We start from the raw sequence: 55,925 nt of genomic DNA, 5'->3' as shown, positions 1-55,925 counted from the left end.
GCGAACAGGTCGGCCTTGACCTCGGGCCCGCCCACCGTGTTGGGGAAGTAGACCGGCTGGCCCGGGTTGAAGTCGTAGCGCATCGCGCCGTCGAACTCGTAGGTGTTGACCTCCACCTTCGGGCGGTTCACGGGCAGCTGGTGGTAGTTCGGGCCGATGCGGTGGCGGTGCGTGTCGGCGTAGGAGAAGACCCGCCCGAGCAGCATCTTGTCCGGGCTGAAGCCGATCCCGGGCACGACCGCGCTGGGCTCGAAAGAGGCCTGCTCGATCTGGGCGAAGTGGTTCTCGGGGTTGCGGTTCAGGGTCATGCGCCCGACCTCGATCTCGGGGTAGTCGCCGCGCGGCCACACCTTGGTCAGGTCGAAGGGGTTGATCCGGTAGGTCTTCGCGTCCTCGTACGGCATCACCTGGACCTTGAGGACCCAGGAGGGGAACTCACCCTCGGCGATCGAGTCGAACAGGTCGCGACGGTGCGCGTCCGGGTCGGTCGCGGCGGTCTGCGCGGCCTCCTCGTTGCTGAGGTTCTCGACGCCCTGCTCGGAGTGGAAGTTGAACTTCACCCAGCTGCGCACGCCCTCGGCGTTGACCCACATGTAGGTGTGGGAGCCGTAGCCGTTCATGTGGCGCCACGTGCGCGGGATGCCGCGGTCGCCCATGAGGTAGGTGACCTGGTGGGCCGACTCCGGGCTGAGGGTCCAGAAGTCCCACCGCATGTTCCAGTCCTGCAGGCCGGAGTCGGGCTGGCGCTTCTGCGTACGGATGAAGTGCGGGAACTTCATGGCGTCGCGGACGAAGAAGATCGGGGTGTTGTTGCCGACGAGGTCCCAGTTGCCCTCGGTCGTGTAGAACTTCAGCGCGAAGCCGCGCGGGTCGCGCACGGTGTCCGCCGAACCGAGCTCGCCGGCGACCGTCGAGAAGCGGGCGAGCATCTCGGTCTTCACGCCCGGCTGGAACATCGCCGCGCGGGTCAGGTGGCTGACGTCCGCGGTGGTCTCGAAGACGCCGAACGCGCCGCCGCCCTTGGCGTGCACGACCCGCTCCGGCACGCGCTCGCGGTCGAAGTGCGCCATCTGGTTGACGAAGTGGAAGTCGTGGAGCAGCAGCGGCCCGTCCGCGCCCACGGAGAGGGCGAACTGGTCGCTGGGTGCCGGGGCGCCGCTGTCGGTCGTCGACACCTTCGCACCCGGGCCGGTCGGCGGAGCCTGGAAGTCGGTCGTCATGCGTTTCCTCCCGTCGGGCAGGGCTACGGGACGGTCGAGGGGCCGAGCCGGAGGGACGGGCCCGACGTCCGCCGCCTCGTCGTCATGCTTACCCCGCGGGCCTGAGCGCCACCTTGGCGGGGCGGCACCCGTGCGCCCTCGGCCCGACCACGCTCGTCGAGGGCGGCGCGGTCACCGCGCCAGGGTCAGTCGTCGTCCCAGGAGTCCGCGGCGTCGTTGCGCTGCTGCACCGTCTCGAGCGCCCGTTCGGCGTCCTCACGGGTCGGGTACGGACCGAGGCGGTCGGCGGCCTTGCCCGCCTTGTCGTCCTGCACCGCCTGCTTGGTCTTGAGGTCGAACCACCAGTCGCCGTCGGCCATGTCGCCTCCTCGCTCGGGCGACCCGGCGCCGCCGCACGCGGGTGACGCTACCGTCCGCGGCGACGGCGGTCGCACGTAGCATCGGGAAGGTGTCCACCGCCGTCCAGCCCGCCCCGGTCTCGGGCGTCCGGAGCGTCCCGAGCACCATCCCGCGCCCGGAGTACGTCGGTCGGCCCGGTCCCGCGCCGTACGACGGCCCGGACGTGCAGACGCCCGAGACGGTCGAGCGGATGAGGGTCGCCGCGCGGATCGCGGCGCAGGCCATGGAGGCGGCCGCGGCGGCCATCGCCCCGGGCGTCACCACCGACGCGATCGACGCCGTCGCCCACGAGTTCATGCTCGACCACGGCGCGTACCCCTCGACGCTCGGCTACCGCGGCTTCCCCAAGTCGTGCTGCACCTCGGTCAACGAGGTGGTCTGCCACGGCATCCCCGACGCCCGTCCGCTCGAGGACGGCGACCTGGTCAAGATCGACGTCACCGCGTACAAGGACGGCGTGCACGGCGACAACTGCGCCACCTACTTCTGCGGCGACGTCGACGAGGAGTCGCGCCTGCTCGCCGAGCGCACCCGCGAGGCGCTGGACCGCGCGATCAGGGCCGTCCGGCCCGGGCGCGAGGTGAACGTGATCGGACGGGTCGTCGAGAGCTACGCCAAGCGGTTCGGGTACGGCGTCGTGCGCGAGTACACCGGCCACGGGGTGCACACGACCTTCCACTCCGGGCTGGTCATCCCGCACTACGACGAGCCGCGCTACGACACGGTGATCGAGGCGGGGATGACCTTCACGATCGAGCCGATGATCACCCTCGGCAGCGGTGCGACGACGATGTGGGACGACGACTGGACGGTGCTCACCGTCGACGGCAGCCGGTGCGCGCAGTTCGAGCACACGCTGGTCGTCACCGACACCGGCGCCGAGGTGCTGACCCTCCCCTGACCGGCTGAGAGCTCGCTGCGGATGGGCTGTGCATCGACCCCGCCCGAGGGTCTGTCGCGCGCGACCGGCCATGATGGGGACATGACCGACGTCTCCGTCAAGAACGGCCTCCTGACCAGCATCACCCTCCACGTCGAGGACAGCGGCGGCACCGGCCGCCCGGTCGTCCTCATCCACGGCTGGCCGCTCTCGGGCGAGTCCTGGAGCGAGCAGACCGGCCCGCTCGCCGCCGCCGGCTACCGCGTGATCACGTACGACCGCCGCGGCTTCGGCGAGAGCGACAAGCCCAAGGGTCTCGGCACCTCGGGCTACGACTACGACACCCTCGCCGACGACCTGCACGGCCTGCTCACCGAGCTCGACCTGCACGACGTCACCCTCGTCGGCTTCTCGATGGGTGGCGGCGAGGTCGCGCGCTACGCCTCGAAGCACGGCAACGAGCGGGTGCACAGCGTCGTCTTCGCCGGCGCCGTGCCGCCGTACCTCGCCAAGTCCGACGACAACCCGGACGGTCCCCTGGACGCCGACACCGCCGCCGGCTTCGAGGCCGGCGTGAAGAACGACCGCGAGAAGTTCTTCGACCAGTTCATGACCCAGTTCTTCTCGGCCGACGGCACGCTCACCGTCACCGAGGACCAGCGCCAGCAGGCGCTCGCGCTCGAGGCCCAGGCCGACCACCGCGCGGAGCTCGGCTGCCTCAACGCCTTCGGCACGACCGACTTCCGCGAGGACCTCACGAAGATCACCGTGCCGACGCTGGTCATCCACGGCGACTCCGACGCGGTCGTGCCCTTCGAGGGTTCCGGCAAGCGCACCCACGAGGCGATCGCGGGCTCCGAGCTCGTCGTCGTCGAGGGCGGCCCGCACGGCTTCAACGTCAGCCACGCCGGCGAGCTCAACGAGGCCCTGATCGCCTTCCTCGCCAAGTAGGACCTCCCCCTCGAAAGTGGTCGTTCGGGAGCCCGTGCATTTCACGATGTCGTGAAATGCGCGGGCTCACCCACGTCTGCAGGGTGGGAAGAGCACGAGGAACCTCGGCTGAGTGGGTTCCCGCGACGACTTTCCGCCAGCGGTGCCGACCCACTACCCTTCCTGGCGGGACGAGTCGGTCAGGCGGCCGCGGCGTACGCCCTCGGGCGGGCGTCGAGGAAAGTCCGGACTCCGAAGAGCACGGTGGTGGGTAACGCCCACCCGGGGTGACCCGCGGGACAGTGCCACAGAAAGCAGACCGCCCGTCGGCCTCGGCCGGCGGGTAAGGGTGAAACGGTGGTGCAAGAGACCACCAGCGCCCCTGGTGACAGGGGTGGCTCGGCAAACCCCACCGGGAGCAAGACCAAGAAGGCACCCTCCTGCAGAGGAGGACGCCGCGGGAGCGTTCGAGGGCTGCTCGCCCGAGCTCCCGGGTAGGTCGCACCAGGCCGCTGGCGACAGCGGTCGCAGATGGATGGTCGCCCCCTCCGCCTCGGCGGAGGGACAGAATCCGGCTTACCGACCGGCTCGTCCCCCTCCTCGCCGGCCGAGGTGTCAGGTCGTCCTTCTGGCTCACGCGCGCCGCCTCGTCCAGACCAGGTCGCGCGGATGCGTGTGCAACCGGAGATGAATGGGGGCACCTGCACGCCGCGACGGCCGCCTGGCCCATTGGAACTGCCGTGGCTTGAACACCTGCAGGACCGCTCGATTAAGGACTCGCCACCCCTGCGGATCCGCGTCGCCGGAGGAACTGCGCGCACCGCCAGCAAGCTTGGGAGGGCGTGGTTAAGGCTGAGGCTTCCCGAGAGACGGTCGTGCTGTGTTGGTGATGCAGCCAGCGTTCGTGCAGACGCGCGCTGCCTTCACCCAGCGGCCGCCGTCGTCGGCGAGACGCCGCTGCTCCTCGACCCACTTGGGCACAACCTCGCCCTGACACTGCCTGCACGGGTCCATTCGTAGATCTGCAGGCTGCTGCCCGAGCGGGTAGCGACGCTCCTCCTGACGCGTCATGCTCGACCGGCCAATCCCTTGCCAGGAACTCTTTCAGCGCTCGCTGAGCCACCGGCCACCAAATCAGCCTCTCGTCGACCGCGCGCGTCCTCCACGCTCTTGCGCAAGGCGGCGACGAGGTCGACGACCTCAGCCTCCGGCTCCTCAGGAAGTTCAGAGCTGACGCCTTCGGTGGTAGGCACCGCCGTGGTGACGAGTTGATGCACGCGTTGGTGGGATACCCCGATGAGTTCGGCGACCTCGCGGAGCGGAACCTCGGCGCTCACCAGATCGCGCGCAAGCCGGCTGGTGCGCTCGGCAACGTTCCGATTGATCCTGTCGGACACCTCTCGGTCGAAGAGCAAGGTGGTTACCCGATCGCCGGGGACGCCACTGATGTCGCCGTAGGTGATCGTGACTTCGACGTCCTCGAGCTTGAGCCCCTCGTGCACGGCAACGAGCTCGCGGGCCATGAGAGGCACTTCAGCGACGTGCCGGGCTTGGGTGACTGCGTCGATGCTGGGGACCTGCACCATCCACCAACGGCCCTCTCTGGTGACGAACGCCTCGTACATCATCGCCCTGCCTCCTCGATCGCCCTGTTGACTTGCCGCACCACACCCGCCGAGATGGTCCGGTGTCCATCCGGCACTGACACTGACACCGACCCCTTCACCCACTTCGTGTGACTTCCGACCGTGCGCCCGGGCAGGAAGCCTGCATCACGTAGACGCTTGACGACCGATCGTGTGGGCTCATCACTGACCATGCTTCAGTCTAGTCTAGTAGACGAATATAAGTCTATGGAACTAGACATAAGAGCGCAGGCGTTGTGATGTTCGGGTTGCTTCAGCTGCGTCAACCACTCGAGCCTCGTCAGGTCCGCCTCCTTCCGTCGACTGAACCCCTTCCGCCTCCTGTCACAGATCCGCCTCCTGCCTTGTCTAGAGGGTGACGGACGAGACGAGGAGGCGGCGATGCCGCGGGTGCTGGTGGTCGGGGGCGGGTACGCGGGGTTCTACACCGCGTGGCGGCTGGAGAAGCTGCTGCGGCCCGGCGAGGCCGAGGTCGTGCTGGTCGACCCGCGGCCGTACATGACCTACCAGCCGTTCCTGCCCGAGGTCGCCGCGGGCTCGGTCGAGGCCCGGCACGCCGCGGTCTCCTTGCGCCGGCACCTGCGGCGCACCCGGCTCGTGCCCGCTGCGGTGACACGGATCGACCACGCCCACCGCCAGGTCGAGCTCGACCACGGAGCCGGCGAGGAGCCGGAGACCCTCGGCTACGACGTACTGGTGGTGACGGCGGGGGCGGTCACGCGCCGGCTGCCGGTCCCGGGCGTCGGCGAGCACGCGATCGGGCTGAAGCACGTCGAGGAGGCCGTGGCCATCCGCGACCGGCTGCTCACCTCCTTCGACCGGGCGGCGGCGCTGCCTCCCGGTCCGGAGCGCCAGCGGCTGCTGACCGTGGTCGTGGTGGGCGGCGGCTTCAGCGGCGTCGAGGGGTTCGGCGAGCTGCTGTCGCTGGCGACGGCCCTGCTGCGCGCCTACCCGCCGCTCACCCTGGCGGACCTCGGCTTCCACCTCGTGGAGGGCACCGGCCGCATCCTCCCGGAGGTCTCGCCCGGACCGGGCGAGTGGGTCCGGCGCTCGCTCGAGCGCCGCGGCGGTCACGTGCACCTCGAGACGTTCCTGACCTCCGCCGAGGACGGCCACGTCGTGCTGTCGGACGGCACCCGGCTCGAGTCCGACCTCGTGGTCTGGACGGCCGGCAACGGCGCCAACCCGGTCGTCGCCCGGCACACCGACCTGCCCGTGAACGAGCGCGGACTGGTCGTCGTACGCCCCGACCTGCGGGTCGGCACCGACGCCGACCCGGTCCCCGACGCCTGGGCGGCCGGCGACGACGCGGCCGTCCCCGACCTGAGCGCCCCCGAGGGCGGCACGCTCACCGTCCCGAACGCCCAGCACGCCGTGCGCCAGGGACGACTGCTCGCCCGCAACGTCGTCGCCGTCCTGCGCGGCCGGCAGCCGGAACCGTACGTGCACCGCAGCCTGGGCGTCGTCGCCACCCTCGGCCTCGGGCGCGGGATCTTCCAGTCCGGCCCGCTGGTCGTGAAGGGGTTCCCGGCCTGGCTGATGCACCGCGGCTACCACGTGCTGGCCGTGCCCACCTGGGAGCGCAAGGTCCGCGTCCTGGCGACCTGGCTGCCGGCCCTCGTGTTCGGCCGCGACATCGTCTCCCTGCAGTCCGTGCAGCACCCGCGCGACGCCTTCGTGGCCGCAGGGGCACCCCGTGCCGACCGCTGAGCGCGAGCCCGACCCGCCCGACCCGACGCGCTCGGGCCGCCTGCTCGCCTGGCTGGCCGAGGGCAACCCGCTCGGCCGGCGGGCGTCGGCCCTGGCGCGGACGCTGCACCACCGGGCGCAACCGACGACGTGGGCGCTGCTGTGGGGAACGGTCTCGGCCGGGTGCTTCGTCGTGCTGCTCGTCACCGGCCTCCTGCTCCTGCCCGCGTACGACCCCTCCGGTGAGGTCGTGACCTACGCCGGCGGCTACGCGCCGCTGCACGGCCTGGCGGTGTCGCGGGCCTTCGCCTCGACCGTGCACCTGTCGCTCGACGTCCCCGGCGGGCTGCTGGTGCGCCAGACCCACCACTGGGCGGCGCTGGTGCTCCCGGCCTCGCTCGTCCTGCAGCTGACCGGGGCGTTCTTCACGGGCGCGTTCCGGCGGCCGCGACGCGCGGCGTGGGTGCTGCTGGTCGCCACGTTCGTCGTCGTGCTCGGGGCCGGGTGGAGCGGCTACGGGCTCCCCGACGACGACCTGTCCGGCACCGGTCTGCGGATCGTCGAGGGCACGACCCTCGCCCTTCCGTTCGTCGGCACGTGGCTGACCTTCGCGCTCTTCGGCGGCGAGTACCCCGGCCGCGTCGTCGAGCACCTCTACGTCGTGCACCTGCTCGCGCCCGCGGCGCTCGTCGTGCTGGTCGCGCTCCGGCTGCGGCTGGTGCTCCGCGCGGGCCCGGTCCAGCTGCCCGGCGCCGGACGGGACGCCGACCGGGTGGTGGGCCTGCCGGCCTGGCCGCAGGCGGCGGCCCGCGTGCTCGGCCTGGGCTTCATCACCGCGGGGGTCCTCACCCTCATGGGCGCCACGATGACCATCAGCCCGGTCTGGCGCTACGGCCCGGCCTCCCCCGCCGATGCGTACGCCGGCAGCCAGCCCGACTGGTACACGGCGTTCCTCGACGGCGCGCTCCGCCTGGTCCCGCCCGGCTGGGAGCTCTCGGTCGCGGGCCGGACCTGGACCCTCGCGGTCCTCGTGCCGCTCGCGGCCATCGGCACGTTCTTCGCGGTGCTGCTCGCCTGGCCGCTCCTCGAGGAGCGCCTCGGCGGCGACCGGGGCGAGCACCAGGTGCTCGACCGCCCGCGTGACCGGCCGGCGCGGACCGGCGTCGGCGCGGCGGGCGCCACCTTCTACGGCACGCTCTGGCTGGCCGGCAGCGCCGACCTGCTCGCCACCCAGCTGCACCTCTCCTTCGAGGGTGTGGTCGTCGCGCTCCGGGTGGTCCTCCTGGCCGGCCCGGTGCTCGCGTTCGCGGTCGCGCGGACGGCGTGCCGGACGCTGCGCGCGTACGAGGAGGAACGGGAGCGCGACGGCGCCGAATCGGGCGTCCTCGAGCAGTCCCCCGACGGCGGCTTCACCGAGCGGCACGTCCCGGTGCCGTCCGCACGCGCGCCGAGGACCCTGACGGCGGCCGGCCCGCCCGAGCCCATCGCGGCCGGGGACGGGCCGTGACCCCTCCGGCCACCACGGCGTCCGCGCCGCGGCCGGGGCCTAGCATCACCGGTGTGCCGGCGGCCTCCGACCCCCTGGACGACGCGGCCGAGACGTTCGCTGCCGTACGGCGGCGGCTGTTCGCGGTCGCGTACCGGATGCTCGGCAGCTGGACCGAGGCCGAGGACGTCGTGCAGGAGGCGTGGCTGCGCTGGCAGGGCACGGACCGTTCCGTCGTGGACAACCCGGTCGCGTTCCTCACCACGACCACCGCCCGGCTCGCCCTGAACGTCGCGCAGTCGGCCCGCGTACGGCGCGAGGCCTACCTGGGCCCCTGGCTGCCGGAACCCGTCGACACCGGCGCCGACCCCACGCTCGGCGTCGAGCGCGACCAGGAGGTCGGGACCGCGCTGCTGCTGCTCCTGGAACGGCTGACACCGACCGAGCGTGCGGCCTACCTCCTGCGCGAGTCCTTCGACTACGCCTTCGGCGAGGTCGCCGAGGTCCTCGGGACCAGCCCGGCCAACGCCCGCCAGCTGGTCAGCCGCGCGCGCAGGCACCTCTCCTCCCCGCAGCGAGCGGAGGTCGCGCCGGGCGTGCACCGGCGCCTGATGGAGACGTTCCTGCAGGCCGCGCAGAGCGGCGACGTCGCCGCGCTCGAGCGCCTGCTGGCCGAGGACGTCGTGACCCTGTCCGACGGGAACGGCATCCGCGGGGTGGCGCGGCTCCCGGTCACGGGCCGGGAGCGGGTCGCCGCCTTCGTCGCGGCGTTCCGGGCCCGCCGCTTCTGGGACGGCGCACACGTCGAGCAGGTGGAGGCCAACGGACGCCCGGCAGCGCTGGTCCGCGACGCGGAGGGCGTCCCGCTGGCGGTGCTGACGATGCGCGCCACCGACGCGGGCATCGAGGAGCTGCAGTGGCAGCTGAACCCGGACAAGATCGCCGGCTTCCTGCGCTCGGGCTCTCGCGGCGACTGACCGGGCCGGGTGTCACACCTGACCCCGCTGCCCGGTCAGGAGGGTGGAACCGCAACCCGGAGGAGCAGCACATGAATATCGCCATCATCGGCAACGGCCTGATCGGCCGCCAGCTCGGCGCCCGTCTCGTCGAGGACGGGCACGACGCCACGGCCCTCGGCCGCGGCGACGGCATCGACACCACCACCGGCGAGGGCCTGGCCGACGCGCTGGCCGGCGCCGACGTCTGCGTGGACCTGACCAACTCGCCGTCGTGGGCCGACGACGAGGTCCTCGCGTTCTTCACCACCTCGAGCCGGCACCTGCTCGACGCCGGGCGGGAGGCCGGGGTGGGCCACCACGTGGTCCTCTCGATCGTCGGCGCCGACCGCGTGCCGGACTCGGGCTACCTGCGCGCCAAGCTCGCCCAGGAGCAGGTCGTGCAGGACGGTCCCCTGCCCTTCTCGATCGTCCGGTCGACGCAGTTCTTCGAGTTCGTGCCGGGCATCGCGGACGCCGGGGAACGCGACGGGCAGGTGCACGCGACGCCGGCGCACCTGCAGCCGATCGCGTCCGCCGACGTCGTCGCGCACCTGGCGCAGCTCGTGGCCGCCGCGCCGCTCGGCCGGACGGTCGAGGTCGCCGGACCCGAGCCGCTCGGCCTGGACGCGCTCGTCCGGCGCCTCTTCGCGGCCACCGGCGACCCGCGGCCGGTGGTCACCGACCCCCAGGCGCCCTACTTCGGGGCCGTCCTCACCGATTCGATGCTGACCCCGACCTCCGGCGGCGACGCCTGGCTCGCGCCGACCACGTACGACACCTGGCTCCGCCGCCAGGGCTCGCCCTCCCGCCAGCCCGACGTCGCCGGTCCGACGTCGGCAGCCCGACGTCGCTAGCGTGGACCCGTGCCCCGGCTGCTGCTGCTCAACGGACCGAACCTCAACCTGCTCGGCACCCGGGAGCCAGGCATCTACGGCTCCGAGACGCTGGCCGACATCGAGGCGCTGGCCCGCCGCACGGCGCAGGCGGAGGGCCTCGAGCTGCGGGCCGTGCAGAGCAACTCCGAGGGCGCGCTCGTCGACGCGGTGCAGGCCGCGCGGGAGGACTGCGCCGGCGTCGTGGTCAACGCCGGGGCCTACACCCACACCTCGGTCGCCCTGCGCGACGCCCTCGCGGCGGTGGCGCTGCCCTTCGTCGAGGTGCACGTGAGCAACGTGCACGCCCGCGAGGAGTTCCGGCACCACTCCTACCTGGCTCCCCTGGCCAGCGCCGTGATCGTCGGTGCCGGGGTGCAGGGGTACGCGTTCGCCGTGCAGCGGCTGGCGACGCTGCTCACCGCCGGCCGAGATCGCGCCTGAGCTCCTGCGACCCCTCGCGCGCAGCCTCCGCGCGACCTACCGTGGAGGGATGACGACGTCCGGGCTGCACGCGGGGCGCCGCCGCCTGCAGTGGCACACCACCCTCGTCCTCGTCGGCACGCTGGTCGTCGCCGGCGCCCTGCTCGCGTCCACCACCGCCCTGCTCCCCCTGCTGGTGACGACCGCGGTCGCCCTGGCCGGCGCCACGGCCTTCGTGCTCGGCGTGTCCGCCAGCATCTCCGCCTTCCTCCAGCGCGAGTCGTACGCCGACTCCGACTTCTGGCGCTGAGCGCGGACCATGGCCGACGCGGACGACCCGGACGACCCGGGACAGGCCCGTCGCCAGGCGCGTCGCACCACGGCCGCCGGTATCGCCGGCGTCCTGCTCATCGCCCTCGGGGTGGGGATGAGCCTGCTGGACGTCGGCGGTCTGGTGGCGCCGACCGTCCTCGCGATCCTGGGCGTCGGCGCGCTGCTCGCCGCGGTCGTCACCGGGGCCCAGCAGATCGCCCAGGCCTACAAGCGCCCGGACGACGACTTCTGGCGCTGAGTCACGGGTTCAGTCCGTCGCACCCGGGCGCTGCTGGTCGCTCGCCCAGAGGTCGACGAGGCCGTGGAAGTGGGCCAGGAACGCGTCCTGCTCGTGCGGCGGATAGGTGGCGCGGACGGTGTCCAGGAGCATCCGGTCGAAGGCCGGCGAGGTGACCCAGTCGTGCACCTGCTCCTCGAGGTGCGGCAGGTGCTCGGTGCACCACGACCGGTAGCGCTCGGTCTCGAAGTACCGGTCGGCGATGGCGAGGTAGGCGTCGATCTTGTCGGTGTAGGAGCGGTCGGGGTCGTCGGCGACGGCGAAGTACTCCGCGGTGCTCAGGTCGACGCCGGCCTTGCGCCCGGTCGAGAGGCAGTAGACCGACCAGCGCACCAGGGCGGTGATCGCCCACGGGAAGTAGTAGTGCAGCGAGGTCACGGCCACGTCGGGGCAGGCGTTGGCGTAGTCGATCGGGTAGACCTCGTCGCCCGCCACCAGCATCTCGGCGGAGTTGAACTCCCAGCCGAAGAAGGCGTTGACGATGCGGCTGATCGCCACGGCCTCGTGCCCGGCCTGCGGGGAGAGGAAGTCGTGGCTGACCGCGTACCGCTGGTGCATCGGCTGGTCAGGGCGGAAGTCCATGACCATGGTCTCGGGCCCGATCGACAGGGCGCGCGCGAAGTGCTCGTAGTCGACCGTGGCCTGGAGGTGCATGAGCATCTCGCCGGACGCGTCGTAGCTGCGGTGCAGGTCGTCGGGGTTCTCGATGCGGGACACCCCCCGCCAGCCGCCGCCGTCGAAGGGCTTCATGTAGAGCGGGTAGCCGATCTCCTCGGCCAGGGCGTCGAGGTCGAAGGGCTGGTTGTACTTCGCCGCGGTGTAGGCCCACCGCACGTTGTCGATCGGGTTCTTGTAGGGCACGAGGACCGTCTTGGGGACCTTCAGCCCGAGCCGCAGCATGGCGCAGTAGGCGCTGTGCTTCTCCATCGACTGGAACGTGAAGGGGCTGTTCAGCAGGTAGGTCCCGTTGACCAGCGCGGCCTTCTTCAGCCACTCGCGCGGGTGGTAGTACCAGTACGCGAGCCGGTCGATCACCAGGCCGCTGCGGACCGGGTCGGTGAGGTCGAACGGTTCGATGGTCAGCCGCTCGCTGCTGAACGTGTGCTCCTGCCCGCCGCTCGTGACCGGCCCGACGCGGGCGAGGATGTCCTCGAACGCGACCGGCCAGTCCTCCTCGGCACCCAGCAGCAGCCCGATCAGGTGGGAAGTCACGCCCCTTGCCTAGCAGGGCCGGCGGTCGGGCGCGAGCGCCGGGTGCTCGCGTCTCAGCAGAAGCGCGGCAGGTGGTGCGCGATCTGGCGCCGCCACCACTCCCAGTCGTGCGCGGAGTCGTGGCCCCACAGGTCGAGCTCGCAGTCGATGCCGCGCTCGGCGAGAAGGCCGGCCATCCGCTGCGTCTGCGGCAGCGAGCGGGTCGGGTGCGTCTCCCACGCCCCCTGGCCGACGACGAGCACGACCTTCAGCCGTTCGCGCAGCCGGTCCAGGTGCTCGCCCGACAGGCCGGGCACGTAGTCGCTCGGGTTGGTGAAGTAGGCCGCCTCGCCGCGCTCGCCCCAGGCCCGCCAGGTCGAGGGGTCGTAGTTGCCGGACAGCCCGATCACGACCGGGAACAGGTCGGCACGGGTGAGGCCGAGCTGCAGCGCGTGGTAGGCGCCCAGCGAGCAGCCCGTGACGACCGCGTCCGCGGCGCCGGGCGTGTCCCGCCCGATGAACGGCACCACCTGGTCGGTGATCCAGGACGCGTACGCTCCGTGGCGCCGCGCGCGTTCCTCGCCGCTGATCCAGCTGTCGGACCAGCTGGTCTCGTCGAAGGAGTCGACGCAGTAGAGCTTGGCGCGGCCCTCGTCGAGCAGCGGGCGCAGCGCGCCGACCATGCCGTTGGCCTCGTAGTCCCAGGCCCGCCCGCGCTCGCTGGGGAAGACGACGACCGGACGGCCCCAGTGGCCGTACCGGATCACGGTGCCCGGCCGGGGCAGTCCCGGCGCCTCGAGCTCGACCTGGACGCGTTCGGTCATGCCGTCACCGTGGCAGAAGTCCCCTCGCCCTGTCGAAGGGCCTCGTGCACCACCTCGGGGAGGTAAGGGTCGAGGAGGTCGCGCCAGCAGGTCCAGGTGTGCCCGTCGCGGACCTCGCCCGTGCCGACGTCGAGGCCCAGCGCCCGGAGCGCGGCGGCGACCAGACGGTTGTTCGCGGCGTTCTCCTCCGCGGTCCCGAAGACGACCCGGACGGGCAGCCCGCTCGGGGCGCGGCGGGCGTCGAGGACCTCGTCGACGAAGGCGGTGATGCGGTCCCACGAGCCGTGGCCGCTCTCGTGGCCGTCGAGCTGCGGGGTGAAGAAGGAGCCGGACTGCAGCAGCAGCCCCCCGAACGTCCCCGGGTGGCGCCACTCCGCGTGCAGCGCGGCCAGGGCGCCCAGGCTCTGCCCGGCGAGGACCGGCCGGCCGACCGTCGGCGCCTCGGCGAGGAGGGCCGGCACGACGTTCTCGCACAGCGCGGCGGCGTACGCGTCGTTCGCGGAGTAGCGCTCGTCGCGCGGCCCCGGCGCGAGCAGCCCGACCCGCAGCGGCGGCAGGCCGCCGGTCCCCTGGACCTCGCGCAGGGCCGTCATCACCCCGACGAAGCGGGTCAGCTCCCCGAGGTGGTCCATCTCCGGCCCGTCGTGGGACAGCAGCAGCGGGAGCGGTTCGTCGGGGTCGGTCCCGGCGGGCGACCAGAGCTGGACGTGGACCAGGTCGACGGGCGTCTCCACGGCGAGGTCATGCCGGGTGCCCTCCTCGGCCTGCAGTCGCAGCCAGGCCGGCTCGCGGTAGCCGAGGGACACCCACGAGTGGTCGCCGAACGCCCCGCCCACCTGGAGCGGGTTCGCGGGGTCGGTCCGCATCACGGTGTGGCCGTCGCCGGTCTCCTCGATCAGGTACTCGAGGCGGTCGACCGGCGGCAGGTCGGCGCGCGGCACCGCGAGCTCCCAGCCGCCGGCGACGCGCGTGAACCCGGTGTCGCCGAGGTCGAAGTCCGACCACAGCCGGACCGCCTCCAGGCGCCCCTCGGGGTCGTCGACGCGCCAGGTCACCGACACGTCGGTGACCTGCGGAGCGGTGGCGGCGGGCATCCCGCGAGCGTAGCCGTCGAGCCCCGTCCGGGGCCGCGTGCGACGGACGCGGAGTGGTCGTCGCTCACCGCGGCCCATCGCCGTCGGCAGGCGCCTTGCGTCGACCACCACACTGGGCGCCGTGCCAGAGCTGCCCGAGGTGGAGAGCGCCCGCGCGACGATCGAGGCGGCGGCGCTCGACCGGCCGATCGCCGCGGTCGACGACACCGACACCTACGAGTGCCGGCCGCACGCGCCCGGGGAGATCGCGGCCGCGCTGGTCGGCCGCTCGCTGACCGCCGCGCACCGGCAGGGCAAGAGCATGTGGTGCGACACGTCCGGGACCGACGGCGACTCGACGCCCGGGCCGACGCTCGGCATCCACCTGGGGATGAGCGGACGGATCCTCGTCACCGGGCCCGACGGCGCGCTCACCCAGGGCGGCGACTGGACGGGCGGTCGCTACGGCCGCGGCGGCGACGAACCCGACCGCAAGGCGGTGTGGGACCGGTTCACGCTCACGTTCGCCGACGGCGGCACCCTGCGGCTGTTCGACAAGCGCCGCCTCGGCCGCGTACGGCTGGACCCGGACGTGAGCCGGCTCGGCCCGGACGCGGAGGAGGTCGGTGTCGACGAGCTCGTCGAACGCCTCGGGCGCGGTTCCGCGCCGGTCAAGGCGAAGCTGCTCGACCAGTCCGTCGTGGCCGGGGTCGGCAACCTGCTCGCCGACGAGACGCTCTGGCAGGCCCGGCTCTCGCCGCGACGCCCCGCCGACCAGCTCAGCCGCGACGAGCTCGTACGCCTGCACGACGCCCTGCACGACGCGACCAAGGACGCCATCCGCCAGGGCGGGGTGCACACGGGCGAGGTGATCGAGTTCCGGCACGCGGGCGCGCACTGCCCGCGCTGCGGCGCCCAGATGGTGCGCGCCACCGTCGGCGGCCGCACGACCTGGTGGTGCCCGCAGGAGCAGGTCTGACGGTGCACTTCCTGCCCGGCCGTGGTCTGCGGCGGACCCGCGGCGTACGGGAGCGCCCGCTCAGGCGCGCTCGAACCTGACGGTTCCGGTCTCGGGGTCGGCGGCGGCCAGGCGGACCTGGAGCTCGTGGCCGAGGGGGAGGTCGTTGCCGGACACGCGCGCCTCGACGGCCGGGTCCTGAACCACCACGGTCCCGCGGGACTTCTCCGGCTCGACCTCGACGACCGTGCCCGTGAACACCTCGCCGACGCGCGGCTGGAGCAGGCACGCCTCGACCCAGTCGACGACCGCGCGCTCGTAGCGGTGGGCCGCCTGGTCGGCGCGGGCCATCTCCTCCGGCAGCTGCGGCAGGGCGTCGCGGACCCAGCCCGGCACGGGGGTCCCGGCGCACAGGGCGAGGCAGACCTCCCCGGCGTAGCGGTCGACGAGGCGGCGCAGCGGCGCGGTCACGTGGCTGTAGTCGCTGGCGATCGCCGCGTGCTCGGGATCCTCGGGGACGCTGCCGTCGAAGGCGGCGTAGCCCGCCCCCCGGAACAGCACGGTGCAGGCGTTCATCATCGCCGCGTCACGGGGCCGCGCCGGGTCGAGGCTGCGGACGAGCTCGGGGTAGTCGAGCTCGGCGGGCCAGCGGATGCCGAGCGCCTTCGCCACGGCCCGCAGCCGCCGCAGCGCGGAACCGGTGGCCGGCGGCATCGTGCGCACGATCCCCACGCGGGCGTAGAGCATCAGGTGCGCGGCCGCCATGCCCGTCAGCAGGGAGATCTGCGCGTTCCAGCCCTCGACGGGCAGCAACGCGCGGTAGGTGAGGTCGAAGCCACCGCCGTCGACGGGAACGACCTCCTGCTCCGGCAGGTTGAGGCTGACGCCGCCGCGCTCGCGCTCGCGCTGCTCCCGCAGCGGTCCCACCTCGGCGAGCAGGGCGAGCGTGGGCCGGGTGCCGCCGGGCCCGGGGTGGTCGATGTCGTCCTGCGCCTGCTCGTACGTCAGCTGCTCGCGGCTGCGGACCCGGGCGCGGACCACGCCGGCGTCGGTCGTGCGCCCGTGCGCGTCGAGCTCCACGGTCCACAGCAGCGCGGGCCGCACCTCGCCGGGCAGCAGGCTCGCCGCCCCCTCGGAGAGGACCGGCGGGTGCAGCGGGCTGCGCTGGTCGGGGCCGTAGAAGGTCTCGCCGCGCCGGTGCGCCTCGAGGTCGACCGGGTCGCCCGCGCTGACGAACGCGGCGACGTCGGCGATCGCGTACGACACCGTGAACCCGCCGTCGGTCCGCGCGGCGACGTGCAGGGCCTGGTCCAGGTCCTTCGACCCCGGCGGGTCGATGGTCAGCAGCTCGAGGTCGGTGCGGTCGAGGTCGGGCAGGCGCGGCGCGGCCGCAGCCCGCTCGGCGGCCGCGAGGACCTCGGGCGGGAAGTCGGTCGGCACGTCGAGCTCGGCCCGGATGTGCTCGAGGCCGCGGGTGACCCCGGCGGTCTCGGGCGCCTGCAGGACGCGCGCCGGCAGGCCGATCTTGGGGGAGGGCACGGGTGCCGCCCTACGCCGTCGCCACGGCGTCGGGCCGCGTCACAGCCCCGACTCCGCCGTGCGCACGAGGATCCGGCCGCACTCCTCGCAGCGCAGCACCTCCTCCGGCGGGGTGGCGGCGTACGCGCGCAGCTCGTTCGCGTTGACCTCGAGCTGGCAGCCGGTGCAGCGGCGGTGCAGCAGCTCGGCGGCGCCGACCCCGCCCTTGCTGGTGGCGATCTTGGTGTAGAGCGCGACGAGGTCGGCGGGCAGCTCGGGCAGCAGCCGGTCGCGCTCGGTGCGCTGGTACGCGGCCTCGTTGGCCAGCGCGCCGGCGGCCCGGTCGCGGGCCGCGGTGGCCTCGTCGATCTGGGCGGCGAGCGCGTCCACGCGGGTCTGCAGCGCGTCCCGCTCCGCCTGGGCCTGCTCGAGCGCCTCCATGACCTCGAGCTCGACGTCCTCGAGGTCGCCGATGCGCCTCCGCAGGTGGGCGACCTCCTCGACCATCGAGCCGAGCGACTTGGCGTCGACGGTGCCGTCGGCGATGCGCTTCTCGTTGCGGGCCAGCCGCTGGCGGACGGGTTCGAGGTCGGCCTCGGCCCGCTCGGTGTCCAGCTCCAGGTCCGAGACGCGCGTCTGGGCGCCGACGAGGTCCTCGCCGACCGTGGCCGACTCCGCGCCGAGACGGTCGAGGGTGGCCTGCTCGGGCAGCGTCCGGCGCTGCTGGGCGAGGCGGGCGATGGTCGAGTCGACCGCCTGCAGGTCGAGCAGCCGCAGCTGCGCCGTCACGTCGGCTCTGATCGTCCTCACCTCTTCCCGCGTCGCCCCGGGCCCGGGGCGCGTCGCCCCGTCCACCGGACGGGCGACCGACGCACCAGCCTACTGAGCGCGCGGCGGGCCTGGGCGCTGCCCGGGAGGTGCCCCTAGGCGGGCGGCGCGTTCCACTGGCGCAGCGCCGGACCGCCCTTGGCCTCGCCGAGGATCGAGACGGTGCTCGTGTCGAGGGGGAAGCGGTCGCCCACGGCCAGGTCGAGCCCGAGCCAGCAGAGCGTCAGCGCCCGCAGCGCGTGCCCGTGGCTGAAGACGACCGCCTGCTCGACGCCGCTCGTCCGGACCCGCTCGATGACGCGGTCCATCCGCTCGCGGACCTGCTCGGGGGTCTCACCGCCGGGGGTCGGGGAGGTGAAGATCGTCCAGCCGGGCGCCTGCTCGTGGATCTGCGGGCTCGTGAGGCCCTCGTAGTCCCCGTACGCCCACTCCACGAGGTCCTCGTCGACCTCGGGGGCGTGCGGCCCGACGAACCCGGCCAGCTCGGCGGTGATCATGGCGCGGTGGCGCGGGCTGGTGAGCACGAGGCCGAACGCCGAGGGGTCGAGGTGGCCGAAGAGCTTCAGCGCCTGCTCGCGCCCGTGCTCGGTCAGCGGCAGGTCGGTCACCGAGGTGTGCCGCCCGTCCCTGCTCCACTCGGTCTCGCCGTGGCGCACGAGGTAGAGCAGCGTCATGCCCGCCAACCTAGCGGTCGCCCTCCCCTGGACCGCGGGCGTGGACCTCGGAGGCGGCGGGCGTGGACCTCGGAGGCGGGCGGCGACGGTTCGGCGGACTATGCGAAGCGGTGTCCCGTGCGTTCACCTGCCCGTTGCGGGCCGGTGCGAGAATGCCCGACGGACCACAAGACGCTTGGAGAGGGAGGTCGGGTCATGAGCCCTGCAGACCCGGACGAGACCGCGACCGTCGTGACGAGCGAGGAGCCGCCGGCGAGCAACCGCGCCGTCCCCTTCTCGGACGCGTTCAAGGCCTTCATCGCGCAGGGCTGGGCGCCCTACCCCACCGAGCGCCCCGAGCCGCTGCCCGCGACCGCGTGGACCGCCGCCCGCCGGGAGGCGCTCAGCGCGCTGTTCCCCGGCGAGCGGCTCGTGGTGGCCGCCGGCGGGCTGAAGGTCCGCTCGAACGACAACGACTACCGCTTCCGCCCGCACTCCGCCTTCGCCCACCTGACGGGGCTCGGCACCGACCGGGAGCCCGACGCGGTGCTGGTCCTGGAGCCGACCGACGCGGGCCACGACGCGACGCTCTACTTCAAGCCGCGGGCGCCGCGCGACTCCTCGGAGTTCTACGCCGACGCCCGCTACGGCGAGATGTGGGTCGGGCGGCGCTTCTCGCTGGAGGAGATGGCGGCGCTGACGGGCCTGCGCACGGCTCCGGTCGACGAGCTCGCCGACCACCTGCGCAAGGACGCCGACACCATCACCGTCCGCGCCAACCGGGCCGACCTGGCCCCCGAGGTCGCCGCGGTCCTGGCCGAGGTGGCGCCGGCGACGCAGGCGGCGGCCGTCGAGGGCCAGGAGCAACCCACGACGGAGGACCCGATCGGCGAGGCCGAGCGCGACGCGGAGCTGCTGACCGCGCTCAGCGAGCTGCGCCTCGTCAAGGACGACTTCGAGGCCGACCAGCTGCGCGAGGCGTGCACCCGGACGGCCGAGGGCTTCGAGGCGGTCGTCGCCGACCTGCCACGCGCCGTCGCGAACGGTCGCGGCGAGCGCTGGGTCGAGGGCGTCTTCGGCCTGCACGCCCGCCACACCGGCAACGGCAACGGCTACGACTCGATCGCCGCCGCCGGCGACCACGCCTGCACGCTGCACTGGATCCGCAACGACGGCGACGTGCGCGACGGCGACCTGCTGCTGCTCGACGCCGGCGTCGAGCTCGACTCGCTCTACACCGCCGACGTCACCCGGACGCTGCCCGTGAACGGGCGCTTCAGCGAGGCGCAGCGCCGCGTGTACGAGGCCGTCCTGGCCGCGCAGGAGGCGGGCATCGCGGCGGCCAAGCCGGGAGCGACGTTCTCCGACGTGCACAAGGCGGCGATCCGCGTGGTCGCGGAGCACCTCGACGCGTGGGGGCTGCTGCCCGTGCCGCTGGAGGAGGCGCTGTCGGAGGAGGGTGGGCAGCACCGGCGCTGGATGCCGCACGGCACCTCGCACCACCTCGGCCTCGACGTGCACGACTGCTCGCAGGCGCGGCGCGAGAACTACCGCGAGGGCACGCTGGCGCCGGGCATGGTGATCACCGTCGAGCCGGGCCTGTACTTCAAGGCCGACGACCAGCTCGCCCCCGCGGAGCTGCGCGGCATCGGCGTCCGGATCGAGGACGACATCCTCATCACCGCCGACGGCAACGAGAACCTCTCCGCCGGGCTGCCCCGGACCGCCGACGACGTCGAGGCGTGGATGGCCGGGGTCTGGGCGGGCTCGGGGACCGGTACGGCCACGCCGAGGTCGGGTGACGCCGCGCCGGTCTCCGCGCGATGACGGCGCTCCCCCAGCGCCGGCACCTGCCGGGCATGACGCTGCCGCTGTCCGTGCTGGGCCGCCGGGCGGCGGGCACCACGCCCGTCACCCCGGTCGACGACGACGTCAGCTCGGTCGTCGCCTGGGCCTGGTACGTCGACGGCGTGCGCCGGCCGGCGCAGAGCATCGCCGAGGCGGCCCAGGGCGCCCAGGCCGGTGAGGGCTTCGTGTGGCTGGGCCTCAAGGACCCGGGCGACGCCGACCTCGAGGCGCTGGCCTCGCAGTTCGCGCTGCACCCGCTGGCGATCGAGGACGCCGTGCACGGCCACGACCGTTCCAAGCTGGAGACGTTCGGCGACGACCTGTTCATGGTCGTCTCGACGGTCGCGTACGTCGACCACGAGGAGATGACGGAGAACTCCGAGGTCGTCACCACCGGCCAGGTGATGATCTTCCTCGGCGACCACTTCGTGATCACGGTCCGGCGCGGCGAGCACGCGCAGCTGAGCGCGCTGCGGCGTTCGCTCGAGGCCGACCCGGAACGGCTCGCCCGCGGCCCGTGGGAGGTGCTGTACGCCGTCACCGACAAGATCATCGACGACTACCTGGCCGTGGTCGACGAGATCGAGACCGACGTCGACGAGGTCGAGAGCGCGGTGTTCGCGCGCGGCGGCTCGCACGAGGTCGACCGCGTCTACCAGCTCAAGCGCGAGCTGATCGAGTTCAAGCGCTGCGTGCTCCCGCTCGGCGCCCCGTTGCTGCGGCTGGCGACGCGCGAGCTGCCCGTCGTGCCGCCGCAGGCCCGCGCGTACTTCCGCGAGCTCGCAGACCACCACACGCAGGTGCGCGAGGCGGTCGCGTCGTTCGACGAGGTGCTGAGCTCGATCCTGCAGGCCGGTCTGGCCCGCGCGTCGGTCGCCGACAACGAGGACATGCGCAAGATCTCCGCGTGGGTCGCGATCGTCGCCGTCCCGACCATGATCGCCGGCATCTACGGCATGAACTTCGACAACATGCCCGAGCTGCACTGGCACTACGGCTACTACGCCGCCCTCGGGCTCATCGCGCTGATCATGGTCAGCCTCTACGCAGGGTTCAAGCGCAACCGCTGGCTCTAGCGAACCCGTCCTTCCCGGCCGGCCCTGGCAGATCGAGAGGTAGGTTGCCGCGCCGTTATCGCCTCCAGGAGCGCCGCAACCTACCGCTCGATGGGAGGTGGGACGAGGTGGGTGTGGCGAGGGGTAGGTTGCCGCGCCGTTCCGGCGTCCCAGGAGCGCCGCAACCTACCGCTCGCGGCTCACTCGAACTGCGCGGCGCGGGCGCCCGGGAGGTTCTGCAGCATCTCGCGGGCCTGGGCGGCGACCTTGTGCTCGCAGAGGACCTCGTACTTCGTCGCGACCGTCTGGCTGATCGAGGTGAAGTCGCGCCGGCCGCGGCTGAGCGCGTAGCCGAGCGCGGAGAAGGCGATGCCCAGCACGATGCCGATGCCCAGGGCGACGGCGAAGAGCGCGAGGAAGCTGGCACCCGCGGGGGTGAAGATCAGCAGCACGAGGGCCACGAGCAGACCGGTCGACAGGCCCGACTGCACGCCGCTGGCGATGACGGTGCCCCAGTTGCGCCGGCCGAGCACCCGCTCCACCGACTTGAGGTCGGTGCCGACGATGGCGAGGTTCTGCACCTCGAACTTCTCGTCGGCCAGGTAGTCGACGGCCCGCTGGGCGTCGTCGTAGGTGTTGTAGATGCCGACGGACTGCGGGAACTGCAGCTCGAAGAGCGAGCTGGGCTGCGGACGAGCGAACGACATGGGACCTCCTCCGGTCGCTCCCGATGCTATCGGTGGGGCCTGTGCGGTCCCTGTCCGTCTCCCGGGCGTCCGCTGTGCCCGGTCTAGCGCCGGGTGGCCAGCACCGCCAGGGTCAGGGTCACCGCGTCCTCGAGGACCGCTCCGGGCCAGTCGCGACGGAACAGCCGTGCGGCCCGTCCCCGCCACGCGTGCCCCAGGTACGCGGAGGCGAGGGCGGCGGCGACGGCCACCGGTACGCCGAGCGCGGCGCTGCGCGGCACGGCCGGCAGCGGTCCGGTCGGCCACAGCGACGCCTCGGCCGGTCCCTGCTCGTGCGCCGCGGGCGCCTGCCGCGCCCGGTCCTCCTCGTCCTCGGCCCGGGTCACGAGCAGCGCGGTGCCCGCGGCGAGGGCGAGCCGGGACAGCAGGACGGGCGGTGCGAGCCGGCTGGGCGCGCTGGGGAGCTTGTCCCCCACGAGCTCGCCGGCCGCGGCCAGCGCGACGACCCCCTTCACCCAGAGCCGCCCGAAGGTCGCCTCGGGCTGGCGCTGCGCCAGGTCGGGGGTCACGGCCACCTGGGCCGCGAGCCCGCTGAACGACCGGGCGCCGGTCGCGAGGCCGGCGAGGGCGCAACGGCCGAGGGCGGGGAGATCCAGGTCCATGCCCTTGTTCTACCCGACGGCCGGTGATCCCAGGCCCGAGTCAGCCCCGCCAGCCGGCCAGGGCGACCACCAGCTCGTTCTCGACCGGACGGGGCGTGGCGCCCGCGTAGTTGCTGACCATGGAGAAGGCGTAGTGCCGTCCGTCGCGCCCGGTGACGTACCCGCTGAGCGCGGTGACGCCGGTGAGCGAACCGGTCTTGGCGTGCGCGTTGTCCGCGGCGCGGGTGCCGTTCATCCGGTGGCGCAGCGTGCCGCCCACCCAGTGGCTGTTCACGCCGGCCACCGGCAGGCCCGCGTCGAAGGCCGGCCACCACGGCTCCTCGCGCACCGTGACCAGCACGCTGGTGAGGGTCAGCGGGCTGACCCGGTCGCGGCGGGCCACGCCGGAGCCGTCGGTGAGGCTGAGGCCCTTCGTCGGCACCCCGAGCCCCCGGACGTACGCGGTCGTCCGGGCCAGGCCGCCGGGCCAGCTCCCCGGGCGGCCGTCGAGGGTGCCCATGGTCTTGGTGAGCGCCTCGGCGTGCAGGTTGTTCGACAGCTTGAGGAAGGGCACCAGCAGCTCCGCGAGCGGGACCGAGCGGTCGCGCGCGACCCGGGTCCGCTTCGTCGCGGGCGTCGTGCCGAGCTTGGTGCCGCCCTCGACCTCCACGTCCTGCCGCGAGAGCTCGCGGCGGAACACCGCCGCCGCGTACAGCTCCGGCTTGTCGACGGTGACCAGCCCGGACCAGGTCGTCCCGGCCCGGACGTGCCCGCGCACCGTGACGGTGTTGCCGCCGAGCCCGCGCCCCAGCGAGACGCTCGTGGACCCCGTCGTCGAGGCCTGGTTGACGAGCTCGAGGTACTTCTTCGCGGCCCCCGGCGTCGTGCTGAGCGTCGGGCGCTTCCCGCGGGAGCCGCCCTTCACCTTGACGAGGACCGTGCCGCTGTCGAGGTCCGCGTCGGGCGCGACGGTCAGGGCCGCGGTCTGGGCGGCGTAGGAGGCCGACGCGTACGAGGTGGACCAGCCGGGGTTGTAGCGCTTGTCGTCGAAGAAGCTGCCGTCGGCGACGACCTTGCCGGTGACCGCCGTGATCCCCGCGGCCCGCACGTCCTCGGCGAGCCCGGCGTAGTCGGACTGCCGCGTGGTGGGGTCGCCGTGCCCGACGAGGTAGAGGTTGCCGTGCAGGACGCCGTCGCGCACCTTGCCCCGGCGGACCACGTCGGTGCTGAACCGGTAGCCGGGCCCGAGCTCGTGCAGCGCCGCCACGGCGGTGAGGATCTTGGCGTTCGAGGCCGGCATGCCCGCGCTGCTCGCGCGGCGGGCGTAGAGGACCTGGCCGGTGTCGGCGTCGAGCACCGAGACGTCGGACTCCGTACGGCTGCGCGCGTCGTCGAGGATGCCCGAGAGCTTCGCGGCCAGGCGTGCGTCCGAGCGGGCGGAGGTGCCGTCGGCTGCCGGCCCCGCGACCGGGCTGCCAACCACCGGCGCCGCCGCGGCGGACCCGGGCAGGACGCCGACGGTTCCGAGGGCGAGGGCCAGGACAGCGGCCGACGCCGCTCCTTGCCGGAGCAGCGGACGCGGGTGGGACGACGTGGGCACGGGCATGTGGGCCTCCGCAGCATCTGGGTCCCCGAGCCCGAGCACCGTAGCCCCGCGCCACCCGGGTGCACAGGGGTCGCAGCGACCTCTCCAGTCACGGTCGAGGGTTGCCGGCACCACCCTTCCCGGGCGCGAACACGCAGAACTCGTTGCCCTCGGGGTCGGCCAGCACGTCCCAGGCGACCTCGTCGTCCTGCGCACGGAGCAGCGTCGCCCCCGCCTCGAGCAGCGCCGCGGTCGAGCCCTCGACGTCGAAGTGCACGCGGTTCTTCACCCGCTTCCGTTCAGGCACGGCGGCGAAGACGAGCTCCCACGGCAGCCCGCTCGTCGTCGCCGGGCGTCCGTCGGGGCCACCGTCGAGCCACACGACCTCGCCGTCGTCCTGCAGCTCCACGCCGAACCGTTCGGCCCACCACGCACCGACCGCCCACGGGTCGGCGCAGTCGACGACGAGCTCGTACAGGCGGTAGGGCCGCAGCCGATCGGGTGGCCGGACGAAGACGCACAGCTCGCCAGCCTGGTCCTGCGTCAGCACCGTCCAGGGCTGGCTGGCGTCGAGCACCCGCGCATCGAGGGCCAGGACGTCGTCCACGGCAGCCACGTCGACGTCGAGGTGCACCCGGTTCTTGACCGTCCGCGGCTCGGGGACGAGGTTCAGCCACACCGCGTGCTCGGCCACGTCGTCGCCGAGCAGGAGCACCGCGTCGCGCCGCTCCTGCTGCTCCAGCCCCAGCAGCGGCCCGAAGAAGGCGGCCGCGGCGTCGAGGTCGCCCACGTCGACGCAGAGGTCCTTGAACCTCACGCGGCCCGCACCATGATCATCAGCCACGGCGTCGCTCCTCTCCATGATCATCGGTGTCCCGCCAGCAGGCCGGTGTGCGGCCCGCACGAGCCTCGCACGCGTCGCCGGTGAGACGGACGCGTACCGGGGACGATAATCGCCCCGTGGCGTCCGCGACCTCGAGCACGATCTTCGTCTCCCGCATCCGTGGCCTGCCGGTCCTCGACCTCTCGGGCGACCAGGTGGGACGGCTGCGCGACGTCGTCGTGCAGCGACGCGCGGGGTTCCTCGCGCCCCGGGTCAAGGGCCTGGTCGTCGAGCTCTTCGCGCGGCACCGGATCTTCATCCCGATGGTCCGCACCTCCAGCATCGACGCGGTGCAGGTCGTGATCTCCGGCGTGGTGAACACGCGCCGCTTCGAGCGGCGCGACTCCGAGACCCTGGTGATCGACGACCTCTTCGACCTCGGGGTCGAGCGGCTGGACCCGGCCGGACCCAGCCGGGCGGTGATCTTCGACGTGGCGATGACGCCGGTGCGCTCGCGCGACTGGGAGCTCTCGCAGGTGGCCCTGCGCGCCGCCGGGCCGGCGCGCCGCTTCGGCCGGCCGGGCAACGTGACCATCGTCGACTGGCGCAGCATCCGCCTGCCCGGGACGACCGACGGGGGCCAGGGCACCGAGCAGCTGCTCGCCCAGCTCGAGGACATGAAGGCCGCCGACGTGGCGCGCGAGCTCCACGAGATGACGCCGGAACGGCGCGTCGAGGTGGCCTCGGCCCTCGACGACACCAAGCTCGCGGACGCGATCGAGGAGCTGCCCGAGGACGAGCAGGTGGCGCTGATCTCCCAGCTCGAGCCCGACCGGGCCGCCGACGTGCTGGAGGAGATGGACCCCGACGACGCGGCGGACCTGATCAACGAGCTCAGCGACGACATGGCCGAGGTGCTGCTGCAGCACATGGAGCCGAGCGAGGCGCGCGACGTGCGCCGGCTGCTGAGCTACAGCGAGTTCACCGCCGGCGGCATGATGACGCCGGAGCCGGTCGTGCTGCCGCCGGACGCGACGGTGGCGGACGCGCTGGCCCGGATCCGCGAGCCGACGCTGACGCCCGCCCTGGCCTGCATGGCGTACGTCTGCCGCGCACCGCTGGAGACGCCGACCGGGCGCTACATCGGCGCCGTGCACTTCCAGCGGCTGCTGCGCGAGCCGCCGTCGACGCTCGTCTCGGCCCTCGTGGACACCGACATCGAACCGGTCAGCGTGGACGCGGGCCTGCACGCCGTCAGCCGCTACTTCGCGACGTACAACCTGGTCAACGCGCCGGTGGTCGACTCCAGTCACCGCCTCATCGGCGCCATCACCGTCGACGACGTGCTCGACCACGCGCTGCCGACCGACTGGCGCGGCGACCAGCTGGACGCACCGCTCGAGGAGGCCACCGGCATCGGCCAGATCCCGCCCGTCCGCCCGCTCGACGAGGCGGTGAGCCGTGGCCAGGGCTGAGCGCGACAACGACCTCGGCAGCCGGGAGCAGCAGCGGCTGAACACCCCGGGGCGGCGCACCCGCTCCGTACTGCCCCGCGTGCGCTGGGACCGTGACGCCTTCGGCAAGTTCGCCGAGGGGTTCGCCCGCTTCATGGGCACCGCACGGTTCCTGGGCGGCATGACGGTGGTCATCATCGTCTGGGTCCTCTGGAACGTCCCCTACGGCCCGCCGCGACCACGTTTCGACGAGTACCCGTTCATCTTCCTCACCCTCGTCCTCTCGCTGCAGGCCTCGTACGCCGCGCCCCTGATCCTGCTGGCGCAGAACCGCCAGGAGGCCCGCGACCGCGTCGCGCTCGAGGCGGACCGGGAGCAGACGGCGCAGAGCCGGGCCGACATGGACTTCCTGGCCCGCGAGATCGCCGGCCTGCGGATGTCGGTCGGCGAGCTGGCCACCCGGGACTTCCTGCGCGGCCAGCTGCGCGCCGAGCTGCGGGAGATCATCGACGAGCTCGACGACGAGGACGACGACGGGCAGGAGGGGCTCGACCAGCCCCGGACGTCGGAGCGTCCCGACCGACGGCCCCCGACCAACGGCGCCCGGCGCGACGCCGCGAACGGTGGCAGCCGGCGCGACGAGGGTGTCCGGTCCCGCTGACCGTCGGCGGCCCGTGACGGCTGCGGTCGCGACCTAGGCTGGAGGGACCATGACGACCCCTACGCTCGAGCACCCGCTCGTCCCGCGCGTCCGCGCCGCCCTCCACGGGGTGAACGACCCCGAGATCAGGCGTCCCATCACCGAGCTCGGGATGGTCGACGCCCTCGACGTGGACGCCGAGGGGCGCGCGAGCGTCCGGGTGCTGCTGACCGTCTCCGGCTGCCCGATGAAGGAGACGCTGACCCGTGACGTCACCGCGGCTGTCTCCGCCGTCGAGGGCATCAGCGGCGTCGACGTCGACCTGGGCGTCATGAGCGACGAGCAGCGCACGGCCCTGCGCGACGTGCTCAAGGGCGGGACGCCCGAGCGCGAGATCCCCTTCGCGCAGCCGGGTTCGCTGACCAAGGTCATCGCCGTCGCCTCCGGCAAGGGCGGGGTCGGCAAGTCGTCGGTCACGGTCAACCTGGCGCTCGCCCTGGCTCGCAAGGGGCACATGGTCGGCCTGCTGGACGCCGACATCTACGGCCACTCGGTGCCGTCGATGCTGGGCGTCCCCGACGCACGGCCGACCGCGGTCGAGGACATGATCATGCCGGTCCCCACGCAGGGGCTGAAGGTCATCTCCATCGGCATGCTCAAGCCGCGCCGTGACCAGGTCGTCGCGTGGCGTGGGCCGATCCTCGACCGGGCGATCACGCAGATGCTCGCCGACGTCTACTGGGGAGACCTCGACTATCTGCTCCTCGACCTGCCGCCCGGCACGGGCGACGTCGCGATCTCGCTCGGCCAGAAGCTGCCGAACGCCGAGGTCCTCGTCGTCACGACGCCGCAGCAGGCGGCCGCCGAGGTCGCCGAGCGCGCCGGCACCATGGCCTCGATGATGAACCAGCGCGTCCTCGGCGTCGTCGAGAACATGGCGTACCTCGAGGTCGCCTGCCCCCACTGCGGCGAGCTGCAGCGCCACGACCTCTTCGGCACCGGCGGCGGCGAGTCGGTCTCGAACGCCCTCACCAGCCGGCTCGGCTACAGCGTCCCCGTGCTGGCGCAGGTCCCCCTGGACCCGCGGCTCCGCGCCGGCGGCGACGAGGGCGTCCCGATCGTCGTCGACGCCCCCGAGACGGCAGCCGGGAAGGCACTCCTCGGCCTCGCCGACACCATCGCCGCCCGCGGCCGCAACCTGGCGGGTCGGCAGCTGGGTCTCTCGCCCCTCTGATCGTCTCCGCTTCGCTCCGACGCGGAGCGGGCCCCGCAACTTATGTCCTCGCTCCGCTCGGACGCGCCTCGCGCTCTGGTCCGACGCTTTCGTCGTCGCGCGAGACGGTGACGGTCGGGTCGTAGACCGCCGTGGTCCGGCAGGTCTGCCCGGACTACCGCCGGACCGGGCGCCGGCGCCTGGACGACCGAGAGAGCAGACACGCGTTTCGTCTGCGAACGAGGGAGGAAGGCGCCGGGTCAGAGCCCGGACCGCGTCCGAGCGGAGCGAGGACAAAAGACACGCATCGGGTTGGAGCCCGCTCCGTGTCCGAGCGGAGCGAGGACAGAAGACTCGCCGGAGCGGGCGCCGGTGCCTGGACGACCGGACGGGCAGGACACGCTTTTCGTCCTGCCCGGGAGGGAGGAAGGCATCGGGTTGGAGCCCGCTCCGCGTCGGAGCGAAGCGGAGACAGAAGTTACGTCGCCTCGCCGTCGAACGGCGTACGGTCCGGGGTTGCGGCGGCCATGGCGTCGTTCGGGCCGTCGTCGGCGGCGCCGTCGATGGACTTGCGGACCGAGTCCTGAGACTCCGAGAGCGTCTCACCGATGCCGCTGATCTCGGCCTTGACGTCGGCGACGAGGGAGTTGTCGAGCAGGTTCTTCTGGATGAACGAGCGCGGGTTGAGGTCGCGGAAGTCGAGGTTCTGGAACTCCGGGCCGAGCTCGCGCGTGAGCTGCTGCTGGGCGTTGTTCGCCGTGGCGCGGAGGAAGCTGATCAGCCGCGCGGCCTTGCGGGCGAGGTCCGGCAGCCGCTCGGGGCCGAAGAGGATGACCGCGAGCACGATGAGCAGCGCGAACTCGGGCCCGTTGATGTCGAGGAGCAGCGGTGTCACGTCAGCCGACCTTCGCCCCGAGGGTGACCTCGGCGGAACGCTTGGCGCCGCCGCGGGTGTAGGCGAAGCGGACCGCTTCGCCCGGCCGGTGCGTCCGGACCGCCACCACGAGCTCCTCCCGGGTCGACACCCGACGGTCGTCGACCGCCGAGACGCGGTCGCCGGCCCGCAGGCCTGCCTTGCGCGCGGGTCCCCCGCCCTCGACGGCCGACAGCTCGACCCCGCCGGACGCCTCGCGCAGCTGCGCGCCGATGACGGGGTAGGTGGCCTTGCCGTCCTTGACGAGCAGGTCGGCGATGGTCCTGGCCTGGTTCGCCGGGATCGCGAAGCCGATGCCGATGTTGCCGCCCTGCCCCTGGCCGGAGCCGAGGGTGAGGATCGCGGAGTTCACGCCGATGACGCGGGCGGCCGCGTCGACCAGCGGGCCGCCGGAGTTGCCCGGGTTGATGGACGCGTCGGTCTGGATGCCGTCGATGTAGGCGGTCGGGGCGTCCGCGCCGCCCGAGGAGCTGACCGAGACCGGTCGGTCCAGCGCGGAGACGATGCCCTGGGTGACCGTGCCGGGCAGCCCGAGCGGGGAGCCGACGGCGACGACCGGTGCGCCCACCTCGGCGGTCGACGAGTCGCCGAGCTCCAGCGGGCGCAGGCGCTCGTCGGCCTTCACCTTGACGACCGCGAGGTCGTACGACGGGCTGCGACCCACGAGCGTGGCGTCGGCGCGGCGGCCGTCGGCGAACACGACGCGCAGCCGCCCCCCGCCGGCGGCCCCGGCGACGACGTGGTTGTTCGTCATGATGTGCCCTTCGCGGTCGAGCACGAAGCCCGAGCCCGTGCTCTGCTCGCCGGAGCCCCGGACCTCGATCATCACCGTGCCCGGCAGCGCACGGCGGGCGACCTCCACGGTGGTGGTCGTCTCGCCGGACGGTACCGGGGCCGGGACCGGGTCGTCGGCCGTGGGGTCGCTCGCGGACGTGGTGCCGGGCCGCTCCGTCAGCCGGGCCGCACCGAAGCCGGCCCCGCCGCCGACGAGCAGCGCGGTGACGGCGGCCAGGGCCAGCACGCTGCCGAGCCCGGGTCGCCGGGTCCGCGGCGGGGTCGACGGCGCGACGGGCTCGCCGAAGGGCCAGTGGTACGACGCGGGGGTGTAGGAGGGGGCGCCGGGGTCCGGCGCTTCGGCGCCGTCCAGGGCCGCCGGGGCGTGGGGCGATGAGCCCGGGCGAACCGGGGCCGGTCCGTCGGCCATCTCAGCCCTTCAGATCGGCGAAGATCCTCGACCAGCCCTCACGCACGCGGCCCAGGGTAGTCGTCCGGACCGGCCCCTCGTGCGGGAAGGCGGCGACCGCCTGGCGCAGGAGCTTCGTGGAACCGTCGGTCGTGACGGTGTAGACCGTGTCCCCCGACTGCCAGGTCGCCCACCGCACGGCTCCCTTGTGCCGCCACACCTCCATGCCGTCGTCCCAGGCGGCCCCGCTGGGTGCCCCCGAGAGCCGTCCGTGGCGCTGCAGCACGCTCACCGTGCTGGCCCCGTCGCCGTAGACGGCGTGCACCGAGCGCGGGTTGGTGGGGGTGTCGGTGCTCACCTGCAGCAGGTCGAGGCCCGCGACCTCGTCGCTGCAGTCCCACCCGGAGCTCGTGAGCCGCGCGGCGCTGGCGCTGGCCAGCCCGGCGGTGAGGAAGCGGGTGCTGGTCCGGGCGGCCGGGACCGCGGCGTACGGGACGACCTCGACGCTCGTGAACCCTGCGGCGGTGCTCAGCCCGTCGTCGTCGTAGCTCTCCTGCCACAGCAGGACGCCCGTCGCGGCGTCCACCCACCAGCGCTTGGCGACGTGGCCGGCACGGTCGGTGGCCTCGACGACGCTGGCCGTGCGTCCGGCGACCTCGACGCCCGACGTCGCGCTGAGCGCGTACGTGTGCGCGATCAGGTCGACCGGCGACGGCCCACCGGACGCGGCGACCTCGGCGGGGGCGAACGAGCTGGCGAGCACCGAGCCCGACGGCGCGAAGACGCTGACGAGGGTGCCCTGCCGGCTGCGGGTGTCGATGCCCACCTGCGCGGCGACGACGCGGTGCTCCTCCACCCGGGCGAGGACGGCCTGGCGGCCGTCGACGGTCGTCGTGCGTCCCGCGGCGAGCGCGCGCTCGAGCAGGTCGAGCGAGGCCGCCTCCCCCACCTCGTCGCGGCCGCGCGCCGGCGGACGGTCGACGTCGGCGGCGTCGCGGGTCGCCTCGGGCAGCGAGTCGAGCAGCATCAGGGCGCTGAGCGAAGCGCCGGTCACCGACAGCTCGGCAGCCGCGGCGCCGAACTCGGCCTGCGCCTCGTCGGCGGGGTCGGCGACGGCGGCCAGGCTGCCGACCGGGGCCGCGAACCATCCCGTGATGCCCAGCGCCGTCGCCACCGCACCGACGGCGATGACGCCGAGGAGGGCGCGCACGCGGGCCCGGTGCCGCTCGGAGGGCAGGGCGAGGGGGCTGCCGCCGTCGAACGCCTTGGTCCACGGCCGCGCCGAGGCGTCGCCGGCGATCGAGACGAGCCGGTCGGACAGCGGCGTCGGGGCCGGGGTGCTGCGCGCGCTGCGCCCGAGCAGGTCGCGCACGGCGCGCAGCTCGGCGACGTCGGCGCGGCACTCCGCGCAGCCCAGCAGGTGGGTGATCACCCGCTCGCGGTCCTGCGGCGACAGCGCGCCGTCGACGAGGCCGGACCGCAGCTCGGCCAGCTCGTCGCAGGGACCGCTCACGGGTGTCTCACCAGGTGCCCGCGGGCATCCGGTCGAGGGCGATGCCGTCGGTGTCCGCGGACGGGCCGCGGCCCGGCTCGGCGTCGACGCCGAGGTAGCGGGTGTGCTCCACGGTGGGCCGGCGGTGAGCCAGCGCCTCGCGCAGCTGGGCCCGGCCGCGGTGGATGCGGCTGCGCACGGTCCCGATCTTGAGGTCGAGCACCTCGCTGATCTCCTCGTACGTCAGGCCCTCGATGTCGCAGAGGACCACGGCCGCGCGGAAGGTCGGCGCCAGCGCGGCGAGCGCGGCGGCCACGTCGTGGTCGAGGTCGGCGTCGTCGAGCTGCTGCGACGGGTTGGGCCAGGAGCTGGCCAGCCGGTCGTCGCTGCCCTCGGCGAGGCCGTCGAAGCGGATCTTCTGCCGGCGGCGGGCGCCGTCGAGGAAGAGGTTCGTGGTGATGCGGTGCAGCCAGCCCTCGAAGGTGCCCGGCTGGAAGCGGTGCAGCGACCGGAACACGCGGACGAACACGTCCTGCGTCAGGTCCTCGGCGTCGTGCGCGTTGCCGGTCAGGCGGTAGGCGAGGCGGTAGACGCGGGCGCTGTGGTCGCGCACGATCTCCTCCCAGCTCGGCGGCTGCCAGGCGGGCGCGGCCTCGTCCTGCGGGGCGGCGACGGGCGTGGAGCGGTCGAGCTGGCCGGTGAGGGTGCGCACGGTGAGGGCCTCCTGCGTCGCGAGGGCGTCCGGACCGGCCGGACCACCCCCAGTGGGAGCCTTATCGTGGCGGGACGACCTGTTCACGCCCTTCGCCCAACCTGTCAGCAACCTGTGCACCTCCCCCCGGTCTCGTCGGGCGGCGGCGTCGCCGCCCACCCTGCTCGACCAGAGGAACGAGCCGGGCCGGCGCGGTGTTCCCGGCGCTCAGCGCGTCGGCGCGGACGCGAGGCCCGAGGCCTTGAGGGCGTCGGCGAGGGCCGCCCGCTGCTCGGCGGTGGCGGGGACCATCGGCAGCCGTACGCCGCCGACGCTGCGGCCCTGCAGCTCCAGGCCGGCCTTCACGAGGATGACGCCCTGGGTGGCGAAGATGCCCGTGAGGATCGGCAGCAGGCGGCGGTGCAGCCGCAGCGCCTCGGCGTGGTCGCCGGTCAGCGCGGCGTCGATCAGCGCGTGCATCTCGGGCCCGCAGAAGTGGGTCGAGGTGCCGACCACCCCGGCACCCCCGACGGCGAGCATCGGCAGAGTGAGCGCGTCCTCGCCGGAGTAGTAGACGAGGTCGCTCTGCGCCAGCACGGTCGAGGTGGCGACGAGGTCGCCCTTGGCGTCCTTGACCGCCACCACCCGCGGGTGCTCGGCGAGGCGCAGGAGCGTGTCGGTGGCGATCGCCGTGCCGGCCCGGTGCGGGATGTCGTACAGCATCACCGGCAGGTCGGTCGCGTCGGCCACCGTACGGAAGTGCGCCAGCAGGCCTGCCTGAGGCGGCTTCGAGTAGTACGGCGTGACGACGAGCAGGCCGTGGGCGCCCGCCTTCTCCGCCGCCGCGGCCAGCTCGGTGGTGTGCGCCGTGTCGTTCGTCCCGACGCCGGCGACGACGTGGGCGCGGTCGCCGACCGCGTCGACGACGGCGCGGACGAGGTCCGCCTTCTCGGCGTCGGTGGTGGTGGGGGCCTCGCCCCCGGTGCCGTTGACGACGAGGCCGTCGTGGCGGTCGTCCACCAGCCGCGCGGCGAGCGCGGCCGCGGCGTCCAGGTCGAGGGACCCGTCCGGGCGGAACGGGGTGACCATCGCCGTCAGCAGGCGACCGAACGGCGGATCAGCCTGCGCAGCCATGGGCCCAGTCTAGGGACGCGGGCCCCTCGGCGCCTCAGGACAGGCTCAGGCCGGCGTGACGACGACGAGCGGGTCGCCCTCGGTGACCACGTCGCCGTCCTCGACGACCACCTCGGCGATCGTGCCGGCGACCTCGGCGAGCACCGGGATCTCCATCTTCATCGACTCGAGGATGACCACGGCGTCGTCGGCGGCGACGCGCTGACCGACCTCGACCTCGACCTTCAGGACGGCCGCGACGAGCTCGGCGACGACGGTGTGGCTCATGGGCCGCATCCTAGTGAGCCCCGCACCCCGCCCGGTGCCACCGCGGCAGCGGCCCCGGGCCGTCCGTCGGTCGCTGCTCACCCGCCGTCGCGGGCAGGGCGGCCGGCGGCGTCCCTCGATAAGGTGGGCCGGTGAGCCCTACGCCTGCCTCGTCCGCGTCCAGCGCCACCGCGCCCGGCATCCCGAGCTCGCCGGAGGCGGCGCCGACGCCGGCGTCGTGGGTCTTCGCGGAGGACTTCGCCGCCGAGGGCGACGCGGCCACGCAGGCGCGCGTCGAGGCCGAGCCGCTGGGCCTCGAGCCGCTCAGCCGCGGCACCGTCACCGCGCTGACGTTCCTCGCCCGGGCCGTGCAGGCCCGCGCGGTCGTCGAGATCGGCACCGGGACCGGGCAGTCGGGGCTGGCGCTGTTCGCGGGCATGCAGCCCGACGGGATCCTGACGAGCGTCGACCTCGAGGCCGACCACCAGCGCCAGGCGCGCAAGGTCTTCGGCTCGGTGGGCATCCCGAGCCAGCGCTTCCGCCTCATCGCGGGCGACGCGCTCACCGTGCTGCCCAAGCTGAGCGACGGGGCGTACGACCTCGTCCTCGTCGCCGGCGACACCCTCGAGTACGGCGACTACGTCGAGCAGGGCCTCCGGCTGCTGCGCCACGGAGGGCTGCTGATCGTCACGCACACCCTGTGGCACGGTCAGACCGCCGACACCGCCCAGGACGACGACGAGACCCTCAGCGTGCGCAGCGCGCTCGAGGCCGTGAGCGACAACGAGGACCTCGTCGCCACCCTGCTGCCCGTCGGCGACGGGCTGCTCGCCGCCGTCAAGCGCTGACGAGGGCCACCAACGACAACGGGTGAGTTCCTGCACCATGGTGGTGCAGGAACTCACCCGTTCTGCGTTCTCGTGGTCAGGCGGCTGCGTACGAGAGGCAGTCGGCGCCCTTGCTCGCGGAGCCGACGCTCACGAAGGGGGCCCTGCACTCCAGCGACTCGTTGTGCCGGCAGTCGGAACGCTGGCCGGCGAGCTGTGCTGTCTGTGCTCGCTCCGCTCGCACGCTCGCTCTCCGGGCTGGCGTGCTGCGAACCCACCTCAAGGGCGCTCTCGGTCGCAAAGCCCCTCGACCGGCTCGCGGCGTATGCCCTTCCAGAAGCTCAGGAAGCGCACCTGTCCCCGAGCTCAGGACGCGTGCCCGCCCACAAGCTCAGCGGGCGCGGCCCTTCCACGGGCACTCGACCACCGCCGAGCGGCGCGCCGACGCCTGGACGACCGGACGATGACGCCGACGGCTCATCCGGCCAGCGCTTATGCCGCCGGCGTCAGCGGGAGGGAGGAAGGCGTCGGACCAGAGCGCCGCGAGCGTCCGAGCGGAGCGAGGACACGCAGCACGTCGGACCGGAGCGCCGCGAGCGTCCGAGCGGAGCGAGGACAGACAGCACGTCGGACCGGAGCGCCGCGAGCGTGCGAGCGGAGCGAGGACAGACGACACGGAGCGAGCACCTAAGAGACCGTGATCCCCTTCCCCACCACCGTGATCCCGCCGTCGGAGACGGTGTAGCCGCGGGCGAGGTCGGCCGCCTTGTTCACCCCCACCTGGGTGCCGTCGGGGACGACGACGTTCTTGTCGAGGATCGCGTCGCGCACGATGGCCCGGTGCCCGACGCGGACGCCGGTCAGCAGCACGGAGTGGTCGACCTTGGAGCCCTCGTCGACGCGGACGTTGGGCGACAGGACCGAGCTCTCGATCGAGCCGCCGGAGATGATGCAGCCGGGGCTGACCAGGGAGTCGAGCGCGAGGCCGCGGAGCGTGAACTTCGCCGCCGGCTGCTGGACCGGGTAGGTCCAGATCGGCCACTCGGAGTTGTACAGGTTGAAGATCGGGTCGATCGAGACGAGGTCCATGTGCGCCTCGTGGTAGGCGTCGATGCTCCCCACGTCGCGCCAGTACGCCTTGTCACGGTCGGTCGACCCGGGCACGTTGTTCTGCGTGAAGTCGTAGACCTGCGCCTCGCCCCGGCTGACGAAGCTGGGCACGATGTCGCCGCCCATGTCGTGGCGGGAGTCGGCGAGCTCGGCGTCCTCGGCCAGCGACTCGATCAGGTCACGCGCCGTGAAGATGTAGTTGCCCATCGACGCGAAGGAGGCGTCCGGGTCGTCGGCGGTGCCGGGCGGGTCGGCCGGCTTCTCCAGGAACTCGGTGATCTTGTTCGAGGCGTCGGCGTCGATCACGCCGAACGCAGACGCCTGCGAGCGCGGCACCCGGATGCCGGCCACGGTCAGGCCGAGCCCGCCGTCGATGTGCGCCTCGAGCATCTGCGAGACGTCCATCCGGTAGATGTTGTCGGCGCCGAAGACGACGACGTAGTCCGGCTTCTCGTCGCGGATGAGGTTCATCGACTGGAAGATCGCGTCGGCGCTGCCCTGGTACCAGCGGGGGCCCAGTCGCTGCTGCGCCGGCACCGGCGTGACGTAGTTGCCGAGCATGGTCGACATGCGCCACGTCAGCGAGATGTGCCGGTCGAGAGAGTGGGACTTGTACTGCGTGAGGACCGCGATCTGGCGCATGCCGGCGTTCGCGAGGTTCGAGAGCACGAAGTCGATCAGGCGGTAGGTGCCGCCGAAGGGCACGGCCGGCTTGGCCCGGTCCATCGTCAGGGGCATCAGGCGCTTGCCCTCGCCACCGGCGAGGACGATGGACAGAACCTTCGGTGGCACGGCCATGCGGAAAACCTAGACCACCGTGTGACTCCAGCCACGCGGGGTGGGCTCGCCGTCCGAGGCCCACCAGGACCGCCGCACCCGGCGCCGCCCCCTCCGGACGAGGGGAGAAGATACGGCGTATGAGCCCTGCCGATGACGTCCAGGACGCCGACACGCTTGCGCCGACCGACGAGGCCGCCGCACCCGACCGCCGGCTGTCGGTGTCGATCCTGACGCGCGAGTACCCGCCGTCGATCTACGGCGGGGCCGGCGTGCACGTCGCCCAGCTGGTCCCGCAGCTGCAGAAGCTCGTGGACGTCGACGTGCAGTGCATGGGCGAGCCGAGACCCGGCGCGACCGCGCACGCCGAGACCTACCCGGCGGGCGCGAACGCCGCGCTGCGGGTCTTCGGCGCCGACCTCTCGATGGTCGCGTCGGTGCCCGAGGTCGACGTCGTGCACTCCCACACCTGGTACGCGAACCTGGGCGGCCTGCTCACCGGGCTCTACCAGGACATCCCGCACGTCGTGACCGCGCACTCCCTCGAGCCGCACCGGCCGTGGAAGGCCGAGCAGCTGGGCGGTGGCTACCGCCTCTCCTCGTGGGCCGAGCGCACCGCGTTCGAGGCCGCCGACGCGGTCATCGCCGTGAGCGAGGGCATGAAGTCCGGGATCCTCGAGTCGTACACCGACCTCGACCCGTCCCGGCTGCACGTGGTCAAGAACGGGATCGACACCGACGAGTTCAAGCCGGACACCGGCACCGACGTGGTCGAGTCGATCGGCATGGCCCTCGACGCGCCGACCGTGGTGTTCGTCGGCCGGATCACGCGCCAGAAGGGCCTGATCCACCTCGTCCGGGCGGCCGAGCAGTTCGACCCCGCCACGCAGCTCGTGCTGCTGGCCGGCGCGCCGGACACCCCCGAGATCGCCCGGGAGATCGGCGACGCCTTCGCGCACCTGCAGGAGAGCCGCGGGAACGTGATCTGGATCGAGGAGATGCTGCCGCGCGCCAGCGTGCGGCAGGTGCTGTCGCACGCGACCGTCTTCGCCTGCCCGTCGGTCTACGAGCCGCTCGGCATCGTCAACCTGGAGGCCATGGCCTGCGAGACGGCGGTCGTGGCGAGCGCGGTCGGCGGGATCCCCGAGGTGGTCGTCGACGGCGAGACGGGCTACCTCGTGCCGTACGACCCGGCGCGCGCCGACGACCCGGCGTTCGTCGCGGGCTTCGAGGCGGACTTCGCGGCCAAGGTCAACGCGCTGACGGCGGACCGCGCGCGGGCGGAGCAGTTCGGGCTGGCCGGGCGGCAGCGCTGCGTGGACGAGTTCAGCTGGGCCAAGATCGCGGGCGAGACGGCCGACGTCTACCGGGCGGCCATCGCCGCGCACGGGAGCCGCTGACCTCGCCGGGCGACGAGCAGGCCTCCACGGCCGGGAGACGACACAGGCCCCGCGCGTCGCGCGGGGCCTGCTTCGTTCGTCGTGACGGTCGGCTCAGCCGATGACGCCCTTCAGCGCCTCGGCGAGGTCGGTCGCCTCGGTCGCGTTGAGCTCGACGACCAGGCGCCCGCCCCCCTCGAGGGGCACCCTCATGACGATCCCGCGACCCTCTTTGGTGACCTCCATCGGTCCGTCACCGGTCCGCGGCTTCATCGCAGCCATCGTGCATCCTCATCTGCTAGGGATCGTGGTCTTCGTCCAATTATCCAGTACGGCCCGGGTCCTCCGCACGCCGGGCAGCAGCGGCCTCGACCGCCGCGTGCAGGACGGCCGCGTCGGGGACCTCGCAGTCGCTGCGGTGGTCGTCCACGAGCCCGGTCGCCTGCATCAGCGCGTACGCCGTCGTCGGCCCGACGAAGCGGATCCCCTCGCGCTTCAGCGCCTTGGCGAGCGCCGTCGACGCGGGCGTGACGGCCCGGAACTCGTCGGGCCCGGGCCGCGGGGACGGCGTGCGGAACGACCAGACCAGGTCGACGAAGCGTTCGCCGAGGTCCGCGACCACCCGGGCGTTGGCCAGGGCGGCGTCGATCTTCGCGGCGTTGCGGACGATGCCGGCGTCGGCCATCAGCCGTGCCCGGTCGTCCTCCCCGAAGCCCGCCACCACCGCGGGGTCGAAGCCGGCGAACGCCCGCCGGAACCCCTCCCGCTTGCGCAGGATGGTGATCCAGGCGAGGCCCGACTGGAAGGCCTCGAGCGTCAGCCGCTCGTAGAGCCCGGCCACGGTGTCCACGGGCCAGCCCCACTCGGTGTCGTGGTAGGCGACGTACTCCGGCGCTGACAACGACCAGGGGCAGCGCACGAAACCGTCGGGTCCCCGCGCAGCGTCGGCGCTCACGCGGCGGCGGCCTGCGCGTCCGGCGCCTCGACGACCTCGGCGAGCGTGGCGAGGCTCGCGGCGAACGCCCGGCGCATCACGGGCAGCGCCGGGCGCAGCAGCCGCTCGGCGCCGCCCGGCAGCGTGAACACCTCGGTGCAGACCAGCCGGGCGCCGTCCGGGTCCGGCCAGACCTTGAACGACCCCTCGCCGGTGAAGTAGGGGCCCAGGTGCAGCACGGCGAGCTCGGCCGCCGAGCCCGCCGCCGCCTGGTCGGGCGGCGTCCAGCCGGTCACCACGAACCGGTCCAGCAGGCCGACCGGCACCGGGCCGAGCCGGAAGCCGCTGAGCGCCGCGACCCGGGTCCCCAGGCCGCGGGTACGCGCGCCGGTGGCTCGGACGTGGGTGAACGGGATCCAGAGGTCCTGGCGCGGCCAGTCGACGAGCTCCTCCCAGACGCGCTCCGGACGTGCGCGCAGGACCCGGCTCACCTCCAGCCGGAGGCTCACCGGCGCTGCTCCGGGGCGGCGTCGACGGCTCCGCCGACCGGGGCCGCCCGCCCACCACGCCCGGCACCGGCGTTCCGGCCCCGGGCCTCGAGCTCGGCCTCGAGCTGGGCGATGCGGGTGTCGCGCGCCTCGAGGTCTCCCGCGAGCCGGTCCAGCACCGTGTCGACCTGGTCCATGGCGTAGCCGCGCAGCGCCACCCCGAAGCGCAGCCGCCGCACCCCGGGACCGTCGAAGCGCCCCTCGGGCAGCGTCGAGGCGTACGTGTCGCGCACCGGGTCCCTGCTCATCGAGCCTCCGCCTCCCGCCGCGACGACGGCGGCCACGCCCAGCGCGACCACCGCGACCGCGGCGATGAACCACTCCATGGGGACAGTTCTACCTGGCCGCTCGCGTGCTGGCCGCTCGAACGCTCCGTCCACCCGGCAGCCACTCGGGTCCAGGCCGCACCGAGCGCTACTCGGGGCGCTCGGCCGCCACCGGCTCGGTGCTGCCGACCACCGTCGCGACGGCCTCGGCCACGTCGTCGGTGACGGTGAAGATGTCGAGGTCGCCGGGCGAGACCGTGCCGTGGGCCAGGGCGCTCTCCCGGAGCCAGCCCACCAGGCCGCTCCAGTAGTCGCGCCCGAAGAGCACCACCGGGAACGACGTCACCTTGCGCGTCTGGACGAGTGTGAGCGCCTCGAACAGCTCGTCCAGGGTGCCGAAGCCGCCGGGCAGCACGACGAAGCCCTGGGCGTACTTGACGAACATCGTCTTGCGGGCGAAGAAGTAGCGGAAGTTGATGCCGAGGTTCACGTACGGGTTCAGGCCGGTCTCGAACGGCAGCTCGATGCCGAGCCCGACGGACACGCCGCCGGCGCGGGCCGCGCCCTTGTTGGCGGCCTCCATGATCCCCGGTCCCCCGCCCGTGATCACGGCCTGGCCGGCCTGGGCCAGCCGGACGCCGATCTCCTCGGCGGCCGCGTAGAGCGGGTGCGAGACCGGCGTGCGCGCCGAGCCGAAGACACCGGTCGCGGGCCCCAGCTCGGCGAGCGTGCCGAAGCCCTCGATGAACTCCGACTGGATCCGCAGCACCCGCCAGGGGTCCGTGTGCACCCAGTCGGTCGGTCCGCGGCTCTCGAGCAGGCGCTGGTCGGTCGTCGTCCGCTCCGCGCCCTCCGCGTCCGCCGGCCGCTCGACGCCGGTCTCCGCGCCCGTCGTCCCGGCCGTCGTCGCACTCGCCACCCCGTTCACCTCAGCCACACGAGAACCCTAGGTCGAGCCGCCGGCCGGCGCCGGTGTTCCGTGGCAGGTTGGGGCCGTAGCCGGGGCGAGCGACGAGACGCGCAGGGTCCGGTTCGTCAACGCGAACTGGCAGGCGCAGCCGGACGGGGGTGCCTTCGAGCTGCTGGTCGTCACCGAGGACGACGAGCGCCACGCCCTGCCGGTCCCGACCGACCAGATGGCCGCGCTCGTCGCCCTCACCCAGGTGCCGGGCGTGGTCCTGCTCTACGACCCCGAGGGCCGCACGCTCATCGCCGCGAACCTCCTCGGCGAGTGGATCCCCCCGACCTGGTCGGCCGAGGAGGGCTGACAGGGCGTACGCAGCTGCCGCAGGCCGCCTAGCCCAGCCAGCGCAGCAGCGCGTCGCGGCAGGTGACCAGGTCCGCCGTCGGGCAGAACTCGTCGTCCGCGTGCGCCTTGCTCGGGTTGCCGGGGCCGAAGTTCACGGCCGGGACGCCGAGCGAGGAGAAGCGGGCGACGTCGGTCCAGCCGAACTTGGGGTGGGCCTCCCCGCCGACCGCCGCGACGAAGTCGGCCGCCACCGCGCGGTCGAGCCCCGGGCGCGCGCCGACGGCGACGTCGGTGATCTCGACGTCGAAGCCGTCCAGGACCTCGCGCACGTACGCCTCGGCCGCAGCGGCGTCCTTGTCCGGCGCGAAGCGGTAGTTGACCTCGACGACGCAGCGGTCGGGGATGACGTTGCCGGCGATGCCTCCGGTGATGCGGACGGCGTTGAGGCCCTCGCGGTAGACCAGCCCCTCCACCTCGACCTGCGCCGAGGTGTGGGCGGCGAGCCGCTCCAGCAGCGGACCCGCGGCGTGGACCGCGTTGCGGCCCATCCACGACCGCGCGGAGTGGGCGGCCAGGCCGGTCAGGGTGACCTCGGCGCGCATCGTGCCCTGGCAGCCGCCCTCGACGCGCGCGTTCGAGGGCTCCCCCAGCACCGCGAACGTCGCCTCGAGCAGCTCGGGCCGTTCCCGGGCGATGCGGTTGAGCCCGTTGAGCTCGGCCTCGACCTCCTCGTGGTCGTAGAAGATGAAGGTCAGGTCGCGCGACGGCTCGGTGAGCGCGGCGGCGACGGCCAGCTGCACGGCCACGCCGCCCTTCATGTCGCAGGCGCCCCGCCCGTGGACGATGCGCTCGTCGCCCTCGCCGGTGACGGTGGCCGGGACGTTCCCGGCGATCGGGACCGTGTCGGTGTGCCCCGCGAGCACGACGCGCTCGGGGCGGCCGAGCTGCGTACGGGCGAACAGCACGTCGCCGTCGCGCTCCAGCTCCAGGTGGTCCAGCGGTCGCAGCGCCGCCTCGATCGCGTCGGTGACGCGCCCCTCGTCACCGCTCACGGACTCGATGTCGACCAGGGCGACCAGCAGGTCGGTGAGGTCGGCGGTGAGGTCGAGCCGGGGCAGGGACCCGTCGGGCTGCGTGGTCATGCGCGCGACCCTACCGAGGCTCCAAGAACCATCGGCCCGCCGCTCGGCCGTGGATGACGACGCCTCCTGCGGGGGACGCCGCCGACCCGGACCGGTCGCCGCGCACCGACGCGACGGCCGCCTGGGTCGTCTGCCAACCAGACCCTTGTGGGCCAGAAATAAATCATATATATCTGGACCGCACACGTGAGCCACCACGTGACTAAGACAAAGGAGTGTTAGTGCTCAAGGCATTCAGGGCTGGACGACAGCAGCTCCGACGGTCGGTGGCCGTGGTGGCCACGACGACCCTCGCGCTCGCTCTCGCAGCGTGCTCCGGCGGTGCGTCGCCGGCGGCCTCGGACGGACCCGCGAGCGGGACGGTGACGGTCTGGGTCGGCAGCTGGTGGGAGCCGAACGTCCAGGCGATCCAGACCGCGTGGAAGGCGGACCACCCCGAGATCACGCTCGACCTCGAGCTGCTCCCGATCTCGGGCTACGCCGACAAGTTCACCTCGTCGGCCCTGGGAGGCACCCCGCCCGACCTCGTCGACCTCGACGTCAGCATGCTCTCCTCGATCGCCGCGAAGAACCTGCTGCAGCCCATGACCGACTTCGTCGCCTCGGAGAAGATCGACAAGAGCGCGTACGCGCAGGCGGTCTGGACGGCGAGCACCTTCAAGGGCACGCAGTACGGCATCCCCGACCACGCGTTCTCGTCGTTCCTCTACTACAACAAGTCGCTCTTCGACAAGGCCGGCCTGCCGTACCCCACGGCGGACTGGGACTACGCCACGTTCCTGGCCGACGCGCAGAAGCTCAGCGGCGACGGCGTCTCCGGCTTCGGCATGGCCGCCGACCTGAGCGACCCCGCGAACGCGATGGACTTCATCGCCCAGTGCATCTGGGGTCACGGCGGGGACATCTTCAACGCCGACCAGACCAAGGCGACGATCAACTCGCCCGAGGCGGTCGCCGGGCTCACCTACTGGGCCGACCTCTACACGAAGTACCACGTCGTCCCGTCCGGCACCCCGAACTTCACCGTCACCCGCGACGTGGTGCCGCTGTTCGAGGCCGGCAAGGTCGCCATGGTGAGCCAGGGCGCCCAGCTGATGACGGAGTTCGCCAAGCACCCCGACATCGACTACGGCATGGTCACCATGCCCGGCAAGGTGAACCGCGGCGGCGGCTGGACCATGGGCCTGCCCGTCGGGGCCAAGAACCCTGCGGCGGCGAAGGTCTTCCTGTCCTGGTTCGCCGACGCCAAGCGGCAGGGCGAGCTCATGCCGACCACGCCCGCGATCATCAGGTCCAACGACGTCGCCCCGTGGAACAAGAAGCAGTTCGCGGTGTCGACCGCGGCGTTCGCCGACTCGCGGAGCCTCCCGCAGGTGGCCAACTGGACGCCGATGCAGACGGCGATCGTCACCGAGCTGCAGAAGGTGCTCGTCGGGCAGAAGTCCGTGCAGCAGGCGGCGGACTCGATGGCGCAGCAGCTCGACGCCCTGCAGGGCTCGTGACCGCCCGGCGGCCCCGGCGTCGTCCGGGGCGCCCGGGCCGCCAGGCAGGACGGACCCCGCGATGACCCTCGCGAGCCTCGACCGCCCGCGGGGCGGGTCGGTCAGCGCCGCGCGCTCGCGGAGGCGACGGATCGCCCTGCAGAAGTGGGGCCCGGCCTACGTCCTCGTGCTGCCGGCGATGGTCCTCATCCTCGCGATGATGGTCTACCCGCTGGTGCAGACGGTCGTGTTCAGCTTCTCGACCGTCCAGCTCCCGCTGCTGACCCCGGTCTTCGCCGGCCTGAAGATCTTCGCCGCCGTCGCCGCGGACCCGGACACGCTCCCGATCGCCCTGCGGACCCTCGGCTGGATCGCCGGGACCGTCGTGATCCGCTTCGTCCTCGGCTTCGTCGGCGCGCTGCTCTTCAACGCCCGGGTGCGCGGGACGGTCTGGCTCCGGGTGCTGGTGATCATCCCCTGGACCCTGCCGTCGGTCGTGGCGGCGAACCTGTGGCGCTGGATGCTGCAGGGCGACATCGGCGTGGTCGACCAGACCCTGCGGGCGGTGGGTCTGGGAGCCCTCGCGACCGACTGGCTGGGTGACCCGACCTTCGCCCTCTGGGCGGTCATGCTCACCTACTCCTGGCAGGGCTTCCCGTTCGTCATGCTGCTGCTGCTCGCAGGGCTCCAGGGGATCGGCCAGGACCAGTACGAGGCGGCAGCCCTCGACGGGGCGCGCTGGTACCAGACGTTCCGGCACATCACGCTCCCGTCGCTGCGCGGGCTCATCGCGATCGCCCTGGTCCTCGAGGTCGTCAGCTCGATCAACTCGTTCGACACGATCATGATCATGACCGGGGGCGGGCCGGCGAACGCGACGCTGACCTTCGGCATCAACATCTACCGGACCGGGTTCTCGCTGTTCGACTTCGGCAAGGCGTCGGCCCTCAGCGTCCTGCTGTTCGTGGCCGCGCTCGTGGTCTTCGTCGTCCACGGGACCCTGAGCCGGCGTGTGGCCCGCGCGCACGGGGAGCAGTCGCTGTGACCGCCGTGAGCCTGCCCGCCGCCCGCTCGCCGCGGAGCCGACGCCGGTCCCGGGCCGCGCGGCGCGCACCGGTGTACGTGCTGGTCTACGCCGGCGCGCTCCTGCTCGCGGCCTTCAGCTTCCTTCCGGTGCTGTGGGCGATCTCGACGGCCTTCACGAAGACGGAGAACCTCTACAGCACGCCGCCGCAGTGGGTCCCGAGCCCCGTGACGTTCGAGCACTTCTCGGCCGTGCTCGGCAACCCGCAGATCCTGCGGGGGCTGCTCAACACGGTGGTGATCTCGGTGGCAACGACGGTCGTGGCGATCGTGGTGGGGCTGCTCGGCGCGTACGGCTTCTCGCGGTACCGCTTCCCGGGCCGGAACACGCTGCTCGTGTCCGTCCTGTTCACCCAGCTGTTCCCGAGGGTCGTCGTCATCGTGCCGTTCTTCATCACGCTGCGGCACCTGAACCTGATGAACACCCGGCAGGGGCTGGTCCTCGTCTACCTGATGGCGGTGTTCCCCATCGCGATCTTCCTGATGAAGGGCTTCTTCGACAACATCCCGCGCGAGATCGAGGAGGCGGCGATCATGGACGGCGCCTCGCTGCCGCGGATGCTGCTCCAGGTCGTCATCCCGATGTGCCGGCCGGCGCTCGTGGCCGTGGCGATGTACTCGTTCATCCTCGCCTGGAACGAGTTCCTGTTCGCCCTCGTCTTCACCCAGGGCGCCGACCTGCGGCCGCTGTCGGTGGCCCTCGGCTTCTACATCGACCAGAACGGCATCCAGTGGGGCGAGCTCATGGCCGCCTCCCTCCTGATGAGCCTGCCGGCGGTCGTGGTCTTCATCGCCGCCCAGCGGCTGCTCATCCGGGGCCTCAGCGAAGGCGCGGTCAAGGGATGACGCAGCCGGAGCAGCACCCGGGCACCACCCGGGAGGGGACGCGTCCGGGGGCGGACCCGCAGCTCGCCGTCGGTTCCTGGCGCCGAGCCCTCGGAGCCACCGGCCTGCAGGTGTCGGCCGTCTGCATCGGCGCCGCGCCGCTCGGGGGCATGCCCGCCAAGTACGGCACCGACATCACCGACGACCAGGCCGTCGACCTCGTCCGCGCCGTCCTCGGCAGCCCGTTCCGCTTCCTGGACACCTCGAACGGGTACTCCGAGGGCCGCAGCGAGGCCCGCATCGGTCGCGCCGTACGGCTCGCCGGCGGTGTCCCGGACGACTTCCTGCTCGCGACGAAGGTGGACGCGAAGGACGGCGACTACTCCGGCGACCGGGTCCGGCGCTCGGCGGAGGAGAGCCTGGAACGGCTCGGCGTCGACCACCTGCCGCTGCTGCACCTGCACGACCCGGAGCACCACGACGCCGCCGCCCTGACCGGGCCGGGCGGCGCGGTCGAGGCGCTGGTCGCGCTGCGCGACGAGGGGGTCGTCGACCACCTCGGCCTCGCGGGCGGGGACGTCTCGGTGATGGACCGCTACCTCGACCTCGGGGTCTTCGAGGTGCTGCTCACCCACAACCGGTGGACCCTCGTCGACGGCAGCGCGGGCCCCCTCCTCGAGCGCTGCGCCGCCGACGGCGTCGGGGTCGTCAACGCGGCGGTCTTCGGCGGCGGCGTGCTGGCCCGCCCGGAGGCGGGCATCACCCGCTACGCCTACCGTCCCGTCCGTCCGGCGACCGCGGCGGCCGTCGCGGCCATGGCGGCCGCCTGCCGCCGGGCGGGGACGACTCTCGGCACCGCAGCCCTGCAGCACTCCCTGCGCGACCCGCGCGTCGACTCGACGGTCGTCGGCGTCTCGCGACCGGACCGGCTGGCGAGCCTCCTCGAGCAGGCGGTCGAACCGCTGCCGGACGCCCTGTGGGAGGAGCTCGCCGAGCTCAGACCCTCGCCCGAGCACTGGATCGACGTGGAAGGAAGCGCCTCGTGAAGATCATCGACGTCAGGGGGGCGCTCATCGGGCGCAACCCCGTCATCCGCGTGCTGACCGACGAGGGAGTCGACGGGTTCGGGCAGGCCGAGTGGTCCGTCCCGCAGGTCATCTCGGTGGTGCCGATGTTCCGGGACCTGCTGATCGGGCTCGACCCCACCGACATCGAGCACTGCATGCTCGCCATCCGCCGCAGCGGCGGGTTCAAGCCGTGGGGAGCGGTGGTCTCCGCCATCGACCTGGCGCTGCACGACCTCGTCGGGCGCTACTACGGCGTCCCGGTCCACAAGCTGCTCGGCGGCAAGGTCCGCGACCGGGTCCGCGTCTACAACGGCGGCGTGCGCCCGGGCCCGGAGGGGGTCGGGCGCGAGCACTACCCCTCGCGGGGGACGACGCCCGAGGACTACGCCTCGCGGATGCGCCACATGAAGGCCGCCGCGGAGGGCTTCACGATCATCAAGGAAGGCGTCGGCTTCCACGACTACAGCGTCCAGACCACCCGCGGGCTCGCGTTCAACGACGGTCGCGTGGGAGACACCCACCCGAACCGCGGTCCGCTGACGCCGCGCGGGCTGCGGCACATCGTCGACTGTGTCCGGGCCATGAAGTCCGAGCTCGGCGACGAGATCGGGCTGGCCCTCGACATGGGTCCGGGCTGGACGGTGAGCGACGCGATCCGGGTGATGCGCGAGATCGAGCCGCTCGGGATCATGTGGGGCGAGGACCTGCTGTCCGGCAACTTCGTCCCCTGGGTCCACGTCGCGGAGTACAAGGAGCTCACGCGCTCGACGTCCACCCCCACCCACACGGGCGAGCAGATCTACCTCCGGCACAACTTCCGGGAGCTGATCGGGCAGCAGGCGGTGCGGGTGATCGGGCCCGAGATGCTCGACGTCGGCGGGATGGCCGAGCTGAAGTGGGTGGCCGAGCTCGCCGACCTCTACGGCATCGGCGTGGCGCCGCACGGCGTCCACGACGGGCTGCTAGGGCTGGCGGCGCTCGTCCAGGTCTGCGCGACCCTGCCCGACAACTTCATCGCCTTCGAGTACCCGGTCGCCGAGGACCCCTGGTGGTACGACATCGTGACCGGGCTCCCGAGCCGGATCGTCGTCGACGGCTTCATCCAGGTGCCCGACGCCCCGGGCCTCGGCGTGCGCTTCGACGTGGAGGCCACCCGCCGGTACCTGCGGCCGGAGGACCGCGACTTCTTCGACTGGCCGGGCTCGGCTAGCGCACCGCGGTGAAGGCGGGCTCGCCGGAGCGCAGGTCGCGGTCGGACTCGCGCGTGAGGAAGGTCATCGCCTCGAAGGCGCCCGGAGCGTCGCCCCGCCGCACGGCGTCGAGCACGCCGAGGTGGTCCGGCACGGGGTCGCGCCACGCCGGCCCGCCGGGCATGTGGAGGATGCGGTCGCGTGCGCCCACGGCGTGCACGACCAGCACGTCCAGCCGGGTGAAGAGCTCGTTGTGCGTCGCGGCGAGGAGCCCGACGTGGAAGTCGATGTCGGCCGCCGCGATCGCCGAGACGTCGCGCCCGGCTTCGCCCAGCCGGCGCACGGCGTCCTCGAGGGCGGCGACGTCGGCGTCGGTCCGGCGCACGGCCGCCAGCCGCGCCGCGGCCGGCTCGAACACGTCGCGCAGCTCGCCGAGGTCGGCGAGCAGCGTGTCGTCGTCGCGCTGCGCCTCGCGCCGCCACATCATCACGTCGCTGTCGAGCAGGTTCCAGCTCGTGCGCTCGCGCGCGAACGTCCCCAGCCGTTGCCGCGAGTCCAGCAGCCCCTTCGCGCTCAGCACCCGCAGGGCCTCACGGATGACGATGCGGCTGACCCCGAGGTCCTGCTCGAGGGCGTCGATGTCGATGATCTGTCCGGGCGCGTAGTCACCGCGGACGATGCGCAGCCCGAGCTCGTGGACGACCTCCCCGTGACGACCGCGTCGGGGGTAGGGCGCCATGGCACCGACCCTATTCCGTGCGGGCGGCCGCCGCCCTGGGCGCGCTCCCCCCTTTTCGGCGCCCCGGAGAAGGCAGGGAGTGTCGGCGGGCCCCGATACCCTCGGTCCATGACCGACGCCGACAGGGCCGACAGGGCCGACAGGGCCGACGCCAGTCCACGTCTCGCCTGGGGCTGGGGCCTCGCGACGGTGCACGAGGTCGCCGGCGTGCTCGACGTCGCGTACCCCTCCCCCGCCCTCGGGTCCGCGACCGACGAGCCCGTGCCGCCGGCCGTCGCGGCGGCGGAGCGCACCGACGAGCTGCGCGGCGTCCGGGTCGAGCTGCTCCGGGCCGAGATCGACCTCGACGCGCCGCCGGCGGACACCGCCGACGCCTACCTGCGGCTGCACCTGCTCAGCCACCGGCTGGTGGCGCCGCGCACGGTCAACCTCGACGGCGTCTTCGGCGTCCTGCCCAACGTCGTGTGGACCAGCGCCGGCCCGTGCGCGGTCGCCGACTTCGAGGACGTGCGCTGGCGGCTGCGCGCCGCCCTCGGCCACCTCACCGTGCACGGCGTCGACAAGTTCCCGCGGATGGTCGACTACGTCGTCCCGCGCGGGGTGCGGGTCGCCGACGCCGACCGCGTACGCCTCGGCGCCCACCTCGCCGAGGGCACCACGGTCATGCACGAGGGGTTCGTCAACTACAACGCCGGCACCCTCGGCACCTCCATGGTCGAGGGCCGGATCTCCGCCGGTGTCGTCGTCGGCCGGGACTCGGACGTCGGCGGCGGCGCGTCGATCATGGGCACCCTGTCGGGCGGCGGCAAGGAGCAGGTGTCGATCGGCGAGCGGTGCCTGCTCGGTGCCAACTCCGGCATCGGCATCTCGCTGGGCGACGACTGCGTGGTCGAGGCGGGCCTCTACGTCACCGCCGGCACCAAGGTCACGCTGCCGGACGGCTCGGTCGTCAAGGCCGGCACCCTCTCGGGCCGCGACGGGCTGCTGTACCTGCGCAACTCCGTCTCCGGTGCGATCGAGGTGCGCCGGCGCACGGGTGCGAGCGTCGAGCTGAACGCGGCGCTGCACAGCAGCCAGTAGTGCCCACCGCCGCCCGGACCCGCCCGACGCGCGCCGGCAGCACCGCGCGACGCCGTCCGCCGGCGCGTCGGCGACCGCCGTACGCCCGGCGCCGGGCCCTGGCGCTCGGTGCGGCGCTGGCCGTGGTGGCCCTGCTCGTGGTCGGCGCGGTCGGGCTGCACGGGTGGTTGCGGGGCCGCGGCGTGGTCCCCCCGCTGCCCGGCGAGGAGCAGTGCGTGGCCACGGTGAAGGACCGCAGCGTCGTGCTCGACCCCGACCAGGCCCACTACACGTCCATCGTCGTCGGCCTGTCCGTGCGGCGCGGCCTGGCGCCGCGCGCCGGGTCCATCGCGATGGCGACGGTCTACCAGGAGACCGGCATCCGCAACCTCGACTACGGCGACCGCGACTCGGTGGGCCTCTTCCAGCAGCGGCCCTCGCAGGGCTGGGGCAGCGAGAAGCAGCTGATGGACCCCTACTACGCGACGACGAAGTTCTACAACGCCCTCGAGCGGGTGCGCGACTGGGAGACCCGCGACATCACCAAGGTCGCGCAGGCGGTGCAGCGCAGCGCGTACCCCGACGCCTACCGCGACCACGAGCCCGACGCGCGGGTGCTGGCCAGCGCGCTCACCGGCCAGACGGCGCGGGCCTTCACCTGCCTGGTCACCGGCGAGCCCGACGGGGACGCGTCGGGCCTGGCGAAGTCGCTCGAGAAGACCTTCCGCGTCGACACGGAGACCGACGGCAAGGTCGTCACGGTGCAGGCGTCGAGCAAGGCCAAGGCGTGGGCGTACGCGCAGTACGCCGTCGCCAACGCCGGGCGCCACGGCGTGCTCACCGTCGAGGTCGACGACCAGGTCTGGACGACGGACCAGTACACGCTGCCGACCTGGCAGAAGGGCGACGACGTGGGCCGCACGGTCCGGGTGACGGTGCGCTGAGCCGGGTCAGCGGGTGGCGACCCGGTAGCTGCGGGTGTCGCTCTGCGCGCCGGTGGCGAAGTTCGTGGCGCTGACGTCGAGGAACCGTACGGCGGTGTGGTCCGCCGGCGGGGCGAACGTGCAGTCCGCGACCGTCGCGCCCGCCGCCAACCGCTTCCGGTCGCACGCCCACCCCTTCGGCGCGGACGCGATCGGCGTACCGGCCGCGTCGCGCCACCGGAAGTACAGGTTGACCGGCGTGCCCTGCAGGTCCGACGCCCCGAGCTGGACGTGGACCTGGCCACCCACCGACGTCTCGACCTCCGCCCCGGTCGCCGGCGTCGCCGCGCTCCAGCGCGGCTCGTCGTCCACGTCGGGCGACGGCGTCGGGTCCACCAGCAGGAGCCGCTCGCTGGCTCCGTCGAGCCTCAGGCGCACGGGGAGCAGGTCGGCGCCCGCCGGGGCGAAGTAGTCCGCCGTCCCGGAAACCGGTCCGGCCAGGGTGTGGCGCCGCAGGTCGGCGACGAAGGACTGGATCCCGCGGTCCGACCGCTCCTCCTGCACGACCGCGAAGCGGCCGGACGGCGAGCCGAGCGAGCCCTGGTCGGCCGCGACGGGCACCCGGTAGCAGGTGGAGAGCGGGGGCGGACCGAAGAGGCTCACCGTGCCGGTGGCCGACGACCACTGCCGCAGCGACGAGCAGCCGCCCGGCCCGGTGCCGATGAACGAAGACCCGTCCGGGGTCCAGTAGCCGGCCCGGCCGCGGAAGGTCACGGGCACGGAGACGTTCGTCGTCAGGTCGAGGAGGTGGAAGGCGTCCGGCGCGTCGTCCTTGGTCAGCAGGTGGCTCCCGTCGGGCGCCGGGTAGACGGGACCGGTGGAGGTCTTGGGCAGCTTGCCGGTGCGCCGGTTCCAGACCGCGGTGCCCTCCCGGAGGTAGACCAGCACCCGGTCGGAGCCCGGACCGATGAAGCGCGCGAAGCCGATCTGGCCCGCACGGGTCGGCACCTGGGCCGACGACCCGTCCGTGAAGTCGTGGACCACGGTCGTGTTCGTGCCGCCCGGGACCAGCTCGCCGACGACGGCGGTGCCGTCGCGCGACCAGCCCTCTTCGAAGAACAGCCCGGCGTCGGGCGGGTCCTCGCACACCGCGCCGGTGCCGAAGCAGGACCCCGTCTTCTGGTCGTAGGACGTGCGACCACCGGTCCAGCCGAGGAAGTGGTGGCCCGCGGGACCCCACTCGAGCAGCTGCACGTGGACGCCGGGCCTCGACAGCGGCAGGCTGACGCCGTCCGCCCGGTCGTAGACGTAGCCGGCCTCGCGGGGAGCGTCGACCACCGGCGCCGGGTGAGCGGTGGAGCGACCGGTGAAGGACACGTAGCGGCCGTCGCCGGAGACGCCCGTCAGGGTGAACACCTCGGCGTCGGGCGCGAGCGCCGACACGGCCCCGGTCGCGACGTCCCAGGCGTACGGGGTGATGGTGCCGGCCGCGGCGTTCACCTGCCAGGCCAGGGTGTCGGCGTGCCCGGCCCAGCGGACCCCCGACGAGCACGCGACGTGCGCGTGCGTCAGCGCCACCGCCGTGCGGCGCACGACGTCGTACACGTGCAGGTCGCAGCGGTCCCCCGACACGACCAGCGAGGCGTAGTAGGCGCCGTCGAAGCTGAAGCCCGGCTGGCTCGTGCCGTACGGCACCGTGCCCAGGTCGGCGACGACCGTCCCCACGCCGGGGTCCAGGGCCGGCGCGGCCACGGCCACCGGCGCCTGGGCGACCGCGGTGCCCAGACCGCAGAGGAGCAGGGCCAGGACCCCGCGGATTGATCTGGACACCATCGTCACGACGCCTCCTAGGTCCGGGTCGCGACGCGGTAGGCGCGGGTGTCGCTCTGCGCACCCGTGTCGTGGTTGACGGCCCACACGTCGAGGAACCGCACCGCCGTGTGGTCGTGCGGCGGCGCGAACGTGCAGTCCGCGACCGTGGCCCCCGCGGCGAGGCGCCGCCGCTCGCACGACCAGCCCTTCGGCGCCGACTTGATCGGCATGCCGGCCGAGTCGCGCCAGCGGAAGTAGAGGTTCACCGGCGTCGACTGCAGGTCCGACGCCCCCAGCTGCACGTGGACCTCGGCCCCCACCGCCGCCTCGACCTTCACCCCGTTCGCCGGCGTCGCCGCGCTCCAGCGCGGCTTGTCGTCCACGTCGGGCGCTGGCGTCGGGTCCACGAGGAGGAGGTGCGAGGACCCGGTCACGATCGACTGGTGCACGGCCAGGAGGTTGGAGCCGGCGGGCGCGAAGACCGCGTCGTAGCCGTCGATCGGCCCGATCAGGACGTGTCGACGCAGGTCCACGACGAACTCCTGCCCCTCGGAGCCGTTCGCGGTGGTCGTGTCGACCAGCGCGAAGCGGCCCGTTGCGGAGGACGAAGGCCCGGGCGCGTTCGGCATCCGGTAGCAGCGCGCCGTCCCGGGCGGTCCGAAGAGGCTCACCGTGTTGGACGCCGGTGACCACTGCCGGAAGGACGACGGGCAGATGAAGCCCTGCGGCGACACGGTCGTGGGCCCGAGGCCGAGGAAGGCCGACCCGGTCCGGTTCCACGCACCGTCGCCACCCAGGAAGGTGGCGGCCGAGCCCGCCGTCGGCGACGAGCCGTCGCCGGGGTCGGACAGGTCGAGGTAGCGCCAGGTGTTCTGCCCGGAGCCGCGGAAGATCAGGTACCGGCCGTCGGGCGACGGGTAGACGGTGTAGTTGTCGTAGACCGTGATGGTCGTGCCGGTCGTGCGGTCCCAGACCACGGCCCGGCTTCCCTGCTCCAGCAGCAGGCGCGACGGGCTCGACCCGACGAAGTACGCGAAGTCCACGAAACCCACCCGGTCGTTCACCAGCGTGAGGGTGCTCGTGGTGAAGTCGTAGACCCTCGTCCCGCCGGTCGACCCCGGTGAGCTGAGCAGGGCCGTGCCGTCGCGCGACCAGCGCACCTGGCTCTCGGTGTAGATGTCGTCGAAGACACGGCACGAGGTCCCGGTGCCGAAGCAGCCGCCGAACATCAGGTCGCCCCGCTTGTGGCCTCCCGCGTCTGCCGCGAAGTTGTCACCCTTGGGGCTCCAGCTGACGAACTGCACGTGCACGTCGGGCTTGGACAGCGGGACGCTGATGCCGGTCGTGCGGTCGTAGACGTACCCGGCGGAGCGCGGGTCGTCCACGCTCGGGGCCGGATGGCTCTCGGAGCGCCCCGTGAACGCCAGGTAGCGGCCGTCGGAGGAGATGCCGGAGGTCGCGAACACGTGGGCGTCAAGCGCCAGGACCGACACCCGACCGGGATCCGCGTCCCAGACGTACGCCGTGACGTCGCCGGCGGTTGCATCCACCTGCCACTGCAGCGTGTCGGTCGCGGCCGCCCAGCGGAGGAGGCCGTCGTCGCAGGCGACGTGGTTGTTCGACAGGCTGACCTGGGCACGCCTCGCCACGTCGTACACGCGAACGTCGCAGCCGCCGCTGGCAGGTACGAGGTAGGCGAAGTACTTCCCGTCCCGGCTGAAGCCCGGTCTCGAGGCCGAGCTGAGGCCCGGGGTCGGTTCGGCCCAGACCGTGCCGAGGTCGGCGACGACCGTGCCGACGCCCGCCGACGCCTGGGGTGCGGCGCTCGCTGCCGGCCCCGGACCCATCACCAGCGCTCCGGTTCCGCACAGCAGCAGGGCGAGTGTCCAGCGCCACCATCGGGTCATCGCCTGCCACCTCGGCTTCGGACCGGCCCGCACAGCACGGTCGGCCCATCCTGAGACCGCATAGCGGAACCAGTCAACGGTCGGGGACCGGTCACCGACCGACCGCCACCCGGTAGGCGCGGGTGTCGCTCTGCGCACCCGTGTCGTGGTTGACGGCCCACACGTCGAGGTAGCGCGTGGCCGTGTGGTCGTGCGGCGGCGCGAACGTGCAGTCGGCCACCGTCGCCCCCGCCGCCAACCGCCGCCGGTCGCACGACCAGCCCTTCGGCGCCGACTTGATCGGCACCCCGGCCGAGTCACGCCACCGGAAGTACAGGTTGACCGGCGTGCCCTGCAGGTCCGACGCCCCGACCCGGACGTGGACCCGCTCCCCCACCGCGGCCTGCACCCGCGTGCCGTTCGCCGGGGAGGCCGCGCTCCATCGGGGCTTGTCGTCCACGTCCGGCACGGGCGCGGGGTCGACGAGGAACATCCGGGTGGTCCCGCCGCCAGGCTGCTCGGCGACGGAGAGGACGTCGGACCCGCTCGGGGCGAAGGCCTGCGCCTCCCCGTCCAACGGGCCGAGGAGGACGTGCCTGCGGAGGTCGACGACGAAGTCCCGGTGCAGCGACCCCGGGCTGGTCTTCATGATCAGGGCGAAGCGACCCGATCTCGACGAGAACGTGCGGAAGGCCGACTTCCAGGTGTCGGCGGCGCGCGGGTAGGGCACCTCGAAGCAGGTCCGCGGACCCGGGGAGACGAACAGGCTCACGGTGTTCGACGCGGGTGACCACTGCCGCAACGAGGAGCACCCACCGGGGCCGAGGCCGAGGAAGCCCGCGCCGTCGTCGGTCCAGTAGCCCAGCTGGTCGTGGTCGCGGGTGTCTCCGCGGTAGGTGGCGGGCGCGGTGGCTCCGGTGAGGACGTTCCGGTAGCGGTAGCTCTCCCGCGTGGCGCCGCCGAGCAGCAGGTACCGACCGTTCGGCGACGGGGTGCCGATCGAGGGCAGCCGGACGACCTCCCCGGACCTCCGGTTCCAGATGAAGTCGTCACCGTCGAGGGATCCCGCCACCCGGTCCTCGTCGAGGAACACCGCGTCGCCGGAGAAGCCGAGACCTCTCGGGAAGGGCGTGAACGAGCGGTCGCTGAAGTCGAACGCCACCTGGTCGAAGCCCAGGACGGCCGTGCCGTCGGGCGACCACTGACCTCCGCCGGACTGGTTGCCGAAGTAGGTGTACGTGCTGAGGACGTCGCAGGACGTCTCGCCGAAGCAGGTCCCGTTCGGCGACCCGGACCCCACGGGAGAAGTGTCGGCCACGAAGCGGTGGCCGGTCGGGCTCCACTCCTTGAAGTCGACGTCGACGCCTGGGGCGGTGAGGGTCCGGCTGACACCTGTCGACCGGTCCAGGATCCGCCAGCCGCCACCGGAGCCGGGCGCACCGCTCGCGCGACCCGTGAAGGCGAGGAAGCGCCCGTCGGCGGACAAGCTCAAGCCCCCGGTCACGCCGTCCGGTACGGCCACCTGGGCACCCGCGCGAGGGTCCCAGACGTACGCCGTCCCCGTCCCGTCCGCGTCCTCGACCAGCCAGGTGAGCGTGGCGGTCTCTGCCGCCCAAGCGACCTCGCCCAGGTAGCAGCCCACCTGGTCGTGGGGCATGTCCACGGACCTGCGCGCTCCCACGTCGTACAGCCGGAGCTCGCAGCGTTCCCCCATGGGCACTCGGTAGACGTAGTACGCGCCGCCGGGGCTGAAGGCCGCTCCGCTGGAACCGCTTGTGACGCCGAGGTCGGCGATCACCGTGCCC

54 protein-coding genes, 1 other RNA gene and 1 pseudogene (2 of these 56 cut by a window edge) are annotated in these 55,925 nt (G+C 73.1%); 26 read left to right on the top strand and 30 right to left on the bottom strand.

Features of this window, described 5'->3' with window-relative positions; translation table 11 throughout:
* Both BMY04_RS16250 and BMY04_RS22435 read right to left on the bottom strand, forming a co-directional pair.
* A pseudogene (locus BMY04_RS16250) lies at positions 1-1,220 on the bottom strand (catalase) (its annotated part extends 232 nt beyond the left edge of the window); the annotation flags it as partial.
* Positions 1,221-1,405: 185 nt separating this feature from the next.
* Positions 1,406-1,579 (bottom strand): SPOR domain-containing protein, encoded by a 174-nt coding sequence (locus BMY04_RS22435; protein ID WP_139209908.1) that lies wholly within the window; start codon positions 1,577-1,579, stop codon positions 1,406-1,408.
* A gap of 89 nt (positions 1,580-1,668) precedes the next feature.
* On the opposite strand from BMY04_RS22435, the gene map reads away from it, so the two are divergent.
* The 3 genes from map to rnpB all read left to right on the top strand — a co-directional run bounded on the left by map (position 1,669) and on the right by rnpB (position 4,024).
* On the top strand, positions 1,669-2,520 hold the full coding sequence (gene map, locus BMY04_RS16245) for a type I methionyl aminopeptidase (protein WP_198410207.1): 852 nt from the start codon (positions 1,669-1,671) through the stop codon (positions 2,518-2,520).
* An 81-nt stretch (positions 2,521-2,601) separates the two neighbouring features.
* Positions 2,602-3,450, top strand: coding sequence for an alpha/beta fold hydrolase (locus tag BMY04_RS16240; RefSeq protein ID WP_091183243.1), 849 nt, complete (start codon positions 2,602-2,604; stop codon positions 3,448-3,450).
* Positions 3,451-3,621: 171 nt separating this feature from the next.
* An RNA gene (gene rnpB, locus BMY04_RS16235) (RNase P RNA component class A) lies at positions 3,622-4,024 on the top strand.
* Positions 4,025-4,496: 472 nt separating this feature from the next.
* On the opposite strand, the gene BMY04_RS23125 is transcribed toward rnpB, so the two are convergent.
* Entirely contained in the window at positions 4,497-5,057 is a 561-nt protein-coding gene (locus tag BMY04_RS23125) for a hypothetical protein (RefSeq protein WP_198410206.1), read from the bottom strand.
* Between the two features lie 399 nt (positions 5,058-5,456).
* Between BMY04_RS23125 and BMY04_RS16220 the strand changes: the two genes are divergently transcribed.
* The 7 genes from BMY04_RS16220 to BMY04_RS16190 all read left to right on the top strand — a co-directional run bounded on the left by BMY04_RS16220 (position 5,457) and on the right by BMY04_RS16190 (position 11,114).
* Positions 5,457-6,785: an NAD(P)/FAD-dependent oxidoreductase gene (locus tag BMY04_RS16220; RefSeq protein ID WP_091183238.1), complete on the top strand. Its 1,329-nt coding sequence runs from the start codon at positions 5,457-5,459 to the stop codon at positions 6,783-6,785.
* Positions 6,772-8,271: a cytochrome b gene (locus BMY04_RS16215; RefSeq protein WP_091183235.1), complete on the top strand. Its 1,500-nt coding sequence runs from the start codon at positions 6,772-6,774 to the stop codon at positions 8,269-8,271. The genes BMY04_RS16220 and BMY04_RS16215 overlap by 14 nt, the downstream gene beginning before the upstream one ends.
* Before the next feature lie 53 nt (positions 8,272-8,324).
* A complete protein-coding gene (sigJ, locus tag BMY04_RS16210; RefSeq protein WP_091183230.1) occupies positions 8,325-9,227 on the top strand; it encodes an RNA polymerase sigma factor SigJ in 903 nt (300 codons plus the stop codon).
* A 71-nt stretch (positions 9,228-9,298) separates the two neighbouring features.
* Positions 9,299-10,102: an SDR family oxidoreductase gene (locus tag BMY04_RS16205; RefSeq protein WP_091183227.1), complete on the top strand. Its 804-nt coding sequence runs from the start codon at positions 9,299-9,301 to the stop codon at positions 10,100-10,102.
* Positions 10,103-10,111: 9 nt separating this feature from the next.
* On the top strand, positions 10,112-10,564 hold the full coding sequence (gene aroQ / locus BMY04_RS16200) for a type II 3-dehydroquinate dehydratase (RefSeq protein ID WP_091183224.1): 453 nt from the start codon (positions 10,112-10,114) through the stop codon (positions 10,562-10,564).
* A gap of 49 nt (positions 10,565-10,613) precedes the next feature.
* Complete coding sequence (locus BMY04_RS16195; protein WP_091183220.1) at positions 10,614-10,853, top strand: hypothetical protein; 240 nt, start codon at positions 10,614-10,616, stop codon at positions 10,851-10,853.
* Positions 10,854-10,862: 9 nt separating this feature from the next.
* Complete coding sequence (locus tag BMY04_RS16190; protein ID WP_091183217.1) at positions 10,863-11,114, top strand: hypothetical protein; 252 nt, start codon at positions 10,863-10,865, stop codon at positions 11,112-11,114.
* Between the two features lie 9 nt (positions 11,115-11,123).
* Here the strand turns inward: BMY04_RS16190 and BMY04_RS16185 are convergent, their stop codons facing one another.
* From BMY04_RS16185 to BMY04_RS16175, 3 genes are read right to left on the bottom strand one after another with little or no spacing between them, the layout of a single operon-like run.
* A complete protein-coding gene (locus BMY04_RS16185; protein WP_091183213.1) occupies positions 11,124-12,365 on the bottom strand; it encodes an ATP-grasp domain-containing protein in 1,242 nt (413 codons plus the stop codon).
* Between the two features lie 53 nt (positions 12,366-12,418).
* On the bottom strand, positions 12,419-13,168 hold the full coding sequence (locus BMY04_RS16180; protein ID WP_091183208.1) for an esterase family protein: 750 nt from the start codon (positions 13,166-13,168) through the stop codon (positions 12,419-12,421).
* Entirely contained in the window at positions 13,165-14,262 is a 1,098-nt protein-coding gene (locus BMY04_RS16175) for an alpha/beta hydrolase (RefSeq protein WP_091183204.1), read from the bottom strand. The genes BMY04_RS16180 and BMY04_RS16175 overlap by 4 nt, the downstream gene beginning before the upstream one ends.
* 121 nt (positions 14,263-14,383) lie before the next feature.
* Here BMY04_RS16175 and BMY04_RS16170 point away from each other — a divergent pair, with 121 nt between their 5' ends.
* A complete protein-coding gene (locus BMY04_RS16170) occupies positions 14,384-15,220 on the top strand; it encodes an Fpg/Nei family DNA glycosylase (protein ID WP_091183201.1) in 837 nt (278 codons plus the stop codon).
* A gap of 60 nt (positions 15,221-15,280) precedes the next feature.
* On the opposite strand, the gene BMY04_RS16165 is transcribed toward BMY04_RS16170, so the two are convergent.
* From BMY04_RS16165 to BMY04_RS16155, 3 genes are all read right to left on the bottom strand, one after another.
* Positions 15,281-16,738 carry an RNB domain-containing ribonuclease gene (locus tag BMY04_RS16165; RefSeq protein WP_232506450.1) on the bottom strand — a complete coding sequence of 486 codons (1,458 nt, stop codon included), beginning with the start codon at positions 16,736-16,738 and terminating at the stop codon, positions 15,281-15,283.
* Positions 16,739-16,777: 39 nt separating this feature from the next.
* Entirely contained in the window at positions 16,778-17,506 is a 729-nt protein-coding gene (locus BMY04_RS16160) for a zinc ribbon domain-containing protein (RefSeq protein WP_091183197.1), read from the bottom strand.
* A 134-nt stretch (positions 17,507-17,640) separates the two neighbouring features.
* Positions 17,641-18,219: a histidine phosphatase family protein gene (locus BMY04_RS16155; protein ID WP_091183194.1), complete on the bottom strand. Its 579-nt coding sequence runs from the start codon at positions 18,217-18,219 to the stop codon at positions 17,641-17,643.
* A 195-nt stretch (positions 18,220-18,414) separates the two neighbouring features.
* Between BMY04_RS16155 and BMY04_RS16150 the strand changes: the two genes are divergently transcribed.
* A complete protein-coding gene (locus BMY04_RS16150; RefSeq protein ID WP_091183190.1) occupies positions 18,415-20,025 on the top strand; it encodes an aminopeptidase P family protein in 1,611 nt (536 codons plus the stop codon).
* Complete coding sequence (gene corA, locus BMY04_RS16145; RefSeq protein ID WP_091183188.1) at positions 20,022-21,122, top strand: magnesium/cobalt transporter CorA; 1,101 nt, start codon at positions 20,022-20,024, stop codon at positions 21,120-21,122. The genes BMY04_RS16150 and corA overlap by 4 nt, the downstream gene beginning before the upstream one ends.
* Positions 21,123-21,301: 179 nt before the next feature.
* Here corA and BMY04_RS16140 read toward each other — a convergent pair whose 3' ends face one another.
* From BMY04_RS16140 to BMY04_RS22865, 4 genes are all read right to left on the bottom strand, one after another.
* Complete coding sequence (locus tag BMY04_RS16140) at positions 21,302-21,808, bottom strand: YflT domain-containing protein (RefSeq protein WP_091183184.1); 507 nt, start codon at positions 21,806-21,808, stop codon at positions 21,302-21,304.
* Positions 21,809-21,891: 83 nt separating this feature from the next.
* Positions 21,892-22,449: a hypothetical protein gene (locus BMY04_RS16135; protein ID WP_091183181.1), complete on the bottom strand. Its 558-nt coding sequence runs from the start codon at positions 22,447-22,449 to the stop codon at positions 21,892-21,894.
* A gap of 40 nt (positions 22,450-22,489) precedes the next feature.
* Positions 22,490-24,034, bottom strand: a complete 1,545-nt coding sequence (gene dacB / locus BMY04_RS16130) for a D-alanyl-D-alanine carboxypeptidase/D-alanyl-D-alanine endopeptidase (RefSeq protein WP_091183177.1) — start codon at positions 24,032-24,034, stop codon at positions 22,490-22,492.
* An 88-nt stretch (positions 24,035-24,122) separates the two neighbouring features.
* Positions 24,123-24,857 carry a VOC family protein gene (locus tag BMY04_RS22865; RefSeq protein ID WP_232506449.1) on the bottom strand — a complete coding sequence of 245 codons (735 nt, stop codon included), beginning with the start codon at positions 24,855-24,857 and terminating at the stop codon, positions 24,123-24,125.
* A gap of 116 nt (positions 24,858-24,973) precedes the next feature.
* On the opposite strand from BMY04_RS22865, the gene BMY04_RS16120 reads away from it, so the two are divergent.
* The 3 genes from BMY04_RS16120 to BMY04_RS16110 are packed head-to-tail and all read left to right on the top strand — an operon-like array spanning position 24,974 to position 28,164.
* Positions 24,974-26,311 (top strand): magnesium transporter MgtE N-terminal domain-containing protein, encoded by a 1,338-nt coding sequence (locus BMY04_RS16120; protein WP_232506448.1) that lies wholly within the window; start codon positions 24,974-24,976, stop codon positions 26,309-26,311.
* Positions 26,298-26,951 (top strand): DUF1003 domain-containing protein, encoded by a 654-nt coding sequence (locus tag BMY04_RS16115; RefSeq protein ID WP_091183173.1) that lies wholly within the window; start codon positions 26,298-26,300, stop codon positions 26,949-26,951. Before BMY04_RS16120 ends, BMY04_RS16115 begins: the two co-directional genes overlap by 14 nt.
* Before the next feature lie 49 nt (positions 26,952-27,000).
* A complete protein-coding gene (locus BMY04_RS16110) occupies positions 27,001-28,164 on the top strand; it encodes an Mrp/NBP35 family ATP-binding protein (RefSeq protein ID WP_091183170.1) in 1,164 nt (387 codons plus the stop codon).
* Between the two features lie 457 nt (positions 28,165-28,621).
* On the opposite strand, the gene BMY04_RS16105 is transcribed toward BMY04_RS16110, so the two are convergent.
* The 6 genes from BMY04_RS16105 to BMY04_RS16080 all read right to left on the bottom strand — a co-directional run bounded on the left by BMY04_RS16105 (position 28,622) and on the right by BMY04_RS16080 (position 33,844).
* Positions 28,622-29,038 (bottom strand): Sec-independent protein translocase subunit TatB, encoded by a 417-nt coding sequence (locus BMY04_RS16105; RefSeq protein WP_091183167.1) that lies wholly within the window; start codon positions 29,036-29,038, stop codon positions 28,622-28,624.
* Position 29,039: 1 nt separating this feature from the next.
* The gene (locus BMY04_RS16100; RefSeq protein ID WP_091183163.1) at positions 29,040-30,281 is read right to left on the bottom strand and encodes a S1C family serine protease; all 1,242 of its coding nucleotides are present in this window, start codon (positions 30,279-30,281) and stop codon (positions 29,040-29,042) included.
* A 1-nt stretch (position 30,282) separates the two neighbouring features.
* A complete protein-coding gene (locus tag BMY04_RS16095; protein ID WP_091183159.1) occupies positions 30,283-31,773 on the bottom strand; it encodes an anti-sigma factor family protein in 1,491 nt (496 codons plus the stop codon).
* Between the two features lie 7 nt (positions 31,774-31,780).
* Positions 31,781-32,464 carry an RNA polymerase sigma factor SigE gene (gene sigE / locus BMY04_RS16090; protein WP_091183156.1) on the bottom strand — a complete coding sequence of 228 codons (684 nt, stop codon included), beginning with the start codon at positions 32,462-32,464 and terminating at the stop codon, positions 31,781-31,783.
* 207 nt (positions 32,465-32,671) lie between these two features.
* Positions 32,672-33,577, bottom strand: coding sequence for a 4-hydroxy-tetrahydrodipicolinate synthase (gene dapA / locus BMY04_RS16085; RefSeq protein WP_091183152.1), 906 nt, complete (start codon positions 33,575-33,577; stop codon positions 32,672-32,674).
* Positions 33,578-33,622: 45 nt separating this feature from the next.
* Positions 33,623-33,844, bottom strand: coding sequence for a biotin/lipoyl-binding carrier protein (locus BMY04_RS16080; RefSeq protein ID WP_091183151.1), 222 nt, complete (start codon positions 33,842-33,844; stop codon positions 33,623-33,625).
* A 131-nt stretch (positions 33,845-33,975) separates the two neighbouring features.
* Between BMY04_RS16080 and BMY04_RS16075 the strand changes: the two genes are divergently transcribed.
* Positions 33,976-34,671 carry an O-methyltransferase gene (locus BMY04_RS16075; protein WP_232506447.1) on the top strand — a complete coding sequence of 232 codons (696 nt, stop codon included), beginning with the start codon at positions 33,976-33,978 and terminating at the stop codon, positions 34,669-34,671.
* A gap of 666 nt (positions 34,672-35,337) precedes the next feature.
* Here BMY04_RS16075 and glgC read toward each other — a convergent pair.
* On the bottom strand, positions 35,338-36,558 hold the full coding sequence (gene glgC / locus BMY04_RS16070; protein ID WP_091183148.1) for a glucose-1-phosphate adenylyltransferase: 1,221 nt from the start codon (positions 36,556-36,558) through the stop codon (positions 35,338-35,340).
* Positions 36,559-36,752: 194 nt separating this feature from the next.
* On the opposite strand from glgC, the gene glgA reads away from it, so the two are divergent.
* Positions 36,753-37,937 carry a glycogen synthase gene (gene glgA, locus BMY04_RS16065; protein WP_091183535.1) on the top strand — a complete coding sequence of 395 codons (1,185 nt, stop codon included), beginning with the start codon at positions 36,753-36,755 and terminating at the stop codon, positions 37,935-37,937.
* Between the two features lie 93 nt (positions 37,938-38,030).
* Here the strand turns inward: glgA and BMY04_RS16060 are convergent, their stop codons facing one another.
* From BMY04_RS16060 to BMY04_RS16040, 5 genes are all read right to left on the bottom strand, one after another.
* On the bottom strand, positions 38,031-38,198 hold the full coding sequence (locus tag BMY04_RS16060; RefSeq protein ID WP_091075091.1) for a DUF3117 domain-containing protein: 168 nt from the start codon (positions 38,196-38,198) through the stop codon (positions 38,031-38,033).
* Between the two features lie 40 nt (positions 38,199-38,238).
* Entirely contained in the window at positions 38,239-38,871 is a 633-nt protein-coding gene (locus BMY04_RS16055) for a DNA-3-methyladenine glycosylase I (protein WP_091183145.1), read from the bottom strand.
* Positions 38,868-39,359 carry an SRPBCC family protein gene (locus BMY04_RS16050; RefSeq protein ID WP_091183141.1) on the bottom strand — a complete coding sequence of 164 codons (492 nt, stop codon included), beginning with the start codon at positions 39,357-39,359 and terminating at the stop codon, positions 38,868-38,870. The genes BMY04_RS16055 and BMY04_RS16050 overlap by 4 nt, the downstream gene beginning before the upstream one ends.
* A complete protein-coding gene (locus BMY04_RS16045) occupies positions 39,356-39,724 on the bottom strand; it encodes a DivIVA domain-containing protein (RefSeq protein ID WP_091183138.1) in 369 nt (122 codons plus the stop codon). The genes BMY04_RS16050 and BMY04_RS16045 overlap by 4 nt, the downstream gene beginning before the upstream one ends.
* An 88-nt stretch (positions 39,725-39,812) precedes the next feature.
* On the bottom strand, positions 39,813-40,601 hold the full coding sequence (locus BMY04_RS16040; protein WP_091183134.1) for an LOG family protein: 789 nt from the start codon (positions 40,599-40,601) through the stop codon (positions 39,813-39,815).
* A 199-nt stretch (positions 40,602-40,800) separates the two neighbouring features.
* Between BMY04_RS16040 and BMY04_RS23560 the strand changes: the two genes are divergently transcribed.
* Complete coding sequence (locus BMY04_RS23560) at positions 40,801-40,932, top strand: hypothetical protein (RefSeq protein ID WP_269766229.1); 132 nt, start codon at positions 40,801-40,803, stop codon at positions 40,930-40,932.
* A 28-nt stretch (positions 40,933-40,960) separates the two neighbouring features.
* Here the strand turns inward: BMY04_RS23560 and dapE are convergent, their stop codons facing one another.
* Complete coding sequence (dapE, locus tag BMY04_RS16035; protein WP_091183129.1) at positions 40,961-42,055, bottom strand: succinyl-diaminopimelate desuccinylase; 1,095 nt, start codon at positions 42,053-42,055, stop codon at positions 40,961-40,963.
* A 272-nt stretch (positions 42,056-42,327) separates the two neighbouring features.
* Between dapE and BMY04_RS16030 the strand changes: the two genes are divergently transcribed.
* The 5 genes from BMY04_RS16030 (at position 42,328) to BMY04_RS16010 (ending at position 47,734) form a co-directional block, all read left to right on the top strand.
* Positions 42,328-43,557, top strand: a complete 1,230-nt coding sequence (locus BMY04_RS16030; protein WP_170854180.1) for an ABC transporter substrate-binding protein — start codon at positions 42,328-42,330, stop codon at positions 43,555-43,557.
* 61 nt (positions 43,558-43,618) lie between these two features.
* Complete coding sequence (locus BMY04_RS16025) at positions 43,619-44,581, top strand: carbohydrate ABC transporter permease (protein ID WP_091183123.1); 963 nt, start codon at positions 43,619-43,621, stop codon at positions 44,579-44,581.
* On the top strand, positions 44,578-45,465 hold the full coding sequence (locus BMY04_RS16020; RefSeq protein WP_091183120.1) for a carbohydrate ABC transporter permease: 888 nt from the start codon (positions 44,578-44,580) through the stop codon (positions 45,463-45,465). Before BMY04_RS16025 ends, BMY04_RS16020 begins: the two co-directional genes overlap by 4 nt.
* Positions 45,462-46,490: an aldo/keto reductase gene (locus BMY04_RS16015; protein WP_091183118.1), complete on the top strand. Its 1,029-nt coding sequence runs from the start codon at positions 45,462-45,464 to the stop codon at positions 46,488-46,490. Before BMY04_RS16020 ends, BMY04_RS16015 begins: the two co-directional genes overlap by 4 nt.
* The gene (locus tag BMY04_RS16010) at positions 46,487-47,734 is read left to right on the top strand and encodes a mandelate racemase/muconate lactonizing enzyme family protein (RefSeq protein ID WP_091183115.1); all 1,248 of its coding nucleotides are present in this window, start codon (positions 46,487-46,489) and stop codon (positions 47,732-47,734) included. Before BMY04_RS16015 ends, BMY04_RS16010 begins: the two co-directional genes overlap by 4 nt.
* On the opposite strand, the gene BMY04_RS16005 is transcribed toward BMY04_RS16010, so the two are convergent.
* Positions 47,718-48,440, bottom strand: coding sequence for a FadR/GntR family transcriptional regulator (locus BMY04_RS16005; protein WP_091183113.1), 723 nt, complete (start codon positions 48,438-48,440; stop codon positions 47,718-47,720). The two genes, BMY04_RS16010 and BMY04_RS16005, sit on opposite strands and share 17 nt — an antisense overlap.
* 108 nt (positions 48,441-48,548) lie before the next feature.
* On the opposite strand from BMY04_RS16005, the gene dapD reads away from it, so the two are divergent.
* Entirely contained in the window at positions 48,549-49,520 is a 972-nt protein-coding gene (dapD, locus tag BMY04_RS16000; protein WP_091183110.1) for a 2,3,4,5-tetrahydropyridine-2,6-dicarboxylate N-succinyltransferase, read from the top strand.
* Positions 49,520-50,443 (top strand): hypothetical protein, encoded by a 924-nt coding sequence (locus BMY04_RS15995; RefSeq protein WP_091183107.1) that lies wholly within the window; start codon positions 49,520-49,522, stop codon positions 50,441-50,443. Before dapD ends, BMY04_RS15995 begins: the two co-directional genes overlap by 1 nt.
* Before the next feature lie 6 nt (positions 50,444-50,449).
* Here BMY04_RS15995 and BMY04_RS15990 read toward each other — a convergent pair whose 3' ends face one another.
* The 3 genes from BMY04_RS15990 to BMY04_RS15980 form a co-directional block, all read right to left on the bottom strand.
* Complete coding sequence (locus BMY04_RS15990; protein WP_091183102.1) at positions 50,450-52,261, bottom strand: hypothetical protein; 1,812 nt, start codon at positions 52,259-52,261, stop codon at positions 50,450-50,452.
* Between the two features lie 8 nt (positions 52,262-52,269).
* Positions 52,270-54,141 carry a WD40 repeat domain-containing protein gene (locus tag BMY04_RS15985; protein WP_139209906.1) on the bottom strand — a complete coding sequence of 624 codons (1,872 nt, stop codon included), beginning with the start codon at positions 54,139-54,141 and terminating at the stop codon, positions 52,270-52,272.
* Positions 54,142-54,232: 91 nt separating this feature from the next.
* On the bottom strand, positions 54,233-55,925 hold the 3' portion of the coding sequence (locus BMY04_RS15980) for a WD40 repeat domain-containing protein (RefSeq protein ID WP_091183094.1). The gene runs 113 nt beyond the window's last position; the window shows 1,693 of its 1,806 coding nt (coding positions 114-1,806); its start codon lies beyond the right edge, outside the window — the gene reads right to left on this strand; its stop codon occupies positions 54,233-54,235.

The sequence above is a fragment of the Microlunatus flavus genome (assembly GCF_900110855.1).
GTDB classification, from domain to species: domain Bacteria; phylum Actinomycetota; class Actinomycetes; order Propionibacteriales; family Propionibacteriaceae; genus Microlunatus; species Microlunatus flavus.
This window is presented reverse-complemented; position numbering and strand designations above follow the sequence as displayed.

Coding starts and splice junctions, on each gene's coding strand:
- BMY04_RS22435 (WP_139209908.1), bottom strand. CDS start 1,579: ATGGCCGACGGCGACTGGTGGTTCGACCTCAAGACCAAGCAGGCGGTG.
- BMY04_RS16240 (WP_091183243.1), top strand. CDS start 2,602: ATGACCGACGTCTCCGTCAAGAACGGCCTCCTGACCAGCATCACCCTC.
- BMY04_RS23125 (WP_198410206.1), bottom strand. CDS start 5,057: ATGATGTACGAGGCGTTCGTCACCAGAGAGGGCCGTTGGTGGATGGTG.
- BMY04_RS16220 (WP_091183238.1), top strand. CDS start 5,457: ATGCCGCGGGTGCTGGTGGTCGGGGGCGGGTACGCGGGGTTCTACACC.
- BMY04_RS16205 (WP_091183227.1), top strand. CDS start 9,299: ATGAATATCGCCATCATCGGCAACGGCCTGATCGGCCGCCAGCTCGGC.
- BMY04_RS16195 (WP_091183220.1), top strand. CDS start 10,614: ATGACGACGTCCGGGCTGCACGCGGGGCGCCGCCGCCTGCAGTGGCAC.
- BMY04_RS16190 (WP_091183217.1), top strand. CDS start 10,863: ATGGCCGACGCGGACGACCCGGACGACCCGGGACAGGCCCGTCGCCAG.
- BMY04_RS16180 (WP_091183208.1), bottom strand. CDS start 13,168: ATGACCGAACGCGTCCAGGTCGAGCTCGAGGCGCCGGGACTGCCCCGG.
- BMY04_RS16175 (WP_091183204.1), bottom strand. CDS start 14,262: ATGCCCGCCGCCACCGCTCCGCAGGTCACCGACGTGTCGGTGACCTGG.
- BMY04_RS16155 (WP_091183194.1), bottom strand. CDS start 18,219: ATGACGCTGCTCTACCTCGTGCGCCACGGCGAGACCGAGTGGAGCAGG.
- BMY04_RS16150 (WP_091183190.1), top strand. CDS start 18,415: ATGAGCCCTGCAGACCCGGACGAGACCGCGACCGTCGTGACGAGCGAG.
- corA (WP_091183188.1), top strand. CDS start 20,022: ATGACGGCGCTCCCCCAGCGCCGGCACCTGCCGGGCATGACGCTGCCG.
- BMY04_RS16140 (WP_091183184.1), bottom strand. CDS start 21,808: ATGTCGTTCGCTCGTCCGCAGCCCAGCTCGCTCTTCGAGCTGCAGTTC.
- BMY04_RS16135 (WP_091183181.1), bottom strand. CDS start 22,449: ATGGACCTGGATCTCCCCGCCCTCGGCCGTTGCGCCCTCGCCGGCCTC.
- dacB (WP_091183177.1), bottom strand. CDS start 24,034: ATGCCCGTGCCCACGTCGTCCCACCCGCGTCCGCTGCTCCGGCAAGGA.
- BMY04_RS16110 (WP_091183170.1), top strand. CDS start 27,001: ATGACGACCCCTACGCTCGAGCACCCGCTCGTCCCGCGCGTCCGCGCC.
- BMY04_RS16100 (WP_091183163.1), bottom strand. CDS start 30,281: ATGGCCGACGGACCGGCCCCGGTTCGCCCGGGCTCATCGCCCCACGCC.
- dapA (WP_091183152.1), bottom strand. CDS start 33,577: ATGGCTGCGCAGGCTGATCCGCCGTTCGGTCGCCTGCTGACGGCGATG.
- BMY04_RS16080 (WP_091183151.1), bottom strand. CDS start 33,844: ATGAGCCACACCGTCGTCGCCGAGCTCGTCGCGGCCGTCCTGAAGGTC.
- glgC (WP_091183148.1), bottom strand. CDS start 36,558: ATGGCCGTGCCACCGAAGGTTCTGTCCATCGTCCTCGCCGGTGGCGAG.
- BMY04_RS16060 (WP_091075091.1), bottom strand. CDS start 38,198: ATGGCTGCGATGAAGCCGCGGACCGGTGACGGACCGATGGAGGTCACC.
- BMY04_RS16045 (WP_091183138.1), bottom strand. CDS start 39,724: ATGGAGTGGTTCATCGCCGCGGTCGCGGTGGTCGCGCTGGGCGTGGCC.
- BMY04_RS23560 (WP_269766229.1), top strand. CDS start 40,801: ATGGCCGCGCTCGTCGCCCTCACCCAGGTGCCGGGCGTGGTCCTGCTC.
- dapE (WP_091183129.1), bottom strand. CDS start 42,055: ATGACCACGCAGCCCGACGGGTCCCTGCCCCGGCTCGACCTCACCGCC.
- BMY04_RS16025 (WP_091183123.1), top strand. CDS start 43,619: ATGACCCTCGCGAGCCTCGACCGCCCGCGGGGCGGGTCGGTCAGCGCC.
- BMY04_RS16015 (WP_091183118.1), top strand. CDS start 45,462: ATGACGCAGCCGGAGCAGCACCCGGGCACCACCCGGGAGGGGACGCGT.
- BMY04_RS16005 (WP_091183113.1), bottom strand. CDS start 48,440: ATGGCGCCCTACCCCCGACGCGGTCGTCACGGGGAGGTCGTCCACGAG.
- dapD (WP_091183110.1), top strand. CDS start 48,549: ATGACCGACGCCGACAGGGCCGACAGGGCCGACAGGGCCGACGCCAGT.
- BMY04_RS15985 (WP_139209906.1), bottom strand. CDS start 54,141: ATGACCCGATGGTGGCGCTGGACACTCGCCCTGCTGCTGTGCGGAACC.